This is a genomic window from Pelagibius marinus (assembly GCF_014925385.1).
Lineage (GTDB): Bacteria > Pseudomonadota > Alphaproteobacteria > Kiloniellales > Kiloniellaceae > Pelagibius > Pelagibius marinus.
The window spans coordinates 1-55,062 of sequence record NZ_JACSDK010000010.1; the positions used below are offsets into that span (position 1 = coordinate 1).

58 protein-coding genes, 1 tRNA gene and 1 riboswitch are annotated in these 55,062 nt (G+C 65.5%); of the genes, 42 read left to right on the forward strand and 17 right to left on the reverse strand.

Translation table 11 applies throughout. From position 1 onward, the window contains the following. The first annotated feature begins 526 nt into the window (after positions 1–526). From H7X47_RS12190 to H7X47_RS12225, 8 genes are all read left to right on the forward strand, one after another. Positions 527–2,017: a sigma-54 interaction domain-containing protein gene (locus H7X47_RS12190; RefSeq protein WP_193368965.1), complete on the forward strand. Its 1,491-nt coding sequence runs from the start codon at positions 527–529 to the stop codon at positions 2,015–2,017. Between the two features lie 424 nt (positions 2,018–2,441). Then, positions 2,442–3,530 carry a TRAP transporter substrate-binding protein gene (locus H7X47_RS12195; RefSeq protein WP_193368966.1) on the forward strand — a complete coding sequence of 363 codons (1,089 nt, stop codon included), beginning with the start codon at positions 2,442–2,444 and terminating at the stop codon, positions 3,528–3,530. Positions 3,531–3,596: 66 nt separating this feature from the next. Continuing rightward, complete coding sequence (locus H7X47_RS12200; RefSeq protein WP_193368967.1) at positions 3,597–4,235, forward strand: TRAP transporter small permease subunit; 639 nt, start codon at positions 3,597–3,599, stop codon at positions 4,233–4,235. A gap of 5 nt (positions 4,236–4,240) precedes the next feature. Beyond that, complete coding sequence (locus H7X47_RS12205) at positions 4,241–5,608, forward strand: TRAP transporter large permease (RefSeq protein ID WP_193368968.1); 1,368 nt, start codon at positions 4,241–4,243, stop codon at positions 5,606–5,608. 14 nt (positions 5,609–5,622) lie between these two features. Then, positions 5,623–6,117: a universal stress protein gene (locus tag H7X47_RS12210; protein WP_193368969.1), complete on the forward strand. Its 495-nt coding sequence runs from the start codon at positions 5,623–5,625 to the stop codon at positions 6,115–6,117. Between the two features lie 25 nt (positions 6,118–6,142). After that, a complete protein-coding gene (locus H7X47_RS12215; RefSeq protein ID WP_193368970.1) occupies positions 6,143–6,583 on the forward strand; it encodes an SRPBCC family protein in 441 nt (146 codons plus the stop codon). Between the two features lie 16 nt (positions 6,584–6,599). Further along, positions 6,600–8,531, forward strand: a complete 1,932-nt coding sequence (locus H7X47_RS12220; protein WP_193368971.1) for an acyl CoA:acetate/3-ketoacid CoA transferase — start codon at positions 6,600–6,602, stop codon at positions 8,529–8,531. A 113-nt stretch (positions 8,532–8,644) separates the two neighbouring features. Then, positions 8,645–9,823 carry an E22 family MetX-like putative esterase gene (locus tag H7X47_RS12225; RefSeq protein WP_193368972.1) on the forward strand — a complete coding sequence of 393 codons (1,179 nt, stop codon included), beginning with the start codon at positions 8,645–8,647 and terminating at the stop codon, positions 9,821–9,823. Positions 9,824–10,634: 811 nt separating this feature from the next. Here H7X47_RS12225 and H7X47_RS12230 read toward each other — a convergent pair. The 10 genes from H7X47_RS12230 to H7X47_RS12275 all read right to left on the reverse strand — a co-directional run bounded on the left by H7X47_RS12230 (position 10,635) and on the right by H7X47_RS12275 (position 19,014). Then, positions 10,635–10,970, reverse strand: a complete 336-nt coding sequence (locus H7X47_RS12230) for a cupin domain-containing protein (protein WP_193368973.1) — start codon at positions 10,968–10,970, stop codon at positions 10,635–10,637. Further along, positions 10,967–11,779, reverse strand: coding sequence for an SDR family NAD(P)-dependent oxidoreductase (locus tag H7X47_RS12235; RefSeq protein WP_193368974.1), 813 nt, complete (start codon positions 11,777–11,779; stop codon positions 10,967–10,969). Before H7X47_RS12235 ends, H7X47_RS12230 begins: the two co-directional genes overlap by 4 nt. Before the next feature lie 34 nt (positions 11,780–11,813). Beyond that, on the reverse strand, positions 11,814–12,530 hold the full coding sequence (locus H7X47_RS12240) for an SDR family NAD(P)-dependent oxidoreductase (RefSeq protein ID WP_193368975.1): 717 nt from the start codon (positions 12,528–12,530) through the stop codon (positions 11,814–11,816). Between the two features lie 45 nt (positions 12,531–12,575). Continuing rightward, positions 12,576–13,199 carry an ATP-binding cassette domain-containing protein gene (locus H7X47_RS12245; RefSeq protein ID WP_193368976.1) on the reverse strand — a complete coding sequence of 208 codons (624 nt, stop codon included), beginning with the start codon at positions 13,197–13,199 and terminating at the stop codon, positions 12,576–12,578. A gap of 3 nt (positions 13,200–13,202) precedes the next feature. Then, the gene (locus tag H7X47_RS12250; protein ID WP_193368977.1) at positions 13,203–13,901 is read right to left on the reverse strand and encodes an ABC transporter ATP-binding protein; all 699 of its coding nucleotides are present in this window, start codon (positions 13,899–13,901) and stop codon (positions 13,203–13,205) included. Then, entirely contained in the window at positions 13,898–14,641 is a 744-nt protein-coding gene (locus H7X47_RS12255) for an ABC transporter ATP-binding protein (RefSeq protein ID WP_193368978.1), read from the reverse strand. The genes H7X47_RS12250 and H7X47_RS12255 overlap by 4 nt, the downstream gene beginning before the upstream one ends. 4 nt (positions 14,642–14,645) lie before the next feature. After that, positions 14,646–15,677, reverse strand: a complete 1,032-nt coding sequence (locus H7X47_RS12260; protein WP_193368979.1) for a branched-chain amino acid ABC transporter permease — start codon at positions 15,675–15,677, stop codon at positions 14,646–14,648. Between the two features lie 4 nt (positions 15,678–15,681). Next, positions 15,682–16,611 (reverse strand): branched-chain amino acid ABC transporter permease, encoded by a 930-nt coding sequence (locus H7X47_RS12265; RefSeq protein ID WP_193368980.1) that lies wholly within the window; start codon positions 16,609–16,611, stop codon positions 15,682–15,684. 106 nt (positions 16,612–16,717) lie between these two features. After that, positions 16,718–18,013 (reverse strand): ABC transporter substrate-binding protein, encoded by a 1,296-nt coding sequence (locus tag H7X47_RS12270; RefSeq protein ID WP_193368981.1) that lies wholly within the window; start codon positions 18,011–18,013, stop codon positions 16,718–16,720. 98 nt (positions 18,014–18,111) lie between these two features. Continuing rightward, complete coding sequence (locus H7X47_RS12275) at positions 18,112–19,014, reverse strand: NAD(P)-dependent oxidoreductase (protein ID WP_193368982.1); 903 nt, start codon at positions 19,012–19,014, stop codon at positions 18,112–18,114. Positions 19,015–19,206: 192 nt separating this feature from the next. On the opposite strand from H7X47_RS12275, the gene H7X47_RS12280 reads away from it, so the two are divergent. The 4 genes from H7X47_RS12280 to H7X47_RS12295 all read left to right on the forward strand — a co-directional run bounded on the left by H7X47_RS12280 (position 19,207) and on the right by H7X47_RS12295 (position 22,828). Then, the gene (locus H7X47_RS12280; RefSeq protein ID WP_193368983.1) at positions 19,207–20,079 is read left to right on the forward strand and encodes a MurR/RpiR family transcriptional regulator; all 873 of its coding nucleotides are present in this window, start codon (positions 19,207–19,209) and stop codon (positions 20,077–20,079) included. Continuing rightward, the gene (locus H7X47_RS12285) at positions 20,076–21,977 is read left to right on the forward strand and encodes a bifunctional 5-dehydro-2-deoxygluconokinase/5-dehydro-2-deoxyphosphogluconate aldolase (RefSeq protein WP_193368984.1); all 1,902 of its coding nucleotides are present in this window, start codon (positions 20,076–20,078) and stop codon (positions 21,975–21,977) included. The genes H7X47_RS12280 and H7X47_RS12285 overlap by 4 nt, the downstream gene beginning before the upstream one ends. Before the next feature lie 180 nt (positions 21,978–22,157). After that, positions 22,158–22,290: transfer RNA gene (locus tag H7X47_RS12290), tRNA-Met, on the forward strand. A gap of 151 nt (positions 22,291–22,441) precedes the next feature. Next, entirely contained in the window at positions 22,442–22,828 is a 387-nt protein-coding gene (locus H7X47_RS12295) for a DUF983 domain-containing protein (RefSeq protein WP_193368985.1), read from the forward strand. A gap of 12 nt (positions 22,829–22,840) precedes the next feature. On the opposite strand, the gene H7X47_RS12300 is transcribed toward H7X47_RS12295, so the two are convergent. Next, positions 22,841–23,605, reverse strand: coding sequence for a pentapeptide repeat-containing protein (locus H7X47_RS12300; RefSeq protein WP_193368986.1), 765 nt, complete (start codon positions 23,603–23,605; stop codon positions 22,841–22,843). 170 nt (positions 23,606–23,775) lie between these two features. Between H7X47_RS12300 and H7X47_RS12305 the strand changes: the two genes are divergently transcribed. The 18 genes from H7X47_RS12305 (at position 23,776) to ureG (ending at position 40,532) form a co-directional block, all read left to right on the forward strand. Continuing rightward, positions 23,776–24,552: a class II aldolase/adducin family protein gene (locus H7X47_RS12305; protein ID WP_193368987.1), complete on the forward strand. Its 777-nt coding sequence runs from the start codon at positions 23,776–23,778 to the stop codon at positions 24,550–24,552. 186 nt (positions 24,553–24,738) lie between these two features. After that, a riboswitch (guanidine-I (ykkC/yxkD leader) is annotated at positions 24,739–24,851 on the forward strand. A gap of 106 nt (positions 24,852–24,957) precedes the next feature. Beyond that, the gene (locus tag H7X47_RS12310) at positions 24,958–26,052 is read left to right on the forward strand and encodes a putative urea ABC transporter substrate-binding protein (RefSeq protein WP_193368988.1); all 1,095 of its coding nucleotides are present in this window, start codon (positions 24,958–24,960) and stop codon (positions 26,050–26,052) included. A gap of 81 nt (positions 26,053–26,133) precedes the next feature. Continuing rightward, positions 26,134–26,898 carry an ABC transporter permease gene (locus tag H7X47_RS12315; RefSeq protein WP_322096478.1) on the forward strand — a complete coding sequence of 255 codons (765 nt, stop codon included), beginning with the start codon at positions 26,134–26,136 and terminating at the stop codon, positions 26,896–26,898. Further along, positions 26,895–27,704 (forward strand): ABC transporter ATP-binding protein, encoded by an 810-nt coding sequence (locus H7X47_RS12320; RefSeq protein WP_193368990.1) that lies wholly within the window; start codon positions 26,895–26,897, stop codon positions 27,702–27,704. Before H7X47_RS12315 ends, H7X47_RS12320 begins: the two co-directional genes overlap by 4 nt. Further along, positions 27,691–28,923 carry an agmatinase family protein gene (locus H7X47_RS12325; RefSeq protein ID WP_193368991.1) on the forward strand — a complete coding sequence of 411 codons (1,233 nt, stop codon included), beginning with the start codon at positions 27,691–27,693 and terminating at the stop codon, positions 28,921–28,923. Before H7X47_RS12320 ends, H7X47_RS12325 begins: the two co-directional genes overlap by 14 nt. Further along, positions 28,920–29,390 carry a hypothetical protein gene (locus H7X47_RS12330; protein ID WP_193368992.1) on the forward strand — a complete coding sequence of 157 codons (471 nt, stop codon included), beginning with the start codon at positions 28,920–28,922 and terminating at the stop codon, positions 29,388–29,390. Before H7X47_RS12325 ends, H7X47_RS12330 begins: the two co-directional genes overlap by 4 nt. A gap of 407 nt (positions 29,391–29,797) precedes the next feature. Then, positions 29,798–31,057, forward strand: a complete 1,260-nt coding sequence (gene urtA / locus H7X47_RS12335; RefSeq protein WP_227010468.1) for an urea ABC transporter substrate-binding protein — start codon at positions 29,798–29,800, stop codon at positions 31,055–31,057. Between the two features lie 78 nt (positions 31,058–31,135). Then, positions 31,136–32,779, forward strand: coding sequence for an urea ABC transporter permease subunit UrtB (urtB, locus tag H7X47_RS12340; protein ID WP_227010430.1), 1,644 nt, complete (start codon positions 31,136–31,138; stop codon positions 32,777–32,779). Between the two features lie 3 nt (positions 32,780–32,782). Then, positions 32,783–33,934 carry an urea ABC transporter permease subunit UrtC gene (gene urtC / locus H7X47_RS12345; RefSeq protein WP_193368994.1) on the forward strand — a complete coding sequence of 384 codons (1,152 nt, stop codon included), beginning with the start codon at positions 32,783–32,785 and terminating at the stop codon, positions 33,932–33,934. Positions 33,935–33,953: 19 nt separating this feature from the next. Then, on the forward strand, positions 33,954–34,745 hold the full coding sequence (gene urtD / locus H7X47_RS12350; RefSeq protein ID WP_193369336.1) for an urea ABC transporter ATP-binding protein UrtD: 792 nt from the start codon (positions 33,954–33,956) through the stop codon (positions 34,743–34,745). An 18-nt stretch (positions 34,746–34,763) separates the two neighbouring features. Then, positions 34,764–35,459 (forward strand): urea ABC transporter ATP-binding subunit UrtE, encoded by a 696-nt coding sequence (gene urtE, locus H7X47_RS12355; RefSeq protein ID WP_193368995.1) that lies wholly within the window; start codon positions 34,764–34,766, stop codon positions 35,457–35,459. Next, positions 35,434–36,324 (forward strand): urease accessory protein UreD, encoded by an 891-nt coding sequence (locus H7X47_RS12360; protein WP_193368996.1) that lies wholly within the window; start codon positions 35,434–35,436, stop codon positions 36,322–36,324. The genes urtE and H7X47_RS12360 overlap by 26 nt, the downstream gene beginning before the upstream one ends. Before the next feature lie 34 nt (positions 36,325–36,358). Beyond that, positions 36,359–36,661, forward strand: a complete 303-nt coding sequence (locus H7X47_RS12365) for an urease subunit gamma (RefSeq protein ID WP_193368997.1) — start codon at positions 36,359–36,361, stop codon at positions 36,659–36,661. An 11-nt stretch (positions 36,662–36,672) separates the two neighbouring features. Next, on the forward strand, positions 36,673–36,984 hold the full coding sequence (locus H7X47_RS12370; RefSeq protein WP_193368998.1) for an urease subunit beta: 312 nt from the start codon (positions 36,673–36,675) through the stop codon (positions 36,982–36,984). Between the two features lie 4 nt (positions 36,985–36,988). After that, positions 36,989–38,698: an urease subunit alpha gene (ureC, locus tag H7X47_RS12375; protein WP_193368999.1), complete on the forward strand. Its 1,710-nt coding sequence runs from the start codon at positions 36,989–36,991 to the stop codon at positions 38,696–38,698. A gap of 13 nt (positions 38,699–38,711) precedes the next feature. Further along, the gene (locus H7X47_RS12380; RefSeq protein ID WP_193369000.1) at positions 38,712–39,200 is read left to right on the forward strand and encodes an urease accessory protein UreE; all 489 of its coding nucleotides are present in this window, start codon (positions 38,712–38,714) and stop codon (positions 39,198–39,200) included. Further along, entirely contained in the window at positions 39,193–39,879 is a 687-nt protein-coding gene (locus tag H7X47_RS12385; protein ID WP_227010431.1) for an urease accessory protein UreF, read from the forward strand. The genes H7X47_RS12380 and H7X47_RS12385 overlap by 8 nt, the downstream gene beginning before the upstream one ends. Then, positions 39,876–40,532: an urease accessory protein UreG gene (gene ureG / locus H7X47_RS12390; protein ID WP_193369002.1), complete on the forward strand. Its 657-nt coding sequence runs from the start codon at positions 39,876–39,878 to the stop codon at positions 40,530–40,532. The genes H7X47_RS12385 and ureG overlap by 4 nt, the downstream gene beginning before the upstream one ends. A gap of 6 nt (positions 40,533–40,538) precedes the next feature. On the opposite strand, the gene H7X47_RS12395 is transcribed toward ureG, so the two are convergent. From H7X47_RS12395 to H7X47_RS12410, 4 genes are all read right to left on the reverse strand, one after another. Then, positions 40,539–41,057, reverse strand: coding sequence for a GlcG/HbpS family heme-binding protein (locus tag H7X47_RS12395; protein WP_193369003.1), 519 nt, complete (start codon positions 41,055–41,057; stop codon positions 40,539–40,541). A gap of 117 nt (positions 41,058–41,174) precedes the next feature. After that, positions 41,175–42,263 carry a YeeE/YedE family protein gene (locus tag H7X47_RS12400; protein WP_193369004.1) on the reverse strand — a complete coding sequence of 363 codons (1,089 nt, stop codon included), beginning with the start codon at positions 42,261–42,263 and terminating at the stop codon, positions 41,175–41,177. A gap of 96 nt (positions 42,264–42,359) precedes the next feature. After that, positions 42,360–42,710 carry an ArsR/SmtB family transcription factor gene (locus tag H7X47_RS12405; protein ID WP_193369005.1) on the reverse strand — a complete coding sequence of 117 codons (351 nt, stop codon included), beginning with the start codon at positions 42,708–42,710 and terminating at the stop codon, positions 42,360–42,362. 108 nt (positions 42,711–42,818) lie between these two features. Next, complete coding sequence (locus H7X47_RS12410) at positions 42,819–43,241, reverse strand: thioredoxin family protein (RefSeq protein WP_322096479.1); 423 nt, start codon at positions 43,239–43,241, stop codon at positions 42,819–42,821. 136 nt (positions 43,242–43,377) lie between these two features. On the opposite strand from H7X47_RS12410, the gene H7X47_RS12415 reads away from it, so the two are divergent. The 12 genes from H7X47_RS12415 (at position 43,378) to H7X47_RS12470 (ending at position 53,304) form a co-directional block, all read left to right on the forward strand. Beyond that, positions 43,378–44,112 (forward strand): cytochrome c biogenesis CcdA family protein, encoded by a 735-nt coding sequence (locus H7X47_RS12415; protein WP_193369006.1) that lies wholly within the window; start codon positions 43,378–43,380, stop codon positions 44,110–44,112. An 11-nt stretch (positions 44,113–44,123) separates the two neighbouring features. Beyond that, positions 44,124–44,708, forward strand: a complete 585-nt coding sequence (locus H7X47_RS12420; RefSeq protein WP_193369007.1) for a thioredoxin family protein — start codon at positions 44,124–44,126, stop codon at positions 44,706–44,708. Between the two features lie 226 nt (positions 44,709–44,934). Next, positions 44,935–45,393 (forward strand): sulfur oxidation c-type cytochrome SoxX, encoded by a 459-nt coding sequence (gene soxX, locus H7X47_RS12425; RefSeq protein WP_193369008.1) that lies wholly within the window; start codon positions 44,935–44,937, stop codon positions 45,391–45,393. Positions 45,394–45,419: 26 nt separating this feature from the next. After that, positions 45,420–45,863: a thiosulfate oxidation carrier protein SoxY gene (soxY, locus tag H7X47_RS12430; protein WP_193369009.1), complete on the forward strand. Its 444-nt coding sequence runs from the start codon at positions 45,420–45,422 to the stop codon at positions 45,861–45,863. Between the two features lie 22 nt (positions 45,864–45,885). Then, positions 45,886–46,212, forward strand: coding sequence for a thiosulfate oxidation carrier complex protein SoxZ (soxZ, locus tag H7X47_RS12435; RefSeq protein ID WP_193369010.1), 327 nt, complete (start codon positions 45,886–45,888; stop codon positions 46,210–46,212). A gap of 81 nt (positions 46,213–46,293) precedes the next feature. Continuing rightward, entirely contained in the window at positions 46,294–47,157 is an 864-nt protein-coding gene (soxA, locus tag H7X47_RS12440) for a sulfur oxidation c-type cytochrome SoxA (protein WP_322096480.1), read from the forward strand. Positions 47,158–47,272: 115 nt separating this feature from the next. Further along, positions 47,273–48,967, forward strand: coding sequence for a thiosulfohydrolase SoxB (gene soxB / locus H7X47_RS12445; RefSeq protein ID WP_193369011.1), 1,695 nt, complete (start codon positions 47,273–47,275; stop codon positions 48,965–48,967). A 50-nt stretch (positions 48,968–49,017) separates the two neighbouring features. Further along, positions 49,018–50,340: a sulfite dehydrogenase gene (gene soxC / locus H7X47_RS12450; RefSeq protein ID WP_193369012.1), complete on the forward strand. Its 1,323-nt coding sequence runs from the start codon at positions 49,018–49,020 to the stop codon at positions 50,338–50,340. Beyond that, on the forward strand, positions 50,324–51,427 hold the full coding sequence (locus tag H7X47_RS12455; protein ID WP_193369013.1) for a c-type cytochrome: 1,104 nt from the start codon (positions 50,324–50,326) through the stop codon (positions 51,425–51,427). The genes soxC and H7X47_RS12455 overlap by 17 nt, the downstream gene beginning before the upstream one ends. A gap of 131 nt (positions 51,428–51,558) precedes the next feature. Then, positions 51,559–52,026, forward strand: coding sequence for a DsrE family protein (locus H7X47_RS12460; protein WP_227010432.1), 468 nt, complete (start codon positions 51,559–51,561; stop codon positions 52,024–52,026). 91 nt (positions 52,027–52,117) lie between these two features. Continuing rightward, positions 52,118–52,882, forward strand: coding sequence for an SDR family NAD(P)-dependent oxidoreductase (locus H7X47_RS12465; RefSeq protein ID WP_193369014.1), 765 nt, complete (start codon positions 52,118–52,120; stop codon positions 52,880–52,882). Continuing rightward, complete coding sequence (locus tag H7X47_RS12470; protein ID WP_227010433.1) at positions 52,879–53,304, forward strand: nuclear transport factor 2 family protein; 426 nt, start codon at positions 52,879–52,881, stop codon at positions 53,302–53,304. Before H7X47_RS12465 ends, H7X47_RS12470 begins: the two co-directional genes overlap by 4 nt. On the opposite strand, the gene H7X47_RS12475 is transcribed toward H7X47_RS12470, so the two are convergent. Together H7X47_RS12475 and H7X47_RS12480 are read right to left on the reverse strand one after the other, a co-directional pair. Further along, the gene (locus H7X47_RS12475; RefSeq protein WP_193369015.1) at positions 53,279–53,821 is read right to left on the reverse strand and encodes a DUF3833 domain-containing protein; all 543 of its coding nucleotides are present in this window, start codon (positions 53,819–53,821) and stop codon (positions 53,279–53,281) included. The two genes, H7X47_RS12470 and H7X47_RS12475, sit on opposite strands and share 26 nt — an antisense overlap. After that, a complete protein-coding gene (locus tag H7X47_RS12480; RefSeq protein WP_193369016.1) occupies positions 53,818–55,050 on the reverse strand; it encodes an SAM-dependent methyltransferase in 1,233 nt (410 codons plus the stop codon). Before H7X47_RS12480 ends, H7X47_RS12475 begins: the two co-directional genes overlap by 4 nt. Positions 55,051–55,062 lie beyond the last annotated feature (12 nt).

Below are 55,062 nucleotides of genomic sequence, written 5' to 3' on the forward strand. Positions count from 1 at the left end.
CCGGTAGCTCGTCAGGCTCATAACCTGAAGGTCGCAGGTTCAAATCCTGCCCCCGCAACCAACAAAACAGGCCCCCAAATCGGGGGCCTTTGTCGTTGGTGGGGGCAGAAATCCAAATCCCCGCCCTCCCGTGACTGGGAAAACCCTCATACAGTTCCAATGAACGATTTCCCGGCCCACTGGGAGTACGGTCGAACTGTTTCGACGCGCAGAATTTGGTCTGGTCCCAGCTCATCGCGAGCGAATTGAACTGCCCGGACTGGCATCTGCTTTCGACCCGAAGCGGACCGGGAATTGCGCAGTCATAGAGAAAGCAGTTCCGCTATGGCCCTCGGCTGCGCCGCACCCTGAGCGCGACAAGCCGCTTGTCAAAGGAGAGCATTACAGAAGGCTTGGAATGACCTCCGGAAGAAAAGGTGGGCTGTTGTGCGGAAGTGAAGGCGGTGCTGTGGCAGCTTCGCGATGATGGAAGTCGGGAGCAATGGTGCTAGGATTGCAGCATCAAGAGGTCAAACCGGTAGTGCCCATGGACGCAAAAGAACCATCGAATAATGAGGGCTGGAGATCGGAGAAGATCCCGGGCATCCATGCCCGCGCGGTCGAGAGCCTTTTCGAAGTCTTCGAGACCATGTGCGACGGCGCGATCTCGGTGGACCGCAACGCCCGTATTGTCTGGATTAACGAGAAGTACCGCAGCCTCCTGGGGGTGGCCGAGGGGGACGACGTCCTGGGCCGGGAGATCGAGTCCGTCATTCCCGAGAGCCTGATGCGCGAGGTGGTGCAGTCGGGTAACCCCATCCCGGTGGACATCATGCGCTTCGGCAAGCGGCACTTCGTCGTCAGCCGCCTGCCGCTGCACGATGCCGGCGGCGCGGTGATCGGTGCGGTCGGCTTCGTGCTCTTCGACAATCTCGACTACCTGAAGCCCCTCATCGGCAAGTTCGAGAAGCTGCATAGCAAGCTGACGTCGATGGAGGCGGAACTCGTCGCCGCGCGGCGCACCCGCTACAGCATCGCCAGCATTGTCGGGGTCAGCGAGGCGATGGTCGAAATCCGGCGCCGCGCGCGCAAGGTGGCGCCCCTTGCCAGCCCGGTGCTGCTGCTGGGTGAAACCGGAACGGGCAAGGAACTGCTGGCGCAGTCCCTTCATGCCGCTTCGCCGCGCTCACAGCGCTCCTTCGTCGCCGTAAATATGGCGGCCATTCCCGAGGGCCTGGTCGAGGCGGAGTTCTTCGGGGTGGCACCCGGCGCCTATACCGGGGCCGAGCGCAAGGGACGGCGTGGCAAGCTGGAACTGGCCGACGGCGGCACGCTTTTCATGGACGAAATCGGCGACATGCCGCTGCAACTGCAGGCCAAGCTGCTGCGCGTCCTGGAGGAGCAGGCGATCGAACCCGTTGGGTCGAACGAGCTGCGCAAGGTCGATGTGCGACTCATCGCCGCGACCTCCCAGGATCTCACCGCCAAGGTGGAGGACGGCAGCTTCCGGCGCGATCTCTACTACCGCCTGAACGTACTGCCGATCCATGTTCCTCCCTTGCGGGACAGGCTCGTCGACATCAGGCCCCTGGCCGAGCTTCTGCTCGAGCGCATCGCCGCCGCCCACAACACGCGGGTCCGCGAGCTCGACAGCGCCGCCGTTCTGGTCCTGCAGGACCACGCCTGGCCGGGCAATATCCGCGAGCTGCGCAATCTGCTGGAGCAGGCCTGCCTGGAGACTGATGAGGACGTCATCTCCAGCGAGATCTTCCTTCGTTTGCTGCCCGGAGCGCGGCGTGCCGGCGCGGCGCGGCACAGCGCTCCCTCGGCTTCGCCGAGCCTGCCGCAGCGCCTCGCCAACCTGGAGCGTGAAGCGATCCGCGAGGCCTTGAGATGCACGAAGGGGAAGAAAGCGCCGGCAGCGCGGCTCTTGGGGATCTCCCGTTCCACGCTCTACGAAAAGATCAACGAGTTGAATCTGTCCGACTCTCGGTCATTGAGTGACCGAGATCCGGACATTCCAGAAATCCACAATTAATTCAAAGCCTTACCCGAAATCTGCGATGTGACTGTCCGATAAGCCGGACAGTCCGCCGGCGGTGGCGCGTCTCCAGCCTTTCCCACTAATGCCTATTTAATCAACGACTTGGCCGCCAGGCTGGCGTCTGGCACGGGGCTTGCTCTTCTGAGGGTAAGGCTCGCCGTCCCTATGAGCGAGCTGCAGACCCGCCAAGCGGGGAGGGAGGAGTCAAATGCCCCCATTTGGGCCGCCGTCTCGCACAGTCGGCGTCACCTATGGTGCCGATCGTCCGGAGTGCCGCCATTGCGCGGCGCGTCCCGGCGAGGCCTTCCCCTTTCCCGCCGCTCACCACAAGCAATTCGGAAGACCGCCTGTCCCGGTGGCGCCCTCCATGGCGCGCCATCGGCCGACTTGCGGGGAGACCAGAAAGGAACTCAGCAAGATGACGGAATCGAATTCCCTCACAGTCGCGCGCGCCTTGCGGCCGGCGGTGATATTGGGAGGCCTGCTCGCCTTCACCCTGGGCGCGGCCCAGGGCACTGCCGAGGCGGCAGAGAAAATTCGCTGGAAGGTGCCGGTGGCCTTCGGCACCAATCTGCCGGCCCTCGGCGACAACATCGTCTACGTCGCCGACGCGCTGAAAGCCGCTTCGGGCGGCGCCGTGCAGTTTAAGGTCTTCGAGCCGGGCAAGCTGGTGCCGCCCTTCAGCATCACCGACGCCGTGAAGGACAAGAAGATCGAAGCCGGCTACACCTGGATCGGCTACGACCAGGGTAAGATCCCCTCGGCACCGCTTTTCGCGGCCCGGCCTTTCGGCATGGAGCCCTGGGAATTCACCGCCTGGTGGTTTGACGGCGGCGGCAAGGAACTGGGCGAGGAAGTCTACGCCGAGCACGGCGTGCACCCCGTTCTCTGCGGCATCATCGGGCCGGAGACCGCCGGCTGGTTCCGCAGTGAGATCGACTCCCTCGACGACCTCAAGGGGCTCAAGATCCGCTTCGCCGGGCTGGGCGGCAAGGTCATGCAGAAGGTCGGCGCCTCGGTGACCATGTTGCCCGGCGGCGAGATCTTCCAGGCCCTGGAGAAGGGCGCCATCGACGCCTCGGAATTCTCCATGCCGGCCATCGACCAGAAGCTCGGCTTCGACAAGGTCGTCAAGTTCAACTACTTCCCCGGCTGGCACCAGACCTACACCGCCTTCCACTTCGTCGTGAACAAGGAAGTCTGGGATGGCCTGGAAGACAGCACCAAGGCGCTGATCGATATGGCCTGCACCGCCGGCGTGATGCGCAACCTGTCGCACGGCGAGGCGATCCAGGGTGCAGTGATCAAGGGCTTCGGCGGCAAGGGCGTCACCGCCGGAAGGCTGCCTGAGAACATCCTGCACGAGCTGCAGGGCATCACCAGGGAAGTGATGGAGGAAGAGGCGGCGAGGGACGCCCTCTTCAAGAAGGTCTACGAGTCCCAGGAGGCCTTTTCCGCCGATTACAAGTACTGGAAGGGCCTGGCTTACCTGCCCAGGAACTTCTGACCCTTGGCCCCCAACTCAGGTGTGCGGCAGCCTTTCGGCCTCAATGCGATGGAGAAGCAGGGAACCATGACCGACGATATCAGAACAGCCTCCCCGGCTGAGGTGGATCATCCAGACGATCATGACCGCCTGCATGAGTTGCTCCATCATGCCGAGCTGCCGCACACCGCCTTTTCTTCCAACCTTGACCGCCAGGTGCGCCGCTTGGGCTCCTGGGCCTCCTGGATCTGGCTGGCCCTGGTCGGTGTCATCGTTCTCAACGTCACGCTGCGTTACGTGCTGGGCGAGGGGCGGATCGAGTTCGAGGAGATCCAGTGGCATATCTACGCATTCGGCTTCCTCCTTGGGCTCGCCTATTGCATGGAGGCCGACGACCACGTGCGCGTCGATGTCGTCTATGAGCACTTCAGTCTGCCCACGAAGGCCTGGATCGAGCTCTTCGGCATCTTCTTCTTTCTCGTTCCCTTCGCGGTTCTGGTTCTCTGGTACGCGGTTCCCTTCGTCATCTACTCCATTTCGATCAACGAGGTTTCCGAATCGCCAGGCGGGCTGCCGGCCCGCTGGGTCATCAAGGCGGTGCTTCCGTTCGGCTTCTTCCTGCTGCTGGTGGCCACGCTCTCGCGGCTCAGCCGGGTGACAGCTCTGCTCTTCGGCTGGCCGGCGGTGCGGCCCCGGCCCGGCAAGAACACAGTGGCAAAGGGGTAACGGCCGTGGAATTCAGCGAAATCCTCTGCGTGCTCATGTTCATGAGCTTCATCCTGCTGCTCTTCACGGGCTTCCCCGTGGCCTGGGTCCTGGGCGGTGTGGCCGTGATCTTCACTCTGATCGGCTGGCTCGTCGCCGAGCATACCGACCTCTTGGCCGACTCCTTCTACACCATCGACTGGGCCTACACCTCCGCCGTGGTGGACCGCATCTGGGACGTGATGAAGAACTGGGTGCTGGTGGCCCTGCCGATGTTCATATTCATGGGGCTGATGCTGGACCGCTCCGGCATCGCCGCCCAGCTGATGAACAACTTCGTACGGCTCTTCGGGCGCGTGCGCGGCGGCATGGCGGTGACCGTCGCCCTCATCGGCATCCTGCTTGCGGCCTCCACCGGTATCATCGGCGCCTCGGTCGTGCTGCTGTCGCTGCTGGGCCTGCCGGTCATGCTGGAGAACGGCTATCGCCCCAGCTTCGCGGCTGGCGCGGTCTGCTCCGTGGGCACGCTGGGAATCCTGATCCCGCCGAGCATCATGCTGGTCCTCATGGCCGACCGCCTGGCCATGTCGGTAGGCGACCTCTTCCTGGGGGCGCTGATCCCCGGCGTGCTGCTGGGCGTGATCTACATCACCTACATGCTTACTTATGCTTGGCTTGTGCCGGATGGTGCGCCGGCGCCCGAGCACGTGGAGCCCATTACCAGCAAGGCGATCCTGGAGATGTTCTGGGCGGTACTGCCGCCGGCCGGGCTGATCCTGGCGGTGCTCGGCACCATCTTCCTGGGCCTGGCCACGCCAACGGAGGCCTCCGGTGTCGGCGCTTTCGGCGCACTGCTGCTGGCCTGGGCCAACAGGAAGCTGAACCTCACGGTGTTCCGGGAGGTCTGCGAGCAGACCACCAAGACCACCGCCTTCATCTTCGCCATCTTCCTGGGCGCGACTGCCTTCTCCCTGGTATTCCGGGGGTTGGGCGGGGACGAGCTGATCGAGGCTTTCTTGACGGGCCTGCCACTTGGGCCAAACGGCATCGTCATCGCGGTGCTCCTTTGCACCTTCATCCTCGGTTTCTTTCTCGACTGGATCGAGATCACGCTCATCATCCTGCCCCTGGTCGGCCCGGTGATCGCGAACCTTGGCTTCGACCTGGTCTGGTTCACGGTGCTCTTCGCGGTCTGCCTGCAGACCTCTTTTCTGACGCCGCCGGTCGGTTTCGCGCTGTTCTATCTGAAGGGCGTGGCGCCGACGGGCGTCACCGTGGCGCACATCTACAAGGGCGTGATTCCCTTCATCCTCCTGCAGCTTGCCGGCCTGGTGCTGGTCTTCATCTGGAAAGACCTGGTCACCTGGCTGCCGAGCGTCGCTTACGGCAACTAGAAAGGGGGCTTCCCATGGTGCTGCCGACAATGCGCCGAATCCTCTACGCTACCGACCTGGGCGACAGCGCACCCCGGGTCTTTGCCCAGGCGGTAGCCATGGCACGGCAGTTCGATGCAGGCATCGTCTTCCTGCATGCGATCGAGCCCCTGGGACCCACAGCGCAGACCCTGGTGCATAACATGCTGCCGCAGGAACAACTGCAGCAGCTGCACTCTGAAGGCTTGGCCAAGCTGCGCAGCGACATCAAGCAGCGCATCGACCGCTTCTGTCTGGCGGAGCTCGGCGGCGCGGCGGAGGAGGGCGTCGAAGACATCCGCATCGTCGATGGCCACCCGGCAGAGGTGATTGTTGAGCAGGCCCGCGAGCTGGCGCCCGACCTCATCGTCATGGGGACGCACAGCCACCCCGGCCTCTATCGCACGCTCCTGGGGTCGGTGGCGCGGAAGGTCGTAAGCCGGGTGGAGCGCCCGGTCCTGTTGGTGCCGATCCCCGAAGACGTGAAGTGATTTCTCTTCGTCCCGCTTGAGGAAGATGAAAGTGCCGAAACTGGTCCTGAAATCCGACGTCGCGCTGCCGCCCGAGCAACTCTGGCGCATCATCAGCGACTTTGCTGCGCCCAACCGCTGGAATCCCCTGGCGCAGATCCTGGCCTGCGACGGCGATCGGGTGGGCAGTATCCGTAGGGTCCAGCTGGCGGGCGCCGGCGTTTTCGTCGAGCGCTTGGACAGGCGCGATGACGGGCAGCGGATCTACAGCTACGCCATCGTGGAAAGCCCGCTGCCGATCTCCAACGCTTCCGTCGAGGTCAGGGTGACCGACAACGACGACGAGACGGCGACCATCGAGTGGACCGGCACCTTCGACTCGGAGGTGCTTAACGAATTCCTGGCTGTCAGGTCCTTTCAGCAGGTCTATCAGGGCGTGCTCGACAACCTAGTCTGGTCCGTCGGCAAGCGGAAGCAGGATCCCTGAGCGGGAGGGCGGCGGAATGAGAAACAAGGTCGTTTCGCTGGAGGACGCCATCGCGGTGATCCAGGACGGCGATACGCTCTGTACCTCGGGTTTCGTCGGGATCGGCACGCCGGACGAGTTGCTGTGCGGGCTGGAAGCGCGTTTCCTCGACAGCGGCCGGCCCAGGGACCTGACTCTTGTCTTCGCGGCCGGCCAGGGTGACGGCGGCGAGCGCGGCCTCAACCGGCTGGGCCACGACGGCCTGCTCAAGCGGGTGGTCGGCGGGCACTGGGGCCTGATCCCCAAGATCGGCCGCCTCGCCCTGGAAGGACGTATCGAAGCCTACAACCTGCCGCAGGGCTGCATCTCCCACCTCTATCGGGACATCGCCGCCGGCAAGCCGGGAACCGTTTCGCGGGTGGGGCTCGGCACTTTCGTCGATCCGCGCCTGGACGGTGGCAAGATCAACGCCGCCACGCCCGAGGACCTCGTGGAGGTGATTGAGCTCGGCGGTCAGGAGGCCCTGTTCTACAAGGCCTTCCCCATCCAGGTGGCCTTTCTGCGCGGCACGACCGCCGATCCTTCGGGCAACATCACCATGGAGCGCGAGGCGCTGGTGCTGGACAACCTGGCCATGGCCATGGCGGTGAAGAACAGCAACGGACTGGTGATCGCCCAGGTCGAGCGCATCGCCCGCCAGGGCTCCCTCGATCCGCGTCAGGTGGTGGTGCCGGGGGCCCTGGTCGACTGCGTGGTGCTGTCGCAGCCGGAAAATCACCGGCAGACCTATGCGACTTCCTATTCGCCGTCCTATTCCGCCGAGATTCAGGTTCCGCTCGAAAGCCTCGAGCCTTTGCCGTACGACCTGCGCAAGGTGATCGCCCGTCGGATCGCATTCGAGCTGCCGCCCAACGGCGTGGTCAACCTGGGAATCGGCATGCCCGAAGGCGTTGCCGCGGTTGCGGCCGAGGAGAACCTGCTGGACGACATAACCTTGACGGCCGAACCCGGCGTCATCGGCGGCGTGCCGGCGAAGGGGCTGGATTTCGGGGCGGCGGTCAATACCGATGCCGTCATTCACCAGAACCAGCAGTTCGACTTCTACGACGGCGGCGGTCTGGATCTCGCCTGCCTGGGCATGGCTGAATGCGACCACCAGGGAAACGTCAACGTCAGCCGCTTCGGCTCGAAGCTGGCCGGCGCGGGCGGCTTCATCAACATCAGCCAGAACGCGCGGCGCCTGGTCTTCGCCGGCACCTTCACCGTGGGCGGGCTGGTCGCGGGGCCGGAGGAGGGGAGGCTCGCCCTCTCCCAGGAGGGCCGTTCGCGGAAATTCATCGCGGCGGTCCAGCAGGTGACCTTCAGCGGCGCCCTCGCGGCGGCGCGGCGCCAGCCCGTGCTCTACGTCACCGAACGCTGCGTCTTCCGGCTCGACGAAGAGGGCCTGGAACTGACCGAGGTGGCACCTGGGGTCGACCTCGAACGGGACATCCTGGCGCAGATGGACTTCGTGCCGCGGGTCAACTCACCGAAGGAGATGGACCCGCGGATCTTCCTGCCGGAAGCGATGGGGCTGAGGGACCTGCTGCTCGACATGAAGCTGGAGGACCGCATCTCCTACGATCCGGCCCGCAGCACGCTGTTCCTCAATTTTGAGAATCTTCACATCCGGCGCAAGGCGGACATCGCGGCGATTCGTGACGCTGTCGAAGCGCATTGCCGCAAAGCCGGCCGGCTCGTCGACGTGATCGTGAACTACGGCTCCTTCCGCATCGACGAAGAGCTGACATCCGACTACGGAGAGCTGGTCCGTTATCTGGAGGACAGTTACTACAATCGTATCTCACGTTACGCCACCAGCGCCTTCCTGCGCATGAAGCTGGGCCGGATGCTGACCCGCCAGGTGGCGCCCCACATCTTCGAGACCCAGGACGAGGCGAAGGCCTTCCTGCAGAACGCCGGCCCATGAGCGACCCGTGCAACCACGGGCAGCGCGCCCGCCCACATAAGGTCACTTCGGTTGTGCCGTCTATTGGCTCATCTTGCAGAAACCTACAAGAGGGAACCCCAAGGAGGAAAAGCATGCTGAGAAGAACCGCTTTCCTGGCCGGCGCGATCTTTTTCGCCGCTGTCCCGGCTCAGGCCTATGAGCCGCTGGTGGAGAAGCAGAGCTTCACGATCCCGGAATTCATCACCCAGGGCGGGGCGCCGATCAAGAACATGACGCTCGGCTGGGAGGCCTACGGGACGCTGAACGAGGCCAAGGACAACGTCATTCTCGTCACGCACTATTTCTCCGGAAGCTCCCACGCGGCCGGCCGCTACACCGCCGACGACAAGGCGCCCGGCTACTGGGATCCGATCATCGGCGCCGGCAAGCCGATCGACACGGACAAGTACTACGTCATCTCGGTGGACACGCCGGTCAACCTGGGTGCCCACAATCCCAAGGTCATCACCACCGGACCGGCAAGCATCAACCCGGAAACCGGTAAGCCTTACGGCATGAGCTTTCCGATCCTCACCATCCGCGACTTCGTCGAGACCCAGAAGGCCCTGCTCGACCAGTTGGGCATTGAAAAGCTGCACGCCGTCATGGGCGCCTCCATGGGCTCTCTGCAGGCCTACGAGTGGGCCGCCACCCATCCGGAAATGGTGGAGCGCGTCGTTCCCGTAATCGGCGCTGGCTGGACCAGCGGCGACCTCATCGCCTGGCTGAACATCTGGGCCGCGCCGATCAAGCTGGATCCCAACTGGAACGGCGGCGACTACTATGGCGCGGAGCCGCCGCTGAAGGGCCTGGCCGAGGCCTTGAAGATCGTTACCCTGCATGCCCAGAGCCCTGAGTGGTCCAACGGCGTCTTCGGGCGTGCCTGGGCTGACGAGGCCAAGGATCCGGCGGACTCCTTCGATAACGTCTACAAGATCGAAGCGGTTCTGGACGGGGCGGGCACCGCGCGCGCCAAGACCTCCGACGCCAACCACTTTCTCTATCTGGTGAAGGCCAATCAGCTGTTCTACGCCGGCCACGGCAGGTCCCTCTACGAAGGCCTGCTGGCCATCGACTGTCCGGTGCTGATCATCCACACCGACGAAGACCAGGTTTTCCCCGGCAATGCGGTGCGGGAGACGGCAACGCTCATCAAGTCGGACGGCACGCCGGTCGAGGTCGTGGAACTGGAGGGCACCCGCGGCCACCTAGACGGCGTGCTTTCGATCGCGCAGGCCGGCCCGCAGATAGCAGCCTTCCTGGGCAAGTGAGGCGCCGTCACGCGCCAGTCGGCGATACGGCAGCTGGCCGCTGCAGCAGAAGGTCGTGCGGTGGCGCGGCCGCTGATGCTGCTCCCTCAGATGGCCGCTTATACGGCCCGGTCGCTGCGCGCTTGGCGAGTGGGATTCACATTTGCAGCCCCCAACCGTCACTTCCAGGTCCCTGTGACCAGCTTCGCTACGACGGACTCGCCTACCGGTATACACTGTCTTTGGTGTCGCACTCCTTGAAATCATCCGGAAACCGCTTCGGTCAGCGGTATACGTAGAAGGGGAACTGCTCGAACAGCAGCGGCAAGACATCAGCTTCGTTATACAAGGGAACAACAAAACTAAAGCAAATGTCCGAAGTCACCATAGTCGACCTCCACCAATCGGCACGCGGCGATTGTCGCTTTACATATGCCATGGGCCCTGTCTGTGTTGCGCCATCATGGACGCTAAATTCAGCTTCGGATGAATATTCTCATAAAGTTAACGATTTCTGACGACCTGATTCGACTTTATCGTAGCGCCGGCCTCGCGCCGTCCGACATATCCCCTTGCCCACCAGCGTCTGGTTCAAATTGGACCGCGTCTGGGGTTTCGGCACAGTTGATAGCGTGCCCCCGCAACCAACAAAACAGGCCCCCAAATCGGGGGCCTTTTTTTTGGCTCCAGGCGGTGGGGCCGGAACCCGCGACCTCCTGTGGTTCTGAACCTCCTCATAACTTGAAGGCTTGCGAGCGACCGTGGCCCCAGTGGGGCCGCGTAAGCGCCAGCAAGGTCGAAGCGCGCCTTAGCGCGCGCAGACTGCGCAGCTTCAAATCCCGCCCCCGCAACCAACGATCACCTGACCGTAGCCGTAGAGCCAGCGGCTTGTTCCCTGATGGATGTTGCGCACCGAATGCACTGCACGGGCCGGGATGAAGACCTCGTCGCCCGGTTCCATGATCGCGACTTTGCCGTCGATCTCCATCTCCAGGCGTCCCTCGACCACAGCGACTAGTTCGTCGGTCGCATGAGAGAAGTCTTCCCAGCGCTGGCCCGGCGGGTCGACGAAGAGGTCGCAGGAGAATCCGCGCGCTTCCCACTCGGCGGCGACGGCCGCGCGGTCGACGGGCGGGGTGAACTTATGCGTTTTCAGTAGTTCTTTCATCGGTTGGCTGAAATGCCTCCGTCCACATAAAGGACCTGGCCGGTCACGAAGTCGGCGGCCGGGGAACAGAGAAAGACCGTCGGCCCCGCGACATCGACCGGCTCGGCAATGCGGCCGGCGGGGATGCTGGCGCGCAGTTCCTCGGCGAGCTTGGGGTCCGCCATCTTCTCGCGGATCATCTCCGTCATCACGTAGGTCGGCGCTACCCCGTTCACGCAGATGCCGTGCTGCGCCAGTTCCAATGCGTGCTGGCGCACCAGCATCACCAGGGCGCCCTTGCTGGTGCAGTAGGCAGAGTAGCCGCGCCCGAAGAAGCCGCGGTGCGAGCTGACCGAGAGCATATGCACCTGCTTGCCGCCGCACCCGGCGGCGATCTGGCGCCGCGCTACTGCCTGACCCAGGAACATGGCCGACTTAACGTTGGCGGTATAGACCTCATCGAAGGAAGTCTCGGTGACGTCGACCATGGCTTCCTCGATGTTGATGCCGACACAGTTCACCAGAATATCCGGGCCGCCGAAACGTTCGGCCACGCGGTCGACAGCGCCCCGGATTTCCGCGGTCTGCGTCGCGTCAAGAACCTCGGCGCCGGCGTCATGCCCCGCGGCCTTCAGCTTCTCCGCCAGCGCCTCGCCCCTGTCGCGATGGCGGCCGGCGACCACGACCCGCGCGCCCCGCAGCGCGAGCCCCCAGGCAATGGCCTCGCCCAGGCCACCATAGCCGCCGGGGATGAAGGCAGTCTTGCCGGTGAGGTCGAAGTCCGGCCCGAGGGCGGCAGTGAAATCGACCGTGGGCGTCATCTGGTCCATGAGGGCGGCTCCATCCCTTGCAGGCTGTGATCGCTCAATCCAGAAGCAGACCGCCGTTGATGTCAACGATCTCGCCGGTCACGAAACCGGCAAGCGGCGAAATGAGATAGCAGACCAGGAAGGCAATTTCCTCGGGCTCGCAGAAACGCCCGACCGGGATCTCCTGCAAAAGCCGTTCGCGTGCTGCCTCATCCAGCTGTTCGGTCACCATGGGCGTCCTGATATAGGCCGGCGCTATGCCGTTGACGGTAACGCCGTCGCACGCGCTTTCGCGGGCCAGCGAGAAGGTGAGGGCCGCCATGCCGCCCTTGGAGGCGGTATAGGCCGTGCCCGCCGTCAGGCCACCGGTTTTCATGGCCAGGGAACAGATATTGACGATGCGGCCCCAGCGCCGCCGCCTCATCCCCGGCAGCCATTCGCGCGCCAGGAAGAAGGCGCCGTCCAGGTTCACGGACATCAGCCGGCGCCACTCCTGCGGTGTGGTCTCCGCCGCCTTGTTGTTGGACAGAACGCCCGCGTTGTTGATCAGGATATCGACCTCGCCGAAGTCGCCGCGAATGCCGGAACAGGCAACCGCGACCTGGTCGGGATCGCCGACATCGAGAGGGATGGGGATCGCGGCAGCGCCGAGCGGTTCACAGACTTCGTCGAGACGCCGGGCGTTGATGTCGGCGAGCAGCACATGCAGGCCGTGCTCAAGCAGGGCCCGGGCGATGGCCAGGCCCGTCGGCCCGGCGGCGCCGGTGACCATGGCGAGCTTGCCGTCGAGTTCCGCTGTGCCGCCGTACATCGCCCGTCACGCCGCCCGCGGGGCGAGGCGTCCCAGGTAGGTCCTGACATCGGGGCGGGCCACCAGGGTGTCGAAATCCGGCGCTTCGCTGACCTGGCCCTTCTGCACGAAGATGAAGCGTTCGCAGATTTCCCGAAGAATGTCGAGGTGGAAGGGCTCGTTGGGGTGCAGGCATACAATGACCAGGCGGCCCTCCCGCCGCAGCTTCTGGAAGAATTCCAGCATGAAGCCGATATAACCGTCCTGTGTGTTGAACTGCGGCTCGTCGAAGAGGTGTACCATGGGATAGTCGCTGCCGGCGTGTTCGAGCAGGAAGTTCGGCAGGCTGCGCTTGAAGTGGCGCACCTGATAGGACTGGTGATAATGAATGGCGAGGCGGTCGCGTTCTCGGTAGCGGATGCGGTGAATGTCGCGGCCGTGCACCCTGACATGACCCGAGGTCGGGCTGTTGGACCCTGTGATCAGTTCGAAGAGCGTGGTCTTGCCCGAGCCGTTGGGCCCCATGACGCCGATGATGCTGGGCTCTCGTACCGTAAAGTCCGCTTCCAGGCGGAAGGTTTCCTGCCGTGCCAGGAGACCGCGCTGGTAGACCTTGGTCAGCCGGTCGACGTGAAGAAAGGCATCGTTCATGCTTCAGACTCCCAGCAGGGAAATGCGCTTGTCGTCGTCGACCAGGAGCTCCGGCGCCGGGCCGTCGTAGACGATGCGCCCGAGGTCCATGACATAAACCCGGTCGGAAACCTCCAGGGCGCTGCGGGCATTCTGCTCGACGACCAGCACCGAGACTCCTTCGGCCTTCAGGCGGGAGATGGTCTTCATGACGTCCTGAACCACCTTGGGCGCCAGGCCCTGGCTGGGTTCGTCGAAGAGCACCAGGCCCGGCGCGCCAAGCAGCGCCCGCGAGATCGCAACCATCTGCATCTCGCCGCCGGAGAGATTCTCGCATTCCCGCGGCATGAGGTATTCAAGCGCCGAGAAGATCTCGAAGCAGTCCTTCAGCTCCCAGGGGCGGAAGCGCGTCTTCTTCCGGCCGATGGAGAGGTTTCGGGCCACGGTCAGGGTCGGAAAGACACGCCGGTCGTCCGGGACCCATCCGATGCCGCGCTGGGCGATCTCGTGTGTCTGCTCGTGCGTGATGTCGGCCCCGTCAAAGCGCACCTGGCCCGCCGCGGCTGGTGTCAGCCCGAGGATCGAGCGAATGGTTGTGGTCTTGCCGGCACCGTTGGCCCCCAGCAGGCTCACCACCTCGCCCTCCCCGACATTGAGCGAAACCTCGAACAGCGCCTGGGTCTCGCCGTAGAAGGTATCGATGTGGTCAACTTCCAGGATCATGCCAGCTTTCCCAGGTTGGAGGCCTGGACCCACTTGTTGGCCCGCAACTCGTCCGGCGTGCCCTGGGCGATGACCTGGCCCCAATGAATGACCGAAATTCGATCCGCCAGGCCGAAGAGAAATGCCATGTCGTGTTCGATGGCGACGATGGTGTAGCTCTCCTTCAACTCAGCGATCAGATCGAAGAGCCGGGCGGTACCTTCGGCGCCGAGACCGGAGGTGGGCTCGTCAAGAAACAGCAGGCGCGGTTCGGCGGCCAGGGCGACAGCGATCTCCAAGGCGCGCCTTTCTCCGTAAGAGAGGGCAGCGGCATTCTCCTGCTCCCGGCCGGCGAGGCCGACTTTGCGCAGCACCTCGGCGGCCTTGTCCATGGCGCTGCTGCCGCCGTTGAGTTGCTGCACCATGTTGAAGCCCTTCTCGCGCACTTCCGGCACCGCGATGAGGACGTTCTCGATGGCGCTGTAGTCGTCGAAGAGGTTCATGATCTGGAAGGAACGTGCGATGCCCCTGCGCGCGATCTCGCGGGGCTTGAGGCCGGTAATGTCGGCGCCGGCGAAGCTGACGCTGCCGCGCTCTGGCGAGAAGCGCCCCGTAAGGACGTTGAAGCACGTGGTCTTTCCAGCGCCGTTGGGCCCCATGATGCCGTTCATGGTGCCTTCCTGGAAGGCGAGGCTGATGTCTTCGAGGACAACCTGGTCGCCGAAGCGCTTGTGGATGTGGCGGGCTTCGAAAAGAGCCATCGGTCTACCTCTTCAGCTGAGCAGCCAAAGCGGCGCCGGCATGGCCGCCGCGCTCACGTCCGGAGCTGCGGCGCTTCACCATATCCTGCCAGGCGCCGGCGATGCCCTCCGGCTTGAACACCACGACGGCCATGAACATGAGGCCGTACCACAGCAGCCAGGTTTCGGTCATGCTGCCCAGCAGGTCCCGTGCCAGGAAGAAGACGGCGGCGCCGATGACCGGTCCCCAGAAACTGACGAAACCGCCGCCGATCAGGGTCATCATGACTACGAAGCCGGAGGCGTGCAGGCTCATGACGTCCGGATAGGCGCTCTCCTGGGCCATGGCGAAGAGCCCGCCGGCGAGACCGGCAACGGCGGCCGAAATGGTGAAGGCCGACCACTTGAAGAGCCAGACATTGTAGCCGACGAAGGCGGTGCGCATTTCGTTCTGCTTGACCGCCTGGATCACCTTGCCGAAGGGCGAGTGGACAAGGCGCCAGAGGCCGATGATCACAACGGCCAGGACTGCGAGGACGAAGTAGAAGAGGGCGGTGTTGTTGTCGAGCGCCAAGTGCCCAACGCCGAAATCGAAAGCGGGACGCGGAATGTTGAGCAACCCGTCCTCGCCGCCGGTTACCGCATGCCATTTAATGGCGACAAACCAGAAGACCTGGCCGAAGGCGATCGACATTAGAGCGAAGTAGATGCCCCGACGATGCGACAGAAAGCAGGCGACGAGTCCGCCACCCGCCGCCGCCAGAGCGACAGCGCCCAGCAGCCCGAGCCAGAGGCTGACGGCCAACTCATGCTGGACGAGGCCAAAGGCATAGGCTCCCAGGCCGAAGAAGGCGCCATGGCCGAAGGACGGCAGGCCGGTGTAGCCGAGCAGTAGATTGAATCCGAGGGCGAAGATCATCCAGATGACGATCTCAACGCCGAGGTACTGATAGAGCCCCACGGACTCGGCCCAGAGCGGCATGGTGCCGAGCACGGCGAAGAGCACCAGCATCTGGCGGGTGATCCAGAACGTCGGCTGCGCCTTGGTCTGCTGCATCGCACTAGGCCTCCAGCATGCTCTTCTTGCCGAAGAGGCCGCGGGCGCGGAAGGTCACCACGGCGATCAGCAGCAGATACATGGACAGCAGCGACCACTCCGAGGCATAGGCGCCGGTCAGCCCGACCACCAGCCCGACCAGAACGCCGGCGATGACGGCGCCCCAGAAGCTGCCGACGCCACCCAGGACGATGATCAGGAAGGCCGGCACCACCGCATCGACGCCGACATGAGGGCGCAGCCCCCAGATGGGTGTCATGACGATGCCGGCGATGGCGGCGAGGGACGCGCCGAAGCCGAAGACGTAGAGACGCAGCCGCGTCAGGTTGATGCCCAGGGCGCGGACCATTTCGCTGTCGTGGGCGCCGGCCTTGATGATGGCACCATAGGGGGTGCGCTCGAGGAACAGCCAGACCAGCAGAATGACGGCCACCGCAAAGCCGGCGGCAAAAAAGCGGTAGCGCGAGTAAATCAGGTCGCCGAACAGGAAGGCGCCGCTGACGGCCTGGGGGACCGGCATGACCTGTTCACCGGAACCCCAAAACAGGCGGATGGACTCTTCCAGCACCATGGCCGCGCCGAAAGTCAGGAGCAGGCCGTAGAGCGGGTCCTTGCCGTAGGTGCGCCGCATGCAGAACTCGAGGCCGAAACCGACGATAGCGACCAGCGCCGGGGCGAGGGCGATCCCCACAATGTAACGCAACGTCAGCGGCAGGCCGAGGTACCACTGCCCCAGAGGGCCGAACCAGGCGGGATCGGGCGAGATGATCAGCATCGCCGCATAGGCGCCCAGCGCGAAGAGCGAGCCATGCGCCAGGTTGATCAGTTCCATCACCCCCACGATCAGCATGAAGCCGAGTGCGATCAGCGCGAAGAGGAGGCCGAGGCTGATGCCGTTGATGATGTGCGGCAGCAGGTTGAGCAGTGCGTCCATCAGTCCGGACCCGCCTGGGTTGGTAAGTGAGCCTGCGTCATGTCATCGCCTTCGAGAATACCCGCCGGTCGCGGCCCGGAGGCCGGGCCGGCGGGGCCGGGAGGACTCAGGCCTCGTAGCTCGGTGTGGCCTCGTAGGGTTCCAGATTCGCGGCGGCGTCTGCCGTCTTGTCCTGAACCGCTTCGGGGCTGGAGTTGGAGAGAATCTTGAACATGTCGTCCTTGTCCTCGGCGCCATGGTTGGCCGTGGCCAGATAGATTGTCTGCTGCATCTGATGCGTGTTGGGGTTCATCCAGGCATCGTGATGCTGCATGCGATCCTCGGCCGAGACCTTGAGCTGCTCCAGCTCCTTAATCACCTTGATGTTGTTCGTCGAGCCGGCGCGCTCGCAAGCGCTCAGCAGTTCGCGCGTTGCCATGTAGCCGTTGTAGAAGACATTCCCCGGCACCTGCATGGCGGTTTCGGGATACATTGCCTGATAGCGCGCGACGAATTCGCTGACGCCCGGCAGACCCAGCTTATAGTACCAGGTGGTGCCGAAGACACCGAAGAGGTTTTCCAGCGGCAGGCCGTAGACGTCGGGCCAGTCCTGCTGGTTGTTGATCCAGGCCATGTTCTCTCCCAGACCGAGCTGAGCGACCTGCTGGCGCATGGCCTTCTGGTCGTCGCCGCCGACAGCTGCCGCCACGACGGAGGGCTTGGCCTGCTGGACCTTGAGCAGGATCGACGAGAAGTCGCGCGTGCCCTGGGGCACCAGGATTTCGTCGACGATCGAGCCACCGTATTTGTCGACCAGCTTGCGTGTGGCAGCGGAGGTATTGTGTCCCCAGACGTAGTCGTTGGTCAGCAACAGCCAGTCCTTGCCGTAGGCGGTCATGGCGTTGTTTACCGCCGCCTGGGCGAAGTTGTTGCCGTTGCCGTCCCAGACGAACTTCACCCGGTGGGCGTTCTCGCCGGATTCCGTCGGCGACGAGGAGTTCGTATTGAGATAGACGCAGCCGTACTTCTGGGCAACCTGGCTGATCGCGTTGGCGACGCCGGAGCTGACCGCGCCGATCAGGAAGCCGCACTCCTCACGGGAGATGAGGCGCTCTGCCGCGCGCGAACCGGTCGCGGGCGTCGTCTCGGTGTCGATGTGGATGGTTTCGATCTTGCGGCCGTTGATTCCGCCCTTGGCGTTGAACTCCTCGATCGCCATGTGCATGCCGCGGCGATCGGAGGCGCCGGAATTGGCGTATTGGCCCGAGGCGTCGGAGGTGATGCCGATCTTCAGCGGCTTGTCGCTGGCCGCGGCATAGACACGGTTGTGCTTCCAGGGGCCGTAGAACGCGGCTCCGCCCAAGGACACGCCACCGAGCGCTTTCAGCGCGGAGCGGCGCGTAACTGACGTCTTTTTGGACATGAGATTCCTCCTCGTGTTGTGGCGCTCTTGCGCGCCCACGGCCGTTGTCGGCCTTGTTAGATCTCCGCCGCGCCTCCTTTTCGATGGGCGGCGGCCGGTCAGGTCTTGAAAATCTCCACTCCATTGAGGCGCGACTGCGCCGTCATCAGGGCGCCGACGTAGTCGTCGCCCAGACCCATGTTCTTAGCCTGCAAAAAGGCGTGCTGGACCGCGTTGCCCAGATTCCCGGTGAGCGGAAAGTCTTCGGTCATGCGGGTGTAGTAGGTGAGGTCCTTGGCGGCATTGGCCACGGAAAACATCAGGCCGTCGTAGTCGCCGCTTTCCATGGCGCGCGTGATGATGCGCTGGAAAATCCCGCAGTTCGCGCCGCCGGCGGAAATGATGTCGTAGAAGCGCTGCTTGTCGATCCCGGCCGCCGCCACGGCGCACATGGTCTCGGCGATCAGCCCGACGATGCCCATGGCCAGGAAGTTGTAGATCAGCTTGACCTTGATCGCCGAGCCGGTCGGGCCTGTATGGACAATGTTCTGGCAGAAGCACTCGAAGATCGGCTTCACCATGGCGAAGACCTCGTCCGAGGCGCCGATCATGCAGTTGAGCTTGCCTTCTTCGGCTTCCTTGGGCGTGAGGGCCAGGGGGCCGTCGACCAGCGTGACACCGTGCGCGGCGAAGTCCGCCGCCAGGCGCTCGGTCATCGCCGGCAGGTTGGTGGTGCAGTCGATGACGGTCTGCCCGTCGCGCAATCCCTGCAGCAGGCCGTTCTCGCCATAGACGATCGCTTCCACCTGGGGCGCGCCGGTGACGCAGATCATCACCACGTCGGCGGCTTCGGCGATGGCCTTGGGCGTGGCGGCCTCCTGTGCCCCGCGCGCCAGCAGGTCCTCCAGCGGCGCGCGGTTGCGGTGCGCCATGGCGGTCACGGGATAGCCCTTCTCCAGAAGGTTCTTGGCGATGCCATGTCCCATCAGACCGACGCCGATGAAGCCGATTTTGGTGGACATGAAGGCACCCCCCCTGAACGATGCTTTGAATTTTTATTCGATGAACTATGCTGAAAAGAATATTCTATCTAGTCAACAAAAAAAATTTATGTTCTTTATAGAGAACGCTTTATAGGCTGCGTCGGCGCAGGCGCTCCCTTCCCGGCGTCGGTCGTCACGGAGATTCAGGAATTCAGGTGAGGTAGGCTGACAATGAGCGATAAAGCGACGTTGACGGAGAAACTGGTCGAAGCCCCGGCGGACTATGAGGAGCTGAAATCGGCCATTGCCGGGCGCTACGCCTCGCTCAGCCGCCAACTGCAGTCGATCGCCCGCTTCGCCCTGGAAAATCCGAACGACATCGCCCTGGAAACCGTCGCCACCATTGCCAAGCGCGCGGGCGTACAGCCGTCCAGCATGGTGCGCTTTGCCCAGACCATGGGCTACGATGGCTTCACCACCATGCAGCAGGTGTTCCGCTCGCGCCTCATGGCCGGCGCGGTGAGCTACCGCGATCGCATCCGCTCCATGGCGAAAGACCGCGGCGAAGGCCCGGAGTCGCTGCTCGACGATTTCGTCGATGAGGGCATGGCCTCGCTGCAGGCGCTGCGCGACTCCATCGACCGGCCGACGATCGCCGCCGCTGCCGACCGGCTGGTTGCCGCCGAAGAGGTCTTCCTGCTGGCCCAGCGCCGCGCCTTTCCGGTGGCCTTTTACCTGGCCTATGCCCTGGGGCGCCTGGAAAAGCGCTATCGCCTGTTGGACGGCACCGGGGGGCTGATGCACCAGCAGGCCGCCCAGGCGCGGCCCAGCGACACCATCCTCGCCATCAGCTTCACGCCCTACAGCCAGGACGTGATCGATATCGCCCGTGAGAGAAGCGAGGCGGGCGTACCCATCGTCGGCATCACCGACAGCCCGCTCAGCCCCCTGGCGATGGCGGCCAGCGTCTCCTTTGAGGTGCCGGACCAGGGCGACCAGCCGTTCCGCTCGCTCGTCGCGCCGTTGTGTCTGGCCCAGACGCTCATGGTGACCGTCGGCCAGAAGATGGCAGAGCGGGAAAACAACCGGGGAGACTCGCCATGACGAAACGCAGCCTCGACGTCATCTGCCTGGGCCGCTCCTGCGTCGACCTCTATGGTGAGCAGATCGGCACCCGCCTGGAGGACGTGCAGACCTTTGCCAAGTACGTCGGCGGCTGTGCGGCCAATATCGCCATAGGCACCTCGCGACTGGGCCTGAAGTCGGCCCTGATCACACGGGTCGGCGACGAACAGCTCGGCCGCTATGTCGTAGAGACCCTCGGCCGCGAAGGCGTTGACACGTCGCAGATCACCGTTGATCCGGAACGGCTCACCGCCCTGGTCTTCCTGGCCATCCGCGATCGCCAGAACTTCCCGCACATCTTCTATCGCGACAACTGCGCCGACATGGCGCTGCGCGAGCAGCATATCGATCCGGCCTTCATCGCCTCGGCCAGGGCGCTGGTCGTCACCGGCACCCACTTTTCCCAGCCGGGTGTCGACTTGGCGAGCCGCGCCGCCATCAGAGCAGCGAAGGAGGCCGGTACCCGGGTGGTCTTCGACATCGACTACCGCCCCGTGATCTGGGGGCTGGTCGGCCACGCGGAGGGCGAGGGGCGCTTCGTCGCCTCCGCCGAGGTGACGCAGCATCTGCAGAGTATCCTGCCGGACTGTGACCTCGTCATCGGTACGGAAGAGGAGATCCACATCGCCGGTGGTATCACCGACACGCTGTCGGCCGTGAAAAACATTCGGGAATTGACCGCGGCGACCATCGTGGTCAAGCGCGGCGCGCTCGGCTGCGTCGTCTTCCCCGAGGCGATACCCGACGACCTCGACGCCGGTGTCTCGGTGCCGGGTGTCGAAGTCGAGGTGTTCAACACCCTGGGCGCCGGCGACGGCTTCATGAGCGGCTTCCTGCGCGGCTGGCTGCGCGACGAGGATTGGCAGGTCTGCTGTCGGCTTGCCAATGCCACCGGCGCACTCGTCGTTTCCCGCCACGGCTGTTCCCCGGCGATCCCGACCTGGGCGGAACTGAGTACCTTCCTTTCAGACCCTGAGGGGGTGACGCCGATCCGCGAGAACGCCCGGCTGAACCACCTGCACCAGGCCACGACCCGCCGCCAGCAGTGGCAGGAAGTCAGGTCGCTGGCCTTCGATCATCGTGCGCAACTGGAGGACCTGGCGGAGAAGACGGGCGGCGACCGAAATCGGCTGACCACGCTGAAGCAACTCATTGCCCGAGGAGCCGCCCAGGCCGCCAACGGAGACGCCGGTCGCGGCGTCATCGTCGACGACCGCTATGGGGAGGCGGTACTCAACGGCATGTCCGGCAACGGCTGGTGGGTTGCCCGCCCCGTGGAAAAGCCGGGCTCGATCCCGCTCGAATTCGAAGCGGGGGACAACCTCGGCCTGGCACTCAGAACCTGGCCGGTCGACCATGTCGCCAAGTGCTTGGTTTTCTACCACCCGGACGACGACGAAGGCCTTCGGCGATTGCAGGAGGACCGGCTGGCCATGCTGCACGAGGCCTGCCGGGATACCGGACATGAGCTGTTGATCGAGGTGATCCCGCCGGCCGGACGGCCCAGCGACGATACGACCCTGGCCCGGGCGCTGGCGAACATCTACGCCCGCGACATCTTCCCCGACTGGTGGAAGCTGCCGCCGCCCAGTCCGGCCGCCTGGCGCGCGATCGATAGCGTGATCCAGGCCCATGACCCCTATTGTGCGGGCGTGCTGTTGCTCGGCCTCAATGCGCCGATCGAGACGCTGAAATCGGGGTTCGACGCGGCGGCAGGACAACCGCTGTGCAAAGGTTTTGCTGTCGGACGCAGCATATTCCAGGCGCCGGCGGAAGCCTGGCTGGCGGGGACGGCGAGCGACGAACTGACTGTCGAGGCCATCGCCGCAAACTACCGCAAGATGCTGGACCTCTGGCAGCGGCGCGGCCGCGACTAGCGCATTGTTGCCGCCCGCGCCTTCGTCTGCATCGGAATGTCCGGCTCTTGATCAGTTGCTTGTGGAACTCGCGCCGGCAAGCAGAGCTAGATGATCACGAATGCACTCAAGCTGGCACGCAAGGGAATGTCGGTCCCGGTGCTCGCGTGCGGGCCTCATGGGTGAGGGAGTCCTGTGGCGCGCCGTGGCACAGGAGTGGCACATGGCTATCACCCGTCTTAGGAAGTTCGTTGAATTTCAATGCTATATTGGACATGTCCCGTCAGGCTCATAACCTGAAGGTCGCAGGTTCAAATCCTGCCCCCGGCAACCAATAAAGCCCCCTGGAAAAACCAGGGGGCTTTATTGGTTCCTGAGCACGGGATCCGGCCTGCGACCCATTGCGCCTTGGTCGCCGGCCGCGAAAGGCGGCATTATGCGGGACCTATCAACCGGCCCTGCGGCGCAGCCCTATTGAGAGCCCCATGATCGAAGAGCACGAAGAGCTTCCGCGTCCGCCGCTGGGCGCTGCCATGTGGCGGGGCTTGCGCGGCCTCTGCCCGTCCTGCGGCGAAGCCGGGCTTTTTGCCCGCTACCTGCGACAGGTGGAGAGCTGCCCGGCCTGCGGGGAAGATCTGGGGCACATCCGCTCCGATGACGCCGCGCCCTGGCTGACCATCCTGGTGGTGGGGCACATCGTCGTGCCCTTGATGTTCTCGGTCGAGCGTTTCAGCACGTGGCCGGACTGGGTCTCCATGGTCGTCTGGCCGCTGGTCGCCCTGGCCCTGGTCCTGGTGGTGCTGCCCCGGGCCAAGGGCCTGCTGCTCAGCATCATCTGGGCGACCAAGGCGCCGGGCTCGGAGCGCGACTGAGCGCTTCCAGCCTTACGGCAGCTTGAGGCCCTTCACGCCGGTCAGCACGGCGCTGTCGAAAACGGCGCCGGTGGTGTTGGCGCCGGTGAAGTCGGCTCCGGTCAACTCGGCCCCGGCAAAGTCGGCGTGGGGCAGGTCGGCTCCCCGGAAGTTGACCCCCTTCAGCTTGGCGAACTTGAAGTCGACGCGGCCCAGTTCGGCACCCTCGAAGGTCGCGCCGGTCAGATCGGCGCTGGCGAATTCCGTGCGGATCAGGCCCATGGACTGGTTGCGCATGTCCGCCGAGGCATGGAGCTTGGACAGGTCGGCGCCGCGCAGGTCGGCGAAGTGAAAGCGCGCCGTCATCTTGGCGCCGGAGAGATTGGCGCCGGTGAGTTTCACCGCTTCGGCCGGCTGGATATCCATGCCCTGCGAAACGACCAGGGTTTCCAGAACGGCCCCCGACAGATCGGCGCGGGAGAAATCCGCGGCCATGATCCAGGCCAGGTTCAGCCGCGCGCCTGACAGGTTGGCCTCGACCAGCTTCGCTCCCGCCAGCTTGGCGCGGCGCAGGTCGCAGTCCGAGAGGTCAGCGCCGCTGAGGTCGGCGCCGGAGAAATCCAGGCCGCTCAGGTCCAGGCCTGCCAGGGAACGCCCGGCCAGCGCAGGCGCGCGACCCTCCTTCTGTGCGGCGGCCAGTTCCGCCGCCACCCCGGCGCGGTTCAGCTCCGCCGCATCGGCGCCGGCGGCCAGCAGCGGCAGAATGAGCAGCCAGAGGAACCTCCAGGGCGCAGGCATCGTCTCCTCCCGTCCTATGTTTTGCCATCAGGATAGAGGGCGCGGGCGCGCGCCCCTATCCGACCAAGGACTAGGTTTCGTTCACTTTTTCGGGATCGGGCGGCCTCGACAAGGTGCGCCCGCCCGGCGCATAGTGCCGCCGCGCCGGAATGTTCGTGAAGGCAGGGAAAATGACCAGGGAAGAACAGAAGCTGCGCCAGGCCATCATCGATGCCTGCCTGGCCATGAACGCCCAGGGGATCAACCAGGGCACCTCGGGCAACGTCTCGGCGCGCCACGGCAAATCCATGCTGATCACGCCGTCGGGCATTCCCTACGAGGAACTGAAGCCGGCCGACATCGTCGCCATGCCGTTGGACAGCGGCGGCGGGGCCTATGGGGGCAAGCTGGCGCCCTCTTCGGAGTGGCGCTTCCACCTGGACATCATGGCCGCGCGGCCCGAGGTCGGGGCCGTCGTCCACACCCACAGCACCTACGCTACCGCCATGGCGATCTGCGGGCTGGAGATCCCGGCGGTGCACTACATGGTCGCCGCGGCCGGCGGGCCGACAGTCCGGGTGGCGCCCTACGCCACCTACGGCACCGAGGAATTGTCGCGCAACGCGCTGGCGGCGCTGGAAGGCCGCAGTGCCTGCCTGCTCGCCAACCACGGCGTCATCGCCACCGGCCCGACCCTGCAGCGCGCGCTTTGGCTGGCGGGGGAGGTGGAAACCCTGGCCAAGCAGTTTGTCCTGGCGCGCGCCCTTGGAAATCCGACGGTGCTGCCGGACGACGAGATCGCCGTGGTGGTGGAGAAGTTCAAGAGCTACGGCCCACGTGCCAAGGCCGCGCAAAAACCCGCAAAGCCGGCGCCGCGGCGCAAGCGCGCCGCCGCCGGCAAGACCGCCGCCCGCAAGCGCAGCGGCCCCGGCAAAGGGGCGCCGGGTCGCGGCGGCAAGAAGCGCTGAGCGCTCTCTGATAAACTGCCTGCAATTTGGGCGGCGACCGGCTCTTGCTCAAAATTTAGACATTCGCGAACGGTCGTTTTAAGGCGAACGTTCGTCTACGTATTTTCCGGCATCTCAGGATTCCCGCTGTTTTTCGGCGGCCGGGCGACAGCGCGGCGTCTGGCACGGCCCTTGCTCTTATCCGCAGTGCAGGGCGTCTAGGGTTCCGGCTGCCACGTTGTGGCGGTGACTGGTCCGAGAGATGCACTCCGGGGCCGACAATCGTTCCGGACACACGGCGGGCCAAAATCCCGGGAGATCACTGCAAGAGGTCTGAGGCCAGCTTCAGGAGTCCCTCTTCAGGTGTTTCTGGGTCCGGCCCAAGACCTCCGATCGATAAGAACGAGATCGAACAGGAGGTTTGGGATGCTGCGTTACGTTTCCTCGAAGATTTTTGCGAAGGGGCTGCTTTGCGCCCTGGTGGCGATGCTGGCTCTGGTGTCGTTGCCCGGGCAGCCGGCGCTGGCGGCCAAGAAGGAGAGCTTCCGCGTTGCCTGGTCCATCTACGTGGGCTGGATGCCTTGGGCCTACGCGGCCGAGAAGGGCATCGTCGACAAGTGGGCCAAGAAGTACGGCATCGAGATCGAGGTCGTGCAGATCAACGACTATATCGAGTCCATCAACCAGTACACCGCCGGGGCCTTCGACGGCTGCGTCATGACCAACATGGACGCGCTGTCCATTCCGGCCGGCGGCGGGCTCGATTCCACCGCTCTCATCCTCGGCGACTTCTCCAACGGCAACGACGGCCTGGTGGTGAAGGGCGACCTTGGCATCGCCGACCTGACGGGCAAGAACGTGAACCTGGTCGAGCTCTCGGTCTCGCACTACCTGCTGGCCCGGGCGCTGGATTCCGCCGGCATCGCCGAGCGCGATCTGACGGTGGTCAATACCTCCGACGCCGACATGGTCGCCGCCTTCAAGACCGCCGAGGTCGAGGCGGTGGTGACCTGGAACCCGCTGTTGAGCGAGATCGCCGCCGAGCCGGGCGCCAAGGTGCTCTACACCTCGGAAGACATCCCCGGCGAGATCATCGACATGATGGTGGTGAACACCGAGACCCTGGCCGACAACCCGGACTTCGGCAAGGCACTGGTCGGCGCCTGGTACGAGACCATGTCGATCATGATGAAGGACGACGCCGAGGGTAAGGCGGCGCGCAGCTTCATGGGCGAGAAGTCGGGCACCGACCTGGCCGGCTACGACGCCCAACTCGCCACCACCAAGATGTTCTACGAGCCCGCCGAGGCGGTCGACTTCGCCAAGAGCGAGAAGCTGGCCGAGACCATGGACGTGGTGCGCAACTTCCTCTTCGACCACGGCATCCTGGGCGAGGGCGCACCGAGCCCCGACTACGTCGGCATGACCTTCCCGGGCGGCGGCACGCTGGGCGACAGCGGCAATACGAAGCTGCGCTTCGACGTCGACTACATGGGCATGGCGGCCGCGGGCGCGCTGTAAGGACGGCCGGGTGTCGGCGGCCTCATGGGTAGGTTGATCAATCGGCGGCCGGGACGGGCAGGGCAGGTCCTGCTCGGCGCTTTGCCCTTCATTCTCCTGGCCGCCGCCTACCTCATGGCCTCCGACGCGCGCCTGGCGGTGAACCCGAACGACAAGCTGCTGCCCTCGGTGCAGAGCTTCGTCGACGCGATCAACCGCCTCGCCTTCCAGCCGGACCCGCGCAAGGGGACCTACATCCTATGGGACGACACGCTCGCAAGCCTGCTGCGACTGGGCATCGGCCTCTCGGTGGCGACCGGCTTCGGCTTGGTCGCCGGGGTGGCAATCGGCCTGCTGCCGCTCGCGCGCTCGGCCTTCGCGCCGGTCGTGGCCGTGCTGTCCATGGTGCCACCGCTGGCGATCCTGCCGATCCTCTTCATCGTTTTCGGGCTGGGCGAGGTCGCCAAGGTGATGCTGATCGTCATCGGCGTGACGCCCTTCATGGTCCGCGACCTCTCGATGTCGGTCGCCACCCTGCCGCGCGAGCAACTGGTGAAGGCGCAAACGCTGGGCGCCTCCACCTGGCAGATCGTCACTCGCGTGGTCCTGCCGCAGACCCTGCCGCGTCTGGTCAGCGCCCTGCGCCTGTCGCTGGGCCCGGCCTGGCTGTTCCTCATCTCCAGCGAGGCAATCGCCGCGACCGAGGGGCTCGGCTACCGCATCTTCCTGGTGCGCCGCTACCTGGCGATGGACGTGATCCTGCCCTATGTCGCCTGGATTACGCTGCTGGCCTTCATGATCGACTGGGCGCTGCGCCACCTGTCGGACCGCGCCTTCGACTGGCAGCCGGGGGAGCGCGGGCTATGAGCCTCATCTCCGTTCGCAACCTGTCGGTCCGCTACGGCGACTTCACGGTGCTTGAGCGGGTGAACCTGGAGGTCGCGCAGCAGGAGTTCTGTTCCATTGTCGGCGCCAGCGGTTGCGGCAAGTCGACCTTCCTGCGCCTGCTGCTGAGCGAGGAGCAGCCCAGCGGCGGCGAGATCCGCATCGACGGCGCTCCCATCGCCAAGGAGCCGCAGGCCGATCGCGGCGTGGTGTTCCAGCGCTACTCCGTCTTTCCGCACCTGTCGGTAATCGAGAACGTGATCCTGCCGATGGAACTGGAGGCCTCCGCCTTCTGCGGCCGCTTCTTCGGCGCGCGGCGCCGTCGTGCCAAGGAAGAGGCGGCCCACCTGCTGGAGCGTGTCGGACTGTCGCACGTGCGCGACGCCTATCCCAAGACCCTGTCCGGCGGCATGCAGCAGCGCCTCGCCATCGCCCAGGCGCTCATCCCCAAGCCCAAGGTGCTGCTGCTCGACGAGCCCTTCGGCGCGCTGGACCCCGGCACCCGGCAGACCATGCACGAAATCATCCTTTCTCTCTGGGAGGAGGAGAAGATGACCATCTTCATGGTCACCCACGACCTGAAGGAAGGCTTCAAGCTGGGTACCCGGCTGCTGGTCTTTGACAAGCTGCGCTGGGACCCGCAAGCGCCCGAGGCCTACGGCGCCACCATCACCTACGACCTGCCGATCGACCGCCGCGACGTGCTGCCGCCGGAATTGGAAGCCAAGGCCGAGGCTTTGAACAAAGAACCCTCAAGGAACGAAGGACCCCTCAATGCTCTCCCGTGACATCAGCCGCCGCACCAGCCGCATCGCCGGTGGCGAGGCCGCCCCGCTGGAACGCCGCCGCCATCACCACCCGGACTTCGACAAGATGCAGCTGCAGGGCTGGCGTTCTGCGCTGAAGGAAGCGGATCTGCCGGAGGACGGCTGGCGCAAGGAGCGCCAGTGGGCCTTGCGCGTCGGCCTGGCCGCCGCCGACAGTATCGAGGACCGCGGGATCTCCACTTTCGCCCGGGGCGAGCTGCCGCACTACGCCGGCATCAACACCTTCCTGAAGGCGCCCTATACCGAAGACGTGGCGGAGGTCGGGAACTACGACGCGGCGGTCATGGGCGTGCCCTTCGACGGCGGCACCACCTATCGTCCGGGCACGCGCTTCGGACCGCAGGGTATCCGCCGCATCTCGGCGCTCTACACGCCTTACAACTACGATATGGGCGTCGACCTGCGCGAGCAGATGACGCTCTGCGATGTGGGTGACGTCTTCACCATCCCGGCCAACATCGAGAAGACCTTCGACCAGATCTCGCGGGCCGTGGGGCATGTCTTCTCCTCCGGTGCCCTGCCGATGATCATGGGCGGCGACCACTCCATCGGATTTGCGACCGTGCGCGGCATCGCTCAGTGCACCTCCAAGAAGATCGGCATCATTCACTTCGACCGCCATGCCGACATCCAGGAAAAGGACCTGGACGAGCGCATGCACACCACGCCGTGGTTCCACGCCACCAACCTGGACAACGTGCCGGCCAAGAACCTGGTGCAGATCGGCATCGGCGGCTGGCAGGTCCCCCGCGAGGCGGTGGTCGAGGCGAGGAAGCGCGACACCACTATCATTTCCATGTCTGACGTAGAGCGCCTGGGCATCGACAAGGTGGCCGAGATCGCGCTGGAGACCGCCTGGGACGGCGTCGACGCGGTCTACCTCAGCTTCGACATCGATTCCGTCGACTGCGGCTTCGTGCCCGGCACCGGCTGGCCGGAGCCCGGCGGCTTCCTGCCGCGCGAGGCACTGAGCCTGGTCAGCAAGGTGGCCGCCGAGGGTATCTGCGGCATGGAGGTGGTGGAAGTCTCGCCACCCTACGACACTTCCGACATCACCTCGCTCTTCGCCACCCGCGTCATGGTCGACGTGCTGGGCACCCTGGTGGCGCACAACAAGCTGGGCGCACACAAGTCGATCATCGACAAGCCGGTGGACTTCACCGCGGGAGGCGCGGCATGAGCGCCCGCCACTCCCATGATCACGGGCATGGCCATGCGCAGGGGCACAACCATCCGCCCGAGCACCAGCACCTGCACTCGCACCCCCACGCCGACCCCCACGCGGCGGCGCCGGGGCAGACGCGCGACGACGACAGCCTGCTGGCCGACGCGCTGATGGAAGGTTTCGAGGCCGCCGAGGATAAGCCGAGTTTCCTGCGCATGGCGCGCATCCCCTCGCATCTGCATGGGTCCGAGGGGGAGGTGCTGCGCCTGGTCGATGTGGAGCTGCGCTACGCCTACCAGGTCGGCACCGCCTCGCCGGCCTTCAACGCTGAGGAGCTCGTCTACCTGCCGTTCCCGGCCAACATGGTCCGAGAGCGTGCCGACATGATCTTTGTCTACGTCTCGCTGCGCAGCCGGCGCGACGTAGGCCTCAAGGAAATGGTCGAGATTTTGAGGGAAAGGGAAGCAGGGGGAGAACACTAGGGATCGCCGGGGAAGCCTTGAGGCTGAAGCCCCCGGGTGCGCGCAGGCACCCAGGGGCCCGAGGCGTCAGGTGTGCAACATCAGCCTCTAGCGGACTGACCAGCAGCCCGCTCCTCGGCAATACGCGGCGTCGGCAAGTGCGTCAACGCGCTTGATGCCGCAGTCGGTCCAGGCGACTGGGCTTTATTTAGAGCCGCTTGGCTTGATCGAGAACGCGCAAGTAATACTAAGCTTGCGCGGGGCTTGCCTATTTCCAGAAAGCAAGTGAGAACAAGAACAATTTATGACTCTGTGGCATTTTTATTTGAATAAGACTTGACAGTTTGCGGTCAATTTCTTCACACTTTTGCGGTGCAACATCAACGTCTAGCGGAGATTAGACAATGAAATCCGTTCTCAGGGGGGCGATGAGCGCCGCGGCTTTTGCTGCTGCTCTCGCCGGCGTCTCGGCGGCTCAGGCGGCCGAGACCATCAAGGTAGGGGTGCTCCACTCGCTGTCGGGCACCATGGCGATTTCCGAGACCACGCTGAAGGACACCGTCCTGATGATGGTCGACGATCTCAACAAGAAGGGCGGCCTGCTGGGCAAGCAGGTTGAAGCCGTGGTCGTGGACCCGGCCTCCGACTGGCCGCTGTTCGCCGAAAAGGCGCGTGAGCTGATCGAGAAGGAAGAGGTCGCGGTGGTCTTCGGCTGCTGGACCTCGGTTTCGCGCAAGTCCGTGCTGCCGGTCTTCGAGGAGCTGAACGGCCTGCTCTTCTACCCGGTGCAGTACGAGGGCGAGGAAAGCTCGCGCAATGTCTTCTACACCGGCGCGGCGCCGAATCAGCAGGCGATCCCGGCGGTCGAGTATCTGATGAGCGAAGACGGCGGCGGCGCCGAGCGTTTCGTGCTGCTGGGCACCGACTACGTCTATCCGCGCACCACCAACAAGATCCTGCGTGCTTTCCTGAACGCCAAGGGTATCTCCGATGACGACATCATGGAGAACTACACGCCCTTCGGTCACTCCGACTGGCAGACCATCGTGGCCGAGGTGAAGGAATTCGCTTCCCAGGGTAAGAAGACCGCGGTGGTCTCCACCATCAACGGCGATGCCAACGTTCCCTTCTACAAGGAACTGGGCAACCAGGGCATCAAGGCCGAGGACATCCCGGTGGTGGCTTTCTCCGTGGGTGAGGAAGAGCTTGCGGGCCTCGACACCGGCCCGCTGGTCGGCCACCTGGCCGCCTGGAACTACTTCATGAGCGTCGAGGCCGACGTGAATGACGAGTTCATCACGGCCTGGCATGCCTTCATCGGCGACGAGAAGCGCGTGACCAACGATCCCATGGAGGCCACCTACATCGGCTTCAAGATGTGGACCCAGGCGGTTGAACAGGCCGGCACCACCGAGGTCGACGCGGTGCGCCAGGCGATGTACGGCCAGACCGTGCCGAACCTGACCGGTGGTACGGCGGTGATGAACACCAACCATCACCTCTCCAAGCCGGTGCTGATCGGTGAGATCCAGGACGACGGCATGATCGAGACCGTGTGGTCGACCGACAAGGAAGTCGTGGGCGACGCCTGGAGCGACTTCATCCCGGAAAGCGCCAAGCTGACCGCCGACTGGACCTTTCCCTGGGTCTGCGGCAACTGCGAAGAACCGAAGTACGTGAAGCAGTAACCCCGGTGGCGGGGGCGGGCTCTGGCGGCCCGCCCCCGATGCCTCTTTGACCAAGCCCGTTACCGAATAGAGAATCCGATGTTTCCCACCCGCATGGTCCGTGCACTGCGTTGCCTGGTTCTCGCCCTGGGCCTCCTGCTGCCGACGGCGGCCCTGGCCGATCTGGAGGGCGACCTCGACGGCCTGCGGGAGAAATCCTACAACGCCAAGGGTGAAGCGGTGGAGCGCATTGTCGCCGGGGGCGACGAGCGCGCCGTGCCGATCCTGGAGGCTTTCCTGGAGGGTAACCTCTTTATCGCCGACCAAGACGACCGCATCGTGATCGGCGAGGATTCCGATGGTGGCTACCGAATTATCGACGCGCTGACCGGCGAGGCCTTGGGGGAAGTCGGCAAGCGCGACGTCTCCAAGATCAAGATCAACAACAAGCTGCGCCAACTGGTGAAGGGCAGCCTGGGCGCCCTGACGCTGGGCAGCAAGGATCCGGCAGCGCGTATCCGCGCGGCCGACGCCGTCTTCCGCAGCACCCAGGTCGAAATGATACCGGCTCTGGAAGCGGCCATCGCCAAGGAAACGGACGCCACGGTGAAGGCGCGCCTGCGTCGCGCCCTGGCCGCCACCCAGTTGGCCGAATCCGAGGATACGGAGACCCGCGTCGCCGCCCTGCAGGTGCTGGGCGAATTCACCGACCCGGAAGTGCGCACCCTGGCCGCCGGTGTCCTGGTGACCGACGGCGACGGCAACCCCACGGAGGCCGATGCCGCCGTGCGCGCCGCCGCCGAGGCGGCGCTGAAGTCGATCGAAGAAGGGTTGGCGGTCGCCAGCCTCATCGCCAACATCTTCCAGGGAATCAGCCTGGGCTCGGTGCTGCTGCTGGCCGCCATCGGGCTCGCCATCACCTTCGGCGTCATGGGGGTCATCAACATGGCCCACGGCGAGATGGTGATGCTGGGCGCCTACACCACCTTCGTGGTCCAGGAGTTGTTCCGTGCTTCCTTCCCCGGGGCTTTCGACTATTCGCTGCTGGTGGCGGTGCCCATCGCCTTCGTGGTGACCGGCGTCATCGGCATCGGGATCGAGCGCGGTATCATCCGCTGGCTCTACGGTCGCCCGCTGGAAACCCTGCTGGCGACCTGGGGACTCAGCCTCATTCTGCAGCAGGCGGTGCGTACGATCTTCGGTCCGACCAACCGCGAGGTCGGCAACCCGAGTTGGATGAGTGGCGCCTGGGAGGTCACCGGCGGCCTGGTCCTCACCTACAACCGCATCTGGATCATTCTCTTCGCGCTGCTGGTCTTCGCCGCGCTGATGGCGCTGATCCGGCGCTCGAGCTACGGCCTGCAGATGCGCGCGGTGACTCAGAACCGCCCCATGGCGTCGTCGATGGGCATCCGCACCGGCTGGGTCGACGCCATGACCTTCGGCCTGGGCTCGGGCATCGCCGGCATGGCCGGGGTGGCGCTCAGCCAGATCGACAACGTCAGTCCCAACCTGGGCCAGGGCTACATCATCGACAGCTTCATGGTGGTGGTCTTCGGCGGGGTGGGGAACCTCTGGGGCACGCTGGTCGGCGCCTTCTCGCTGGGACTGGTGAACAAGTTCCTGGAACCCTATGCCGGGGCGGTGCTGGCCAAGATCTTCATCCTGGTCGCCATCATCCTTTTCATCCAGAAGCGCCCGCGCGGCCTCTTCGCCCTGCGCGGCCGGGCCCTGGAGTCCTGACGTATGATCTTGTCGAATGACCGCAACCACCTGCTCTCGCCGCTGGGCGCCAAGATCACCCTGGCGGTGCTGCTGCTGGTCGCGGTGCTGGTGCCCCTGCTGAACCTCTCGGTGCCGCCGGGTTCGGCCTTCCACGTGCCGACCTACGTGGTCAGCTTGCTCGGCAAGTACCTCTGCTTTGCCATGCTGGCGCTCAGTGTCGACCTCATCTGGGGCTTCTGCGGCATTCTCTCGCTCGGCCACGGCGCCTTCTTCGCGCTGGGCGGCTACGCCATGGGCATGTACCTCATGCGCCAGATCGGCGACCGCGGCGTCTACGGCAACCCGATTCTGCCGGACTTCATGGTCTTCCTGAACTGGAAGGAACTGCCCTGGTACTGGTACGGCTTCGACGCCTTTCCCTTCGCCCTGCTGATGGTGCTGCTGGTGCCGGGTCTCCTGGCGCTGGTCTTCGGCTGGTTCGCCTTCCGCTCGCGGGTGACGGGCGTCTACCTCTCGATCATCACTCAGGCCATGACCTTCGCGTTGCTGCTGGCCTTCTTCCGCAACGACATGGGCTTCGGCGGCAACAACGGCCTGACCGACTTCAAGGACCTGCTGGGCTTCGACCTGCAGGACGACGGCACGCGCGCCGCGCTCTTCGTCGCCACGGCGGTGATGCTGGTCCTCGCCTACCTGCTGTGCCGCTGGATCATCGGCTCCAAGGTCGGGCGCGTGCTGATCGCCATCCGTGACGCCGAGAGCCGCACCCGCTTCCTCGGCTACCGGGTCGAGTACTACAAGCTCTTCGTCTTCACGGTCTCGGCCATGCTGGCGGGCATCGCCGGGGCGCTCTATGTCCCGCAGGTCGGCATCATCAACCCCAGCGAGTTCTCCCCGGCCAACTCCATCGAAATCGTCATCTGGGTGGCGGTCGGCGGGCGCGGCTACCTGCACGGCGCCATCCTGGGCGCCATCCTGGTGAACTACGCCAAGACCTATCTGACCGGTGCGGCGCCGGACATCTGGCTGTTCTTCCTGGGCGGCCTCTTCATCGCCGTCACGGTGCTGCTGCCCAAGGGTATCGTCGGCTCGCTGGATCAGCTGCGCGGGCGGCTCCCGGGGGGCTTCAAGCCGAAAGCTCAAGCGAAGGTGCAGGAGATGCCCGGTGAGTGAAGCCCCGGTGCGAGAAGTTATGATCCAGTCCGAGGCCGAACCGCTGGAGCCGGCGGCCGCGCCCCATCCCGCGGCAGACACCATCCTCTACATGGACGGCGTCACCGTCAGCTTCGACGGCTTCAAGGCGCTGAACAACCTCAGCCTCTATGTGAAGGAGGGGGAGCTGCGGGCCATCATCGGGCCCAACGGCGCGGGCAAGACCACCATGATGGACGTCATCACCGGCAAGACGCGCCCCGACAGCGGCGAGGTCTTCTTCGACGGCGGCATCGACCTGACCAAGCTGGACGAGGCGGCCATCGCCAACCTGGGCATCGGGCGCAAGTTCCAGAAGCCGACGGTCTTCGAGAGCCAGAGCGTCTTCAACAACCTGGAGCTGGCGCAGAAGGGCAGGCGGGACGTCTTCACCGGCCTCTTCGCCCGGCTGAGCGGCGAGCAGCGCGACCACATCGGCCGGGTGCTGGAGCGCATCGCGCTGACGGATCACGTCGGCCGGCTGGCCGGAAACCTGTCCCACGGCCAGAAGCAGTGGCTGGAGATCGGCATGCTGCTGATGCAGGACCCGGAACTGCTGCTGGTCGACGAGCCGGCCGCCGGCATGACCGACGCCGAGACCGCCAAGACGGCGGAGATGCTGCAGGAGATCGCCCGCGACCACTCCGTCGTGGTCGTCGAGCACGACATGGAATTCATCAAGGCGCTGAACTGCCACGTCACGGTGCTGCACGAGGGCTCGGTCCTGGCCGAAGGCTCGTTGGAGAGCGTGCAGAACAACCAGCACGTCATCGAAGTTTATCTCGGGCGCTAGGTAGGGGGCGCTGAACCTATGCTGCAGGTGCAGAACATCGATCTTTTCTACGGCGCCAGCCAGGCCCTGCGCGGCGTCTCGCTGAACGCGGCCAAGGGCGAGGTGACCTGCGTCATGGGCCGCAACGGCGTCGGCAAGACCAGCCTGCTGCGCGCGATCTGCGGCCAGCAGCCGGTGAAGAGCGGCGCGATCGTCTGGGAGGAGGAGACGCTGGGCAGCCTGGCGCCCCATCAGCGCGCGCGCCGGGGCATAGCTTTCGTGCCCCAGGGCCGCGAGATCTTTCCGCTGCTGACGGTGGAGGAGAACCTGCGCACCGGCTATGCCGCCATCCCGCGCGACCGGCGCCATGTGGAGGCGGAGATCTACGAGCTCTTCCCGGTGCTGAAGGACATGCTGAAGCGCCGCGGCGGCGACCTCTCCGGCGGCCAGCAGCAGCAGCTCGCCATCGCCCGGGCGCTGGTCATGCGCCCGCGCCTGCTGGTGCTGGACGAGCCCACCGAAGGCATCCAGCCCTCGATCATCAAGGACATCGAGCGGGTGATCCGGCTGCTCGCCCGGCGCGGCGACATGGCCATCCTGCTGGTGGAGCAGTATTTCGAGTTCGCCCGCGACCTGGCGGACAGCTATGCTGTGATGGACCGCGGCGAGATCGTGCTCGCGGGCCGCGGCGAGGAAATGGTTGAAGCGGATGTCCGTCGCTACATCGCTGTCTGAAGCGCCGCTGCCTGCCTCCGGGGCGGAAGTGATCGCCCTGCGCCGCACCGCCGTCGCGGGGGAGGCGGCCCTGGGCGTGCGCGCGGACAACGGTATCACCCGGCTGGTCGAGTTGCACCAGCGCGACCCCTTGAGCCTGCGACTGCCGCAGCCGGGGCGCGGCGACATCTTCGAGGCGAGCCTTATCACGACGTCCGGCGGCGTGGTCGGCGGCGACAGCCTGCGGATCGAGATCACCGCCGGCGCGGGCAGCGCCCTGCGCGTCTACCCCCAGGCGGCGGAGAAGATCTACCGCTCGTTGGGCGCGGACAGCCGTATCACCGTGGGGCTGAGCGCGTCGGCGGGGGCCTGGCTGGAATGGCTGCCCCAGGAAACCATCCTCTTCGACGGCGCCCGCCTGCGCCGTGACACCAACATCGAACTCGCCCCCGGCGCCCGCGTGCTGGCCGGTGAGTTCCTGGTCTTCGGGCGCCGCGCCTCGGGCGAACGTTTGAGCCGCGGACTCATTCACGACGGCTGGCGCCTCCGCCGCGGCGGCAAGCTGGTCTGGGCCGATGCGCTGCATGCGGATGGCGACCTGGCCGCGCCGCTGGCCTCGCCCGCCTGCCTGGGCGGCGTCACCGCCTTCGCCAGCCTCATCTATGCCGCCGAGGACGCGGCGGCGCAGCTGGAGGCGCTGCGCGAGCTGCTGCCGGAAGAGCCGGCGGGGGCGCAGCACGCCCTGACGGCGGTCAACGGCCTCGTTGTCGGGCGCTTCCTGGGCGAGGCCCTGGCGGTGCGGCGCAGCTACGGCGCCTTCTGGGCGGCGGCGCGGGCGCGGCTGGCGGGGCTGCCGGCGGCGCTGCCGCGGCTCTGGCATGTGTAGAGTGAAAAGACGAGTGTGTAAGGGAGGTTAAGGCGTGAACCTGACACCGCGCGAGAAGGACAAGCTGCTGGTGGCCATGGCCGCGATGGTGGCGCGCAACCGCCTGGAACGGGGCTGCAAATTGAACTATCCGGAGGCCATTGCCCTCATCTCCGACTACGTGGTCGAGGGCGCGCGCGACGGCCGCTCGGTGGCCGACCTCATGCGCGACGGCGGCACGGTGCTGGCGCGCGACCAGGTCATGGAGGGCGTCGCCGAGATGATCCACGAGATCCAGGTCGAGGCGACCTTCCCCGACGGCACCAAGCTGGTGACCGTGCACCAGCCCATTCGCTAGGAGGCGAGACAATGATTCCCGGAGAGATCATGGTCGCCGCCGGCGACATCGAGCTGAACGCGGGGCGCGAGACCGTGACCCTGCTGGTGGAGAACACCGGCGACCGCCCGGTGCAGGTCGGCTCCCACTATCATTTCTTTGAGACCAACGGGGCGCTCAGCTTCGATCGCGACAAGGCGCGCGGCTGTCGCCTGGACATTCCCGCCGGCACGGCGGTGCGCTTCGAGCCGGGCCAGAGCCGCGAGGTGACGCTGATCCCCTATGCCGGCGGCCGCGAAGTCTACGGCTTCAACGCCGAGATCAACGGCAAGCTGGAGGGCTAGGGACATGGCTGTGAAGATCGACCGCGCCGCCTATGCCGCCATGTACGGCCCGACCACCGGCGACCGGGTGCGCCTGGCCGACACCGACCTCGTGATCGAGGTCGAGAAGGACTTCACGACCTACGGCGAGGAAGTGAAATTCGGCGGCGGCAAGGTGATCCGCGACGGCATGGGCCAGTCCCAGGCCGGTCGCCACCAGGGCGCCGTCGACACGGTGATCACCAACGCCCTCATCGTCGACACCTGGGGCATCGTGAAGGCCGACGTGGGGCTGAAGGACGGCCGCATCGCCGCCATCGGCAAGGCCGGCAATCCCGATGTGCAGCCGGACGTCGACATCATCGTCGGCCCGGGCACGGAAGCCATCGCGGGCGAGGGGCGCATCCTCACCGCCGGCGGCATCGACGCGCACATCCACTGGATCTGCCCGCAGCAGATGGAGGATGCGCTCTATTCCGGCGTCACCACCATGCTGGGCGGCGGCACCGGCCCCGCCGAGGGCACCAACGCCACCACGGCGACGCCGGGGCCCTGGCACATGCACCGCATGCTGCAGGCTGCCGAAGGCTTTCCCATGAACCTCGGTTTCTTCGGCAAGGGCAACGCCTCCAAGCCGGAGGCGCTGCTGGAACAGATCCACGCCGGGGCCTGCGCCCTGAAGCTGCACGAGGACTGGGGCACCACGCCCTCGGCCATCGACACCTGCCTGGCCGTGGCCGAGGAGACCGACATCGGGGTCGCCATCCACACCGATACGCTGAACGAGTCGGGCTTCGTCGAGAACACCATCGCCGCCTTCAAGGGGCGGACCATCCACGCCTTTCACACCGAAGGCGCCGGCGGCGGCCACGCGCCGGACATCATCAAGGTCTGCGGCGAGCAGAACGTGCTGCCGTCCTCGACCAACCCGACGCGGCCCTTCACGGTGAACACGGTGGACGAACACCTCGACATGCTGATGGTCTGCCATCACCTGGACCCGAAGATCCCGGAGGACCTGGCCTTCGCCGAGAGCCGCATCCGCCGCGAGACCATCGCCGCCGAGGACATTCTGCACGACCTCGGCGCCTTCTCGATGATCGCCTCCGACAGCCAGGCCATGGGCCGGGTCGGCGAGGTGCTGATCCGCACCTGGCAGACCGCCGACAAGATGAAGAAGCAGCGCGGCCGTCTGCCGGAGGAAAGCGGTGACAACGACAACTTCCGGGTCAAGCGCTACATCGCCAAGTACACCATCAACCCGGCGATCACCCACGGCATCGCCGGGGCGGTGGGCTCCATCGAGGTCGGCAAGCTGGCCGACCTGGTGCTGTGGAAGCCGATGTTCTTCGGCGTGAAGCCGGACTTGGTCCTGAAGTGCGGCACCATCGCCGCCGCGGCCATGGGCGATCCCAACGCCTCCATCCCGACGCCGCAGCCGGTGCACTACCGTCCCATGTTCGGCGGCTTCGGCAAGGCCATGACGGCCAGCTCCGTGACCTTCGTTTCCCAGGCGGCGGCGGAGGCCGACGTCGGCCGCCAGCTCGATCTCGATCGTCAGCTGCTGCCGGTCTCCGGCATCCGCACCGTGACCAAGAAGGACATGGTGCTGAACGACTACACGCCGGCCATCGAAGTCGACCCCGAGACCTACGAAGTGCGCGCCGACGGGGAATTGCTTACCTGCGAGCCGGCGGAAGTGCTGCCCATGGCGCAGCGCTACTTCCTGTTCTGAGGAGGCCTTGGGGATGCTGCGCGCCACCGAAGTCATACCGGCGGGGAGCTACGAGCCCTGGTCGGCGCGCGATTGCGTGGTGCTGGACTTCGATGCCCGCCACCGCCGGCGTATCGTCATGCAGGGTGAGGCGGGCCTCGACTTCCTGCTCGACCTGCCCGAAGCTGTGGCGCTGGCCGACGGCGACGGGCTGCTGCTGGAAGATGGCGGCTTCGTTACGGTGAAGGCGGCGCCCGAGCGCCTCATCGAAGTGCGCGCCGGCGACGACCTGCCCCTGGTCCGCATCGCCTGGCACCTGGGCAACCGGCACCTGCCGACGCAGATCCTGAACGACGCCCTGCGCATCCGCGAGGACCACGTCATCCTGGACATGCTGCAGAAGATGGGCGCGCGCACGCAGATCATCGAAGCGCCCTTCGATCCGGAGGGCGGCGCCTACGGCCAGGGCCGCACGCACTCACATGACCACGGTCATGGTCATGGGGGGCACGGCCATGACTGAGACGCTGGACCACGCCGGGCTCTACCGCCTGATGACCTGGCTGTCGCCGGGCTACCCGGTCGGCGCCTTCAGCTACTCCCACGGCCTGGAGTACGCGGTGGAGGAGGGGACCGTCACCGACGCCGCCGCGCTGGAGATCTGGCTGGCGGACCTGCTGCGCTACGGCTCCGGGCGCAACGACGCCATTCTCTTCCACTACGCTCACAGGCTGGCGGAACGCCCGGCGGCACTGGCGGAGGTCGCCGCCCTGGGCGCCGCCTTCACGGCCTCCGCCGAACGGCATCTGGAGACCACGGCGCAGGGCCGCGCCTTCACCGAGGCCACCCTGGACGCCTGGCCCTGCGCGGCGCTGGAGCGCTTCCTGGAGGCCTGGGACGGCCCGCTGGCCTACCCGGTGGTGGTGGCGGTGGCGGCGGCCGGGCATGGCCTTGGCCTGGAGCCCAGCCTGCACGCCTATCTGCACGCTTTCACCGGCAACCTGGTCTCCGCCGGGGTGCGCCTCATTCCGCTCGGCCAGCGTGCCGGCCAGCAGGCGATCGCCGCCCTGGAGCCGGCCGTGGCCGAGACCGCCGCCATGGCGCTGACCACGCCGCTCGCCGACCTGGGGGGCGCGGGGCTGCTGGCCGATCTCGCCGCGATGAAACACGAAACCCAGTACACGAGGTTGTTCCGCTCATGACTGCTTCAGCTTCAGGACCCACCACATCTGGTCCCTTGCGCGTCGGTATCGGCGGACCTGTCGGCTCCGGCAAGACGGCGCTGATGGACGCGCTCTGCAAGGTGCTTTCGGCGCGCTACGACATCGCCGCCATTACCAACGACATCTACACCCGTGAGGACGCGGAGTTCCTGACCCGCTCGGGGGCTCTGCCGCCGGAACGCATCATGGGGGTGGAGACCGGCGGCTGCCCGCACACGGCGATCCGCGAGGACGCCTCCATCAACCTCGCCGCCGTCGCCGAGATGCGCGAGCGCTTCCCCGGCCTGGACCTGGTGCTGATCGAGTCCGGCGGCGACAACCTGGCCGCTACCTTCAGCCCGGAACTGGCCGACATCACCATCTACGTGATCGACGTCTCGGCCGGCGACAAGATCCCGCGCAAGGGCGGGCCGGGCATCACCCGCTCCGACCTGCTGGTCATCAACAAGACCGACCTGGCTCCGCTGGTCGGCGCCAGCCTGGAGGTGATGGACCGCGACGCCAAGAAGATGCGCGGCGCGCGGCCCTTCGTCTTCGCCCAGGTGAAGGGCGGGCAGGGCGTCGCCGAGATCGCCGCCTTCATCGAGAAGACCGGCGGCCTCGGCTCCGAGAGCAAAACCTCAGCGGCCTAAGGGCCGTCAGAACGCCAGGTCGGCGGTCACGGCCTCGATGCCGTCACGGGCGCAGGCGTCATCTATGTCGCCGCCCGGTGCGCCGGAGACGCCGACGCCGCCGACGATGCTGCCGGCCGCCTCGACCGGCACGCCGCCGCCCAGCATCAGCGCTTCGGTGATGAAATTGGCGCCGTAGGCCTCGGCGCCGGGCTTGGCGATCTCGCTGAGCGCCAGAGTGTCGTTGCGGAAGCTGACGGCGGTCCAGGCCTTGCGGCGGGCGGTTTCGGGCGTGTGGGCGCCGGCGAAGCGGTCGCGCAGCATCATCTGCAGATTGCCGAAGCGGTCGACCACGGCGACGGCGACCTGGGCGCCCTTGCCGCGGCAGCTTTCCATGGCGGCCTGGGCCAGCTTCACGGCGATCTCAGGCTTCATCACGGAAAAGGAGACCAGGGCTTCGTCCTGGGCGCTGGCGGCGGTGCTGCCGGCGGTGAGGAGACCCAGGGCGACGGCCCCGGAGGCGGCAAGCTGTCGGATACTTTTCACGATCGTTGTTCCTCTCTCTTTGCTGGGGCGGCTGAGCGGCCGCCGCTTCTTATGGTGGTGATCCCTCTCCGCGGACCGCCCCAGCGCAGTCCGCTCCCATGAAGGCTGTTGGTGGCGCTACTCCGCCGACTCGTGATGCGTGATGCGGAAGACGCTCCAGATCGAGCCTTCCAGCAGATAGGCGAGGCCGAGGCGCGCGCCGATGGCGATGGAGAGCATTACGACCGGGGCGGAAATCGCCAGGGCCGAAACCGCGGTAACGCCCTGGCCGATGGTACAGCCCATGGCGAAGACGCCGCCCGTGCCCATCAGGAAGGCGCCGACGATGTGGCGGCCCAGTTCGCGGGCGTCGTCGCAGGCCTCCCAGCGCACGTCCTTCTTGCGCCAGGCGACCAGCGCCGCGCCCAGCCCGACGCCCACCACCAGACCGACACCGTAGTCCGGCAGCACGCCGGTGAAGGCGATGAACTGGATGAGGGTGTCGCCCACCGGTACGACGAAGGAGCCGGCCTCTATCTGCACCGGTTCGAAGGCGCGCTGCGCGACCCAGGTCGTGGCCAGCCAGCCGAAGGCGACGCCCAGGCCGATGATGCCGCCGGTGATGATGTTGCCGAGGCGATGGCGGTAGTCGGCGGAAGAGAAGATCCACAGCAGCAGCAGGCCGGCGACGACGAAGGCCACGGCCAGACGTGCGTCGAAGCCGAGCAGGGCCGAGGCGATGCTGCCCAGCGACTGGTCGCCGGCGAAGCTGAGGTCGGCGGCCAGGTTGTCGACGACCGCGACGCGGGCCTGGGCGATGAGTCCGCGCTGGGCGGCCAGGGCCGAGAGGCCCAGCACCAGCAGCACAACGAGGGACCGCAGGCTGCCGCCGCCCAGGCGCACCAGGGCGCCGAAGCCACAGGTGCCCACCAGGGCCATGCCGAAGCCGAAGGCGAGGCCGCCCAGGATGGCGCCGGTCCAGCCGAAGTTCGAGGAGAGATAGAAGCTGCGCTGCAGGTCGATGAGGCCGGTCAGCGCCATGGCCTGGGTGGCGATCAGCGCCACTGTCGCGGCCAGGATCCAGGTCCTGAGGCCGCTGCTGTCGTTGGCGTACCAGAAGCGCTCCAGCGCCGCCAGCGTGCAGAAGCGGTCGCGCCGGGCGGCGGCGCCGATGACGATCCCGGCAAGTCCTCCGGCGATTGGTAACAGCCAGCCGACGTCCTGCATCGACTCCTCCCCTTGGTTTCGACCCTTCCGCGCGCTTCGCGCCAGAGGGGTCACTGTTTGACGCCGGCCAGGGTTCTGGCGCCGGCGTCGGGCCGCTTACTTTTCGCGGCTTTGTTCCTGCGCCGGCTTGCAGAAGAACTCGTAGAGCAGTTCCACAAGGCGGGCGACTTCGTCGTCGGCGATCGAGTAGTAGACCATGCGCCCCTCGCGGCGCGTCTTCACCAGCCGGTCGAAGCGCAGGCGGGCGAGCTGCTGCGAAACCGCCGCCTGCGGCATGTTCATGATTTCCTCGAGCTCGGAAACCGACCTCTCGCCGCCGACCAGAATGCAGAGAATCAGCAGGCGGCTTTCGTGGGACAGCGCCTTGAGAAGGTCGCCGGCCTTGCGCGCCTGGTCCATGAGGACATCGATGTCCATGGTGGCGGCATTGGAGGTTAGGTCGACCATCTGTAATTCCGTCGCACTGTCCAGCAAGCACTGCTGACCCGAAAACCCTTGTGGCAGCCGTCGCGGCGTCTCTGCCGCGACCGGTGCCGACTATACACGAGCCGTACCCTAGCTGCTATCCGCCCGCGCGGGCGCGACCTCGGCCTCGGGCGGCAGCTTGCCCAGCATTTCGCCGAGCAGCGGCCAGAAGAAATTGTCGCCCGGATAGCCGCGCAGCCGCGCGACCTCCGCGCCGTTCTCCACCACGATGAAGGTGGGGGTATAGAAGTCGCCTGCGATGTCCCCCAGGTCCGCCGGCCAGGGCTGGGTCACGTCGACCCGGCGCAGCGGCGCGCGGCGGCCCTCTTCGGTCAGCGGATAGATGGGGGCGATCTCGCGGTTCCAGCGGGCGCACCAGGCACAGCCCGGGCGCTCCAGCATGACCAGCTCGGCGGCCCCCGCCGTGGAGACGGCGGCGGGCAGCCCGAAGGCTCCCGCGGCCAGGGCGGCGGCCAGGATCAGCGGGGCGAGGCAGAACCGAAAGGCAGTCATTTGTCGCAACGGCGTGGAATCCCGATTGAATAGTTATAATATATATGAATTAATGCATGTATTGCAAACCCGGCGGTCAGACCGGGGAAGAGGGGAGTTTCGACAGACTATGGCAGCTTTCCAAGAGTTTCGCTGAATGTTTGACGTCACCTACGGCGGCGCCTTTCTGGCCGGTCTGATTTCCTTCGTCTCCCCTTGCGTTCTGCCGATCGTGCCGCCTTACCTGGCCTATCTGGCGGGCCTGACCTTCGACGAGCTTGAGAACGAGGCGCGCGGGGCCGACTCGACCCGCCGGCTGATCCTGGCCGCCGTCGGCTTCGTCCTGGGTTTCACCACGGTCTTCGTTGCCCTGGGCGCCACGGCCAGCGTCATCGGCCAGTCGATCGCCCACTACTTCGACGTCCTGTCGATCATCGCCGGCGCCATCATCATCATCATGGGGCTGCACTTCCTGGGCGTTTTCCGCATCGCGCTGTTCTATCGCGAGGCGCGCGTCCAGGTGAACCGCAAGCCCACCGGCGTCGTCAGCGCCTACGTCATGGGCCTGGCCTTCGCCTTCGGCTGGACGCCTTGCGTCGGGCCGGTGCTGGCGGCCATCCTCTTCGTCGCGGGGGCGGAGGCGACGGCCGGCCGCGGGGCGGTGCTGCTGGCCGTCTATTCCTTGGGCATCGGGCTGCCCTTCCTTCTGGCGGCGGTCTTCGCCACCCATTTTCTCGGCTGGGCGGCGCGCGTCAAACGGCACATGCACAAGATTGAAATGGCGATGGGGGGCATTCTGGTGCTGACCGGTATTCTCTTCATGACCGGCCAGATGGTGGAGATCGCCAACTGGCTGCTGAATACGTTCCCCGCTTTTCAGAACATCGGATGAGGAGGAGTGAAATGCTGAAACGCCTGCTTCTGGTTCTCGCGTTCTGTCTGCCCGCCTCGGCGGCCGGGGCGGTCACTCTCGGCGACGACGGCCTGCACAAGCCGGAGTGGTTTTCCCTGACTTTCAAGGACATCCAGGAGGATCTCGCCTCGGCAAAGGAAGAGGGGAAGCGGCTGGCGATCATCATCGAGCAGCGCGGCTGTATCTATTGCCGCAAGGTTCATGAGGAGATCCTCACCGATCCCCAGGTGCGCGACTACATCAAGGCCAACTTCATGATGGTCCAGTACGACCTGCACGGAGACCAGGAGATCACCGACCTGGACGGCGAGGTGCTGCGGGAGAAGGACGCGGTGCGCAAGTGGGGGGTCCTCTTCACCCCGACGGTCCTGTTCCTGCCGGAGCAGGCAGACGGCAGCAAGGGCGCGGCCCAGGCCGCCGTCGCGATGATGCCGGGAGCCTTCCACAAGGGCACTTTCCTCGACATGTTCACCTGGGTGCGCGAGAAGCGCTACGAGACCGAGGAGGACTTCCAGCGCTACCACGCCCGGCGGATTCGCGAGCGCGCGGCGGCGGGGATCGAGAACACAGACTAGAGGCGGGGGCCCCTGGGCCGAGGTATATGATCCTCGGCAAATCCGGGCGGACGCGCGGCCCGCGGGCGCTGCCAAAGGAAGGTTTTCCGCGGGTTTGAGGGGCGGGGCGACGACATATTCAAGAATTGCAATTTATGCATTGAATGCTTGCCGCTCGGTCGTTAGAGTTACACAAAACAACCGCCGCACCTAACGCGGCGGACGAGAAAACAGAGGAACGACGCCCATGATTGCAGCACGAATTTCCCTTGCCGCCGCCGCGCTCTTCGCCGGCATCACGACGGCCGCGGCCATGGACACGGCCCCGAACGACGTGATGGTCGTCGATGGGGTGGTCGCCAAGTCGTTGACGGGCGCGCCCGGCGACGTTGCCGAGGGCCGCAAGGCCTTTGCGAACCGCAAGCTGGGCAATTGCCTGGCCTGCCATGCCAATTCCGACATGAGCGAACAGCTTTTCCACGGTGAAGTGGGCCCGTCGCTGGACGGCGTCGCGAGCCGCTGGTCGGAGGAGGAATTGCGCGCGATCGTGGTCAATTCCAAGGCGGTCTTCGGCGAACAGACGGTGATGCCCGGCTTCTATTCGCTGGAGGTCGGCCAGAACGTCCGCGAGGACCTCGTCGGCAAGACGATCCTGACCGCCGAACAGGTCGAGTCGATTGTTGCCTATCTCGGCACGCTGAAGTGACCGACAAGCCCAACTGGAGAACACCAATGCAAGTGACACGACGCCAGGCGCTCGGACTGTCTGCGGGGGCCGCCGCCTTCATGGCGTTCGCGCCGGCATTCGCCGACGAGGCCGCCACCGAGAAGATGCTCAAGGAATTCACCGGTGGCAAATCGCCGGGCAGCGGCAAGATCAGCCTGAAGGCGCCTGAGATCGCCGAGAACGGCAACACCGTGCCGATCACGGTTTCGGTGGAGAGCGATATGACCGAAAGCTCCTACGTCGAATCGGTCACCCTGCTGGCCGACGGCAACCCGAACCCGGGTGTCGCCACCTTCCACTTCTCGCCGATGAGCGGCGAAGCGAGTGCGACGACGCGCATGCGTCTGGCCGGCACCCAGAACGTGATCGCGGTCGCCAAGATGAACGACGGCTCGGTCTTCATGGACAAAAAGCAGGTCAAGGTCACGATCGGCGGCTGCGGCGGCTGATCGAGAAGCGAGGAATACGAAAATGGCAGCGCCCAAACCCCGCGTGAAAGTTCCGAAGTCGGCCTCTGCCGGCGAAGTGATCACCATCAAGACGTTGATCAGCCACAAGATGGAATCCGGCCAGCGCAAAGACAAGCAAGGCAACGTGATTCCGCGGAAGATCATCAACAAGTTCACCTGCGAGTTCGAAGGAAAGCCCGTCTTCTCCTGCGACCTCGAACCGGCGATCTCGGCCAATCCTTATTTCGAGTTCAATGCCAAGGTGATGGAGAGCGGCACCTTTAAGTTCACCTGGGTGGACGACAGCGGTGACGTCTACACCCACGAGCAGGGCATCGAGGTTAAGTAGGCCCCGAAGCTATGGATGGCCGGAGCCGCAACAGCAGAACAACGGACCGGCCGGATGGGTGAGGCACAAACGGGAGGGAATGTGTTGAAAAATAGAATAATCCTGGCGGCTGCCGCCGCCGTAGCTGCCTCCGGAATGGCCATTTCGGTGGTCAGTGCCGAGCCGGCCGACGACGAACTCGTCATCGACGGCGAGATGACGATGGTGACGCGGACCGCGGCGCCTAAGGATCATCCGCTCGACGAGGTGATGTCCGGCTGGTTGTTCCGCACGCCGGAGACGCGCGCTCTGGAGGCCGACTCCTTCCAGAATCCCGGCATGCTCTACGTCGAGCGTGGCGAGGAGATCTGGAACACCGTGGAAGGCGAGGCCGGCAAGTCCTGCGCCTCCTGCCACGGCGACGCCTCGGAGACAATGGCAGGGGTCGGGACGGCCTATCCCAAGTGGGATGCCGACGCGAAGCGCCCGATCAACCTCGAGCTGCAGATCAACAAGTGCCGTGAGAACAACTTGAAGGCAGAGGCCTACAAGTTCGACGCGGCGGAGCAGAAGGCGCTGACGACCTACATCAAGCATCAGTCGCTGGGCAAGCCGGTCCAGATGGACCTCAGCCAGGGCGATCTGCAGAGCTGGTGGAAGAAGGGCGAGGAGCTTTACTACACCCGTACGGGTCAGTTGAACCTCTCTTGCGCTTCCTGCCACGAGGAAAACAACGGGAAGTACATCCGCGCTGACCACCTGAGCCAGGGCAACGTCAACGGCTTCCCGACCTACCGGCTCAAGCAGGCCAACATGGTCTCGCTGCACAACCGTTTCCGCGGTTGCATTCGTGATACCCGCGCGGAATACCCGGCGGCCTTTTCGGACGAGCTGATGGCGCTGGAGGTCTACGTGACCTGGCGCGGCACCGGCCTCTCGGTCGAGACCCCGGCCGTCCGGCAGTAAGTGGTAACGGACCGGCGGCGGTAGAAACGCCGCCGCCGGATCCGGACATTCTCGATTTGCTATTTGACGGTCCTGTCCGTCGGCGTGATTGCGCGGACAGGGAGAGAGGGATTTTATGTTCTCGAGACGCGATTTCCTCACGGCGTCGGTAGCCCTGGCGACCATTTTTGGGCCGGGGATGCATGGTCGCTGGAGCCAGGCCGCAGCCCAGCAGGCGATTACCGAGGAAGATCTGCTGGCGGCGGAGGACTTCGGCAACGTCACGCTGCTGCATGTGACCGACATCCATGCCCAGGTGAAGCCGCTTTATTTCCGCGAGCCGTCTATCAACCTGGGTGTCGGCGAGGTGGAAGGTCTGCCGCCGCATGTGACCGGCCAAGACTTCCTGAAGATGTTCAATCTGAAGCCCGGCAGCCCGGAAGCCTACGCGCTGACCTCGGTGGACTACGTCTCCCTGGCTAAGACCTACGGCAAAATGGGCGGCCTGGACCGCGTCGCCACCATCGTCAAGCGGGTACGCGCCGAGCGCGGCGAGGACAAGACCCTGTTCCTGGACGGCGGCGACACCTGGCAGGGCAGTTACACGGCGAACGAGACCGCCGGCCAGGACATGGTCGACATCATGCACGCGCTCGGCACCGACGCCATGACCGCGCACTGGGAATTCACCTACGGCACCGACCGGGTGAACGAAATCGTCGAGCAACTGCAATTCCCGCTGCTGGCCGGCAACATCTTCGATGACGAGTGGATGGAGCCCGCCTTCAAGGCCTACGAGATCTTCGAGCGCGGCGGCGTCAAGATCGCCGTCCTGGGCCAAGCCTTCCCCTATACTCCCATCGCCAACCCGCGCTGGATGATCCCGAACTGGAGCTTCGGCATCCGCGAGGAAGAGGTGGTGAAGAACATCGCGGCGGCGAAGGAGGAGGGTGCCGAGGTCATCGTGCTGCTCTCCCACAACGGCTTCGATGTCGACCGCAAGCTGGCCAGCCGCGTCGAAGGCATCGACGTGCTGTTGTCCGGCCACACTCACGATGCCCTGCCGGAGCCGGTGATGGTCGGCAAGACGATGTTGATCGCCTCCGGATCCAACGGCAAGTTCGTCTCGCGGGTCGACCTCAACGTCGCCGACGGCGCGGTGAAGGGTTACCGTTACCGCCTGATCCCGGTGTTCTCCGACGTCATCACGCCGGACCCGGAGATGGCGGCCCTGATCGACAAGCTGCGCGCGCCCTACGAGGCCGAACTGCAGCGCGAGCTGGGACGCACGGACTCGCTGCTGTACCGCCGCGGCAATTTCAACGGCACCTTCGACGACCTGATCTGCCAGGCGCTGCTTGCCGAGCGCGACGCCGAGATCGCCCTCTCGCCGGGCTTCCGCTGGGGTACTTCGCTGCTGCCGGGCCAGGCGATCACCGTCGAGGATGTCCACAACGCCTGCTCCATGACCTACCCGGAGGCTTACCGCTCGACCATGAGCGGCCAGCTGGTCAAGGATATCCTGGAAGACGTGGCCGACAACCTCTTCAACCCCGACCCCTACTACCAGCAGGGCGGCGACATGGTGCGCGTCGGCGGTATGGGGTATCGCATCGATCCGGCGAAGGAAATCGGCTCGCGCATCTCGGACATGACGCTGCTCGCCAGCGGCGAGAAGATCGACCCGGCGCGCGACTACGTGGTCGCCGGCTGGGCCTCGGTCAACGAGGGCACCGAGGGCCCGCCGATCTGGGATGTGGTCGAGGCCCATCTGCAGAAGAACCCCAACGTTCATGTGGAAGAGAACCAGTCGGTCCAGGTGGTCGGCTAGAGATTCGGTTAAGCGGCGCAGCTTGCGCCATGAGATTTCGGAGCGAATGAATGTCGAGCCTATCCGGCAGGAAGAAGTCAATTCCGCAGCTGGCGGAGCGGACGAGCGGCGTGGCGAACCCCTCGCGGCGCCAATTGCTGACCACCGGCCTTGCCGTCGGCGCGGGGGCGGCCATGGCCGGCCTGCAGGCCCGGCCCGCGGCGGCGGCCGGCGACCCGGCGATCACCGAGGTCCAGGACTGGAACCGCTACCTGGGCGACGGCGTCGATGCGCGCCCCTACGGCACGCCTTCGCAGTACGAAGAGCATGTGGTGCGCCGCAATGTGGCCTGGCTGACGGCGGACCCGGTTTCCTCGGTGAACTTCACGCCGCTGCACGAGCTTGACGGCATCATCACGCCCAACGGCCTCTGCTTCGAGCGTCATCACGCCGGCATCGCCGATGTCGATCCGGCCAAGCACCGCCTGATGATCGACGGGCTGGTCGACACACCGCTGGTCTTTACCATGGAGGACCTGAAGCGCTTCCCACGTGAGAACAAGGTCTACTTCCTTGAGTGCGCCGCCAACTCCGGCATGGAGTGGCGCGGCGCCCAGTTGAACGGCTGCCAGTTCACTCACGGCATGGTCCACTGCGTCGTCTACACCGGCGTCAAGCTGCGCACCATCCTGGAGGAAGCAGGCGTCAAGACCAGTGGTAAGTGGCTGCTGGCCGAGGGCGCCGACGCTTCCGCCATGAGCCGCTCGATCCCCATGGAAAAGGCGCTCGACGACTGCATGGTCGCTTTCAAGATGAACGGCGAGGCGCTGCGCCCGGAGCAGGGCTATCCCCTGCGCCTCGTGGTGCCGGGCTGGGAAGGCAACATGTGGGTGAAATGGCTGCGCCGCCTGGAAGTGGGCGACAAGCCCTGGCATCATCGCGAGGAGACTTCGAAGTACACGGACCTGCTGGCCAACGGCAAGGCCCGGCGCTTCACCTGGGTCATGGACGTGAAGTCCGTCATCACCAACCCCAGCCCGCAGGCGCCGGTCACTCACGGCCGCGGGCCGCTGGTGATCTCCGGCCTCGCCTGGTCGGGCAACGGCACCGTCAAGCGGGTCGACGTCAGCATCGATGGCGGGCGCAACTGGAAGACCGCGCGCATCGACGGGCCGAGCCTGGACAAGGCGCTGCACCGCTTCTACCTGGACATCGATTGGGATGGCTCGGAGTTGCTGCTGCAGTCGCGTGCCATGGACGAGCACGGCTATGTGCAGCCGACCAAGAACGAGTTGCGCCTCGCTCGCGGCGAGAACTCGATCTATCACAACAACGGAATTCAAACCTGGTACGTGAAAGCGGATGGGGTGGTCGAGAATGTCGAAGTTTCTTAAGGTCGCAACCGCGGCAACCCTGGCGCTGCTGATTCCCGTGGCCTCGGCCTCCGCCGAGGGCGACGCGGCCAAGGGCGAGAAAGTCTTCAGGAAGTGCAAGGCCTGCCACGCGGTGGGCGAGGGCGCCAAGAACAAGGTTGGCCCGCACCTGAACGACATCATGGGGCGCACCGCCGGCTCCGCCGAGGGGTTCAAGTACTCCAAGGCCATGGTCGCGGCGGGCGAGGAAGGCATCGTGTGGGACGAGGAGTCCCTCGCGGCCTATCTCGAAAAGCCCAAGGACTACATCAAGGGCAATCGCATGAGCTTCGCCGGCCTGCGCAAGGAAGACGACCGGGCCGACGTCATTGCCTATCTGAAAACCTTCTCTGAAGGTACTGAATCGGCGGCCGCAGCCGAGCCGGCGGCTGGGCCTTCCCAGCAGGCCGCAGCTGTCTCGGCGCCCGCCGATACCAACATGGCCGACGCCCCGCGGCCGACCCACGGGGTCTTCCACCTTGGCCGCCAGGCCACGGCGGAGGAGATTGCGGCCTGGGATATCGACATCCGGCCCGACGGCACGGGGCTGCCCAAGGGCAAGGGTACGGTCACTCAGGGTGAGGAAATCTTCGCCGAGGCCTGCGCCGTCTGCCACGGCGACTTCGGTGAAGGCCGCGACCGCTGGCCGGTGCTCGCGGGCGGGCAGGACACCCTCAAGGCGGAGCGTCCGGTGAAGACCATCGGCTCCTACTGGCCCTATCTCTCGACGGTTTATGACTACGTGCGCCGGGCCATGCCCTTCGGCGACGCCCGCTCGCTCAGCGACGACGACGTCTATGCGGTCACGGCCTATCTGCTGTATCTCAACGACGTGGTCAGCGACGAGGACTTCGAGCTGTCGAGCGAGAACTTCACCGAGATTCATCTGCCGAACGAAGGCAACTTCTTCATGGATGATCGCGAGGAAGAAGCGCATTACGCCAAGAAGGACGAGCCCTGCATGACTGACTGCAAGCCGGGCCCGGCCGAAATCACCATGCGGGCGCGGGTGCTGGACGTGACGCCCGAGGGCGGCGACGACGAGCAGGGTGGCGGCGCGGTCGACTGACCGCGCCCCTCCGGCTCCTTCCTTCACCCAGATGTGAGGCGCTTCGCATTTTACCGTGCGCTGTCCTGTCGTAGTATCCTCGCCCGGGTTCCAAGAATCCGGGCGTTTTTCTTGGGCGAGGAGGGCCACTTATGCTGCGCATTCTGAGGTCGATGGTTCTTGGCACGCTTCTCGGTGCTGCCGTGGCGGCCGGCGGGGCCACGTCCCAGGCGGCGGCCCAGGGCACCGACGGCTATCATCGCTTGGCCCTCTATATCACCGAGGCCGAGATGGACAAGATGAACAGCGTCCTCGATGTGGCCGCCAACGTGTCGCGCCACTACAGCGCCATCGGCGAAGAGGTCGAAATCCAGATCGTCGCCTACAACGCTGGTCTCCACATGCTGCGCGCCGACACCTCGCCGGTGCGCAAGCGCCTGGAAAACTTCATGCTCTCCATGGTGAACGTCTCCTTCCAAGCCTGCGGCAACACCTTGGATTCCATGACCCGCAATGAAGGCGTGAAGCCGGAGCTGATCGAGGGTACGGAGATCGTACAGACCGGTGTGGCCCATCTCTTGGCCCTGGACGAGGAGGGCTGGACCCTGGTCCGCCCCTAGCGACCTCTTGCCGGACCTTCCGGGCAGATGATCCAGGTCTGACTCGGGCGCGTATAGAGAACTCGATCGGCGCATTCAGGGGGAGTTCTCCGTGACAGAGGTTGTCTGGATCACCGGTGCCAGTTCGGGCCTGGGGGCCGCGCTGGCACGTCGCGTGGCGCAGGACGGGCAGGTTGTGGCCGCCTCGGCCCGGCGGCGCGACAAGCTGGCGGCACTGGCGGCGGAAGCCGGTGGCGGCCTGATTCGGCCTTTTCCCCTGGACGTGGAAGATCCGGAGGCGCTGCGCGCCGCTGTGGCGCAGATCGAGCGCGAGGCCGGCCCCATCGGCCAGGCGGTGCTGAACGCCGGTATCCATCAGCCTGTCGACCCCCGGGATTTGAAGGTGGAGGATTTCCGCCGCCTTGTAGAGCTCAACCTCATGGGCACGGTTTATAGCCTCGCTGCGGTGCTGCCGGGCATGATCGCACGTCGCCGCGGCCGAATCGCTATCGTCGCCTCGGTGGCGGGCTATCGCGGCCTGCCGACGGCTGCGGCCTACGGCATGACCAAGGCCGGGCTCATCAACATGGCCGAGGCCCTGCGCGTGGAACTGGCGCCGCTGGGGATTATCGTGCAGATCGTCAATCCTGGCTTCGTGCGCACGCCTTTGACCGACCGCAACGCCTTTCCCATGCCCTTCCTTATGGCGCCGGAAGATGCGGCGGAGGCCTTCTACCGCGGTCTGCAAAGCGACCGCTTCGAGATATCCTTCCCCAAGCGCCTGGTCTGGATCATGAAGCTGCTGCGCTGCCTGCCGGCGCCGCTGGGCTTCGCCGTGACCCGGCGCTTGTTGCCGAAGGAGCGACAGCCGTCATGACCCCGGCGGCGGCGGCTGAACGCTACATCGCTTTCTGCGAAGGCATGACCCCGGTGGATTTGGACCGTCTCGCGGACTTCTGCGCTCCCGAGGTCCACTTCCGCGATCCCTTCAACGAGGTGTCCGGCCTTGCCGCTTACCGCCGGGTTCTGGAGAAGATGTTCCGCGATATCGGCCAGCCGGCTTTCCAGGTCACGGGCCATGCTCTGGCCGGGGAGGTGTGTTACCTGCGCTGGCGTTTCGCCTTCCGCCGCGCAAAGGGAGAGACGATGCGCATTCTGGGCATGAGCGAAGTGCATTTTGACGCCGAGGGGCGCGTCACAGCGCAGATCGATTACTGGGACGCCGGGCAGGTCTACGAGACAGTGCCGTTGCTGCGCGGGCTGGCGAGGTTGGTCAAGCGCCGGCTGTCGGTCGGCTAGGGCGCTGCGCTTTCGCGGGGAAAGGGCAATAGCCCGCGGGTTCTGCGGCGGGTACCTTGGTGAAGGCGATGGTGACCTCTCCCAGCTTGATGCCGAATTTCGTGACCTTCGCCCGGTTGATCATGACGCCGTCGCCCTGCAGGAACATCCAGTCGTCGAAGTGAACGGTCCAGGTGTTATTGCCGACCTTCAGGGCGAAGCGATAGCGCCAGTTCAGCATGCTGCCGCGGAGCCGGCCTTCGGCGCTGCCGACGACGCCGTCCGCCGTGCCGTCGTAGCGTTGGGCGCCGGTCTTGCGGATAAGCCAGGTGCGCCGCTCGCGTTGACCGTCGTCGTAGAGGAAGTCCTCCGCCAGGGTGAGTGTCTCACCGTCCCACCGGCCGTCGATGTCGACCACGAACTGGCGGCGCAGCTTGCCGAAGCGGTCCTGGAAGATGCCCCAGGCCCGGGTCTTTCCGGCAAAATATTCCTCGATGAGGAAGCAAGGGATTGGGCCCGCGCTATCCCCGCCCGTCATGTGTCCCCGCCGCGCTGCAAACCCAGGTGCAGCAGGTCGATGCGGCCGGCCTGGAATCCGGCTTCACAGTAGGCCAGGTAGTAGCGCCACAGGCGACGGAAGCGGGCATCGAAGCCGCCGCCGCTTTGCTCTGCGATCTGCGGCCAGGCGCTTTCGAAGCTGCGGCGCCACAGGGCGAGGGTGCGGGCGTAGTCGTCGCCGTGACGCTCGACGCGGGAAAGGTCGAACCGCGCTGTCGCCGTCAGCGTCGCGAGCTTTCCGGGTGACGGCAGCATGCCGCCGGGGAAGATGTAGCGCTGGATGAAGTCGATGTGGCGGCGGTAGCGCTCGAAGCGCTCGTCGGCGACGGTGATGACCTGCAGAGCCGCTTTCCCGCCGGGCTTGAGCCGGTCGTGCAGCTGCCCGAAATAGGTCGGCCAGTAGGCCTCGCCGACGGCTTCCAGCATCTCGATGGAGACGACGGCGTCAAAGGTCTCCGTCAGGTCGCGGTAATCCTGCAGGCGCAGCTCGACCCTGTCTTCCAGGCCTTCCTTGCGCAGGCGCGCCTGGGTGAAGTCATACTGCTCGCGCGAAATGGTGATCGCGGTCACCCGGCAGCCGATCTCGCGCGCCGCCCAGGTGCAGAAGCCGCCCCAGCCGCAGCCGATCTCCAGCACGTGATGCGCCGGGACAATGCCCGCCAGCTCGGCCATGCGGCGGTACTTGCGATCCTGCGCGGCCGCCAGGTCGTCGTCGGCGGGTGAGTCGAAGAGAGCGGCGGAGTAGGTCATGCCGGGGTCCAGCCAGGCGGCATAGAAGTCGTTGCCCAGGTCGTAGTGGGCGGCGATGTTGCGCCGCGAGCCGCGCCTCGAATTGGGGCGGAAGGCGTGAAAGAGTCGGCTGAGCAGCCGCGCCCAGGCATTGCCGGCCAGCGTGCGGCCGAGAATTTCTTCATTGGCGGCGCCCAGGGCAATGAGGGCGGTCAGGTCCGGAGACTCCCACTCGCCGTCGATGTAGGACTCGGCCAGGGCGATGTCGCCGCCGGCGAGCAGACGCCGGAAGACCCGGGGGTGGCGCAGGCTCATTTCGCCTTGCGGGCCGGCTTCTTCACCCGTGAACAGGCGGGTGCGGCCATCCGGCAGATGCAGAATGAGGGAGCCGCGCCGCAGGCGCGCGGCCAGGGCGAGGACCACTCTTTCCGCAAGGCTGCCGTAGTGTTCGTCTTGCTCGATAACCGTTCTTGCGTGCATCGGCTGTCGCTG

Coding starts and splice junctions, on each gene's coding strand:
- H7X47_RS12380 (WP_193369000.1), top strand. CDS start 38,712: ATGCTGCGCGCCACCGAAGTCATACCGGCGGGGAGCTACGAGCCCTGG.
- H7X47_RS12460 (WP_227010432.1), top strand. CDS start 51,559: ATGCTGCGCATTCTGAGGTCGATGGTTCTTGGCACGCTTCTCGGTGCT.
- H7X47_RS12275 (WP_193368982.1), bottom strand. CDS start 19,014: ATGTCCACCAAAATCGGCTTCATCGGCGTCGGTCTGATGGGACATGGC.
- H7X47_RS12280 (WP_193368983.1), top strand. CDS start 19,207: ATGAGCGATAAAGCGACGTTGACGGAGAAACTGGTCGAAGCCCCGGCG.
- ureC (WP_193368999.1), top strand. CDS start 36,989: ATGGCTGTGAAGATCGACCGCGCCGCCTATGCCGCCATGTACGGCCCG.
- ureG (WP_193369002.1), top strand. CDS start 39,876: ATGACTGCTTCAGCTTCAGGACCCACCACATCTGGTCCCTTGCGCGTC.
- H7X47_RS12260 (WP_193368979.1), bottom strand. CDS start 15,677: ATGCAGCAGACCAAGGCGCAGCCGACGTTCTGGATCACCCGCCAGATG.
- soxC (WP_193369012.1), top strand. CDS start 49,018: ATGTCGAGCCTATCCGGCAGGAAGAAGTCAATTCCGCAGCTGGCGGAG.
- H7X47_RS12230 (WP_193368973.1), bottom strand. CDS start 10,970: ATGAAAGAACTACTGAAAACGCATAAGTTCACCCCGCCCGTCGACCGC.
- H7X47_RS12235 (WP_193368974.1), bottom strand. CDS start 11,779: ATGGACCAGATGACGCCCACGGTCGATTTCACTGCCGCCCTCGGGCCG.
- H7X47_RS12265 (WP_193368980.1), bottom strand. CDS start 16,611: ATGGACGCACTGCTCAACCTGCTGCCGCACATCATCAACGGCATCAGC.
- urtB (WP_227010430.1), top strand. CDS start 31,136: ATGTTTCCCACCCGCATGGTCCGTGCACTGCGTTGCCTGGTTCTCGCC.
- H7X47_RS12305 (WP_193368987.1), top strand. CDS start 23,776: ATGACCAGGGAAGAACAGAAGCTGCGCCAGGCCATCATCGATGCCTGC.
- urtC (WP_193368994.1), top strand. CDS start 32,783: ATGATCTTGTCGAATGACCGCAACCACCTGCTCTCGCCGCTGGGCGCC.
- H7X47_RS12220 (WP_193368971.1), top strand. CDS start 6,600: ATGAGAAACAAGGTCGTTTCGCTGGAGGACGCCATCGCGGTGATCCAG.
- H7X47_RS12200 (WP_193368967.1), top strand. CDS start 3,597: ATGACCGACGATATCAGAACAGCCTCCCCGGCTGAGGTGGATCATCCA.
- H7X47_RS12240 (WP_193368975.1), bottom strand. CDS start 12,530: ATGGTCACCGGCGCCGCCGGGCCGACGGGCCTGGCCATCGCCCGGGCC.
- H7X47_RS12285 (WP_193368984.1), top strand. CDS start 20,076: ATGACGAAACGCAGCCTCGACGTCATCTGCCTGGGCCGCTCCTGCGTC.
- H7X47_RS12370 (WP_193368998.1), top strand. CDS start 36,673: ATGATTCCCGGAGAGATCATGGTCGCCGCCGGCGACATCGAGCTGAAC.
- H7X47_RS12360 (WP_193368996.1), top strand. CDS start 35,434: ATGTCCGTCGCTACATCGCTGTCTGAAGCGCCGCTGCCTGCCTCCGGG.
- H7X47_RS12300 (WP_193368986.1), bottom strand. CDS start 23,605: ATGCCTGCGCCCTGGAGGTTCCTCTGGCTGCTCATTCTGCCGCTGCTG.
- soxB (WP_193369011.1), top strand. CDS start 47,273: ATGTTCTCGAGACGCGATTTCCTCACGGCGTCGGTAGCCCTGGCGACC.
- H7X47_RS12405 (WP_193369005.1), bottom strand. CDS start 42,710: ATGGTCGACCTAACCTCCAATGCCGCCACCATGGACATCGATGTCCTC.
- H7X47_RS12410 (WP_322096479.1), bottom strand. CDS start 43,241: ATGACTGCCTTTCGGTTCTGCCTCGCCCCGCTGATCCTGGCCGCCGCC.
- H7X47_RS12455 (WP_193369013.1), top strand. CDS start 50,324: ATGTCGAAGTTTCTTAAGGTCGCAACCGCGGCAACCCTGGCGCTGCTG.
- H7X47_RS12190 (WP_193368965.1), top strand. CDS start 527: ATGGACGCAAAAGAACCATCGAATAATGAGGGCTGGAGATCGGAGAAG.
- H7X47_RS12250 (WP_193368977.1), bottom strand. CDS start 13,901: ATGATCCTGGAAGTTGACCACATCGATACCTTCTACGGCGAGACCCAG.
- H7X47_RS12245 (WP_193368976.1), bottom strand. CDS start 13,199: ATGAACGATGCCTTTCTTCACGTCGACCGGCTGACCAAGGTCTACCAG.
- H7X47_RS12470 (WP_227010433.1), top strand. CDS start 52,879: ATGACCCCGGCGGCGGCGGCTGAACGCTACATCGCTTTCTGCGAAGGC.
- H7X47_RS12270 (WP_193368981.1), bottom strand. CDS start 18,013: ATGTCCAAAAAGACGTCAGTTACGCGCCGCTCCGCGCTGAAAGCGCTC.
- H7X47_RS12225 (WP_193368972.1), top strand. CDS start 8,645: ATGCTGAGAAGAACCGCTTTCCTGGCCGGCGCGATCTTTTTCGCCGCT.
- H7X47_RS12325 (WP_193368991.1), top strand. CDS start 27,691: ATGCTCTCCCGTGACATCAGCCGCCGCACCAGCCGCATCGCCGGTGGC.
- urtD (WP_193369336.1), top strand. CDS start 33,954: ATGATCCAGTCCGAGGCCGAACCGCTGGAGCCGGCGGCCGCGCCCCAT.
- H7X47_RS12400 (WP_193369004.1), bottom strand. CDS start 42,263: ATGCAGGACGTCGGCTGGCTGTTACCAATCGCCGGAGGACTTGCCGGG.
- H7X47_RS12210 (WP_193368969.1), top strand. CDS start 5,623: ATGGTGCTGCCGACAATGCGCCGAATCCTCTACGCTACCGACCTGGGC.
- H7X47_RS12415 (WP_193369006.1), top strand. CDS start 43,378: ATGTTTGACGTCACCTACGGCGGCGCCTTTCTGGCCGGTCTGATTTCC.
- H7X47_RS12195 (WP_193368966.1), top strand. CDS start 2,442: ATGACGGAATCGAATTCCCTCACAGTCGCGCGCGCCTTGCGGCCGGCG.
- urtE (WP_193368995.1), top strand. CDS start 34,764: ATGCTGCAGGTGCAGAACATCGATCTTTTCTACGGCGCCAGCCAGGCC.
- H7X47_RS12255 (WP_193368978.1), bottom strand. CDS start 14,641: ATGGCTCTTTTCGAAGCCCGCCACATCCACAAGCGCTTCGGCGACCAG.
- soxY (WP_193369009.1), top strand. CDS start 45,420: ATGCAAGTGACACGACGCCAGGCGCTCGGACTGTCTGCGGGGGCCGCC.
- H7X47_RS12385 (WP_227010431.1), top strand. CDS start 39,193: ATGACTGAGACGCTGGACCACGCCGGGCTCTACCGCCTGATGACCTGG.
- H7X47_RS12320 (WP_193368990.1), top strand. CDS start 26,895: ATGAGCCTCATCTCCGTTCGCAACCTGTCGGTCCGCTACGGCGACTTC.
- H7X47_RS12330 (WP_193368992.1), top strand. CDS start 28,920: ATGAGCGCCCGCCACTCCCATGATCACGGGCATGGCCATGCGCAGGGG.
- H7X47_RS12310 (WP_193368988.1), top strand. CDS start 24,958: ATGCTGCGTTACGTTTCCTCGAAGATTTTTGCGAAGGGGCTGCTTTGC.
- H7X47_RS12475 (WP_193369015.1), bottom strand. CDS start 53,821: ATGACGGGCGGGGATAGCGCGGGCCCAATCCCTTGCTTCCTCATCGAG.
- soxX (WP_193369008.1), top strand. CDS start 44,935: ATGATTGCAGCACGAATTTCCCTTGCCGCCGCCGCGCTCTTCGCCGGC.
- H7X47_RS12420 (WP_193369007.1), top strand. CDS start 44,124: ATGCTGAAACGCCTGCTTCTGGTTCTCGCGTTCTGTCTGCCCGCCTCG.
- H7X47_RS12480 (WP_193369016.1), bottom strand. CDS start 55,050: ATGCACGCAAGAACGGTTATCGAGCAAGACGAACACTACGGCAGCCTT.
- H7X47_RS12295 (WP_193368985.1), top strand. CDS start 22,442: ATGATCGAAGAGCACGAAGAGCTTCCGCGTCCGCCGCTGGGCGCTGCC.
- H7X47_RS12215 (WP_193368970.1), top strand. CDS start 6,143: ATGAAAGTGCCGAAACTGGTCCTGAAATCCGACGTCGCGCTGCCGCCC.
- soxZ (WP_193369010.1), top strand. CDS start 45,886: ATGGCAGCGCCCAAACCCCGCGTGAAAGTTCCGAAGTCGGCCTCTGCC.
- urtA (WP_227010468.1), top strand. CDS start 29,798: ATGAGCGCCGCGGCTTTTGCTGCTGCTCTCGCCGGCGTCTCGGCGGCT.